Genomic DNA, 42,989 nt, shown 5'->3' on the forward strand with positions numbered 1-42,989 from the left:
ACACCGTTATGGGTGTCGAGTGGCGCCCATAACGGTGTCAACCGCCTGTTCGGCAGCAGGAGGGTTCGTTCGGTGTCAGGCGGTGAGCTTGTTGTCCACCATGGACAGGGCGGAGCCGATGGCCATGTGCATGTCGAGGTACTGGTACGTGCCCAGCCGGCCGCCGAAGTGCACGTCCGGCTCGTCGGCCATGAGCTCGCGGTACCGCTTGAGCCGGTCCCGGTCGGCGGGCGTGTTCACCGGGTAGTACGGCTCGTCACCCCGCTCGGCGAAGCGCGAGTACTCCCGCACGATGACGGTCTTGTCGCCCGCGTACTCCCGCTCCGGGTGGAAGTGGCGGAACTCCAGGATGCGCGTGTACGGCACCTCCGTGTCCGCGTAGTTCATCACCGGCGTGCCCTGGAAGTCCCCCACCGGCAGCACCTCGCGCTCGAAGTCCAGCGTCCGCCACGACAACGACCCCTCGGCGTCGTCGAAGTAGCGGTCCACCGGCCCCGTGTACACCACCGGCACCTGACCCACCACGGCCTGCTTGCTCACCGGCTGCGCGTCGTCGAAGAAGTCGGTGGACAGCCGCACCTCGATGTTCGGGTGGTCCGCCATCCGCTCCAACCACGCCGTGTACCCACCCGTCGGCAGGCCCTCGTACGTGTCGTTGAAGTACCGGTTGTCGTACGTGTACCGCACCGGCAGGCGCGAGATGATCGACGCCGGCAGCTCGCGCGGGTCCGTCTGCCACTGCTTGGCCGTGTAACCCTGGATGAACGCCTCGTACAGGGGCCGACCGATCAGCGACACGCCCTGCTCGTCCAGGTTCGTCGGGCGTCGGCCCTCGAGCTCCGCCGCCTGCTCGCGCACCAGCGCCCGCGCCGCGTCCGGCCCGTGCGCCGACCGGAAGAACTGGTTGATCGTGCCCAGGTTGATCGGCATCGGGAACACCTCGCCCCGATGCGTCGTGTACACGCGGTGCACGTACGACGTGAACGACGTGAACCGGTTGACGTACTCCCACACCCGCTCGTTCGACGTGTGGAACAGGTGCGCGCCGTACCGGTGCACCTCGATCCCCGTGTCCGGGTCGGTCTCGCTGTACGCGTTGCCGCCCAGGTGGTCACGACGGTCGATCATGAGCACCTTGCGCCCCTGCTCGGCCATCCGCTCGGCGACGGTCAGGCCGAAGAGCCCGGTACCGACGACGACGAGGTCGGTCATGCTGTCCTCCTGGTCAGGGGGTCGGTCGGTCGGGCTCGTAGCCGCCGCGCAGGCGGGTGTACGCGCGGTACCCGGCCTTGCGCACCGACTCCGGCACCAGGCGGTAGCCGGCGCGCACCACGACGTTGCGCACCATCTGCGGCCCGGTGAGGAAGCCCTCGGCGTGCAGCGTGCGCTGGAGCGCGAGCTCGGACGCCAGCAGACGGCGGCCACCGCGGCGCGCGTACGCCCCGGCGCCGACGCGGTACAGGACCAGCGGCCGGGTGACGTTCTCCGCGTCCGCGCCGCCCGCGATCATGCGGGCGAAGAGCAGGTAGTCCTCCATGAGGTCCAGGTGCTCGTACCCGCCCGCGGCGGCGACGGCGGAGCGCCGGTACACGACCGACGGGTGGTTGAAGGGGTCGCGGAACCGGGCCGTGGTCGCGATGTCCGCGCCCGTCGGCGGCACGCGCACCATGCCGGGCGCGTGCTCGTCGTCGTCGAACTCCTGGATCGCGGAGCCGACGATGTCGCACCCGGCGGCCACGAGCGGCACCTGCACGGCGAACCGCTCGGGCCGGGAGATGTCGTCCGCGTCGGCGCGCGCCACGATCTCGTGCTTGCACGCCTCGAGCCCGGCCTCCAGCGCGCGGGCGAGGCCGACGTTCTTCTCCAGGGGCACCAGGGTCACGGGGACGTCGGTGAGCTCGTGCAGGCGGCCGAGCACGGCGGCGACGTCGTCGCCGACGGGCCCGTCGCGGACGACCACGACCTCGTCCGGGCGCAGCGTCTGGTCCCGCGTGACGGACAGGAAGCCGCGTTCCAGGTGCGCGGCGTCGTCGCCCGCGTACACGGGCAGCAGCACGGAGAACCGGTGGTCGTCGAGGGCCCCGCGGACGACGGCGGGCACGGTGGTCGCCGCGGCCTTGCGGGTGGCCGGTCGCCCGGCGGCGTCGTCCTGCCCGAGCTCCAGCCGCGCCACGCTGAGGGCGGCGGGCCCCACCCCGGCGAGCACCTCGGTGTCGGCGCGCGGCCGGCGCACGATCCCGTGCCACAGCCCCCGGCCGCCGGCCTTGAGGAGGGTGCCGCGGGCGGAGGAGCGCACGACGGTGCGGGCCCAGCGCCGCAGCGTGGAGCCGCCGTAGAGCAGCCGCTCGGAGGGCGCGAGCGCCGAGGAGCGCGTGAACGTCCACACCTTGTTGCGCACCTCGAAGTAGAAGCGCGGGCCGGGGTCGTGGTCGGTGCCGACCAGCCGGGCGGTGCGGTGCTCGACGACGCTGCCCGGGACGTACAGACCGGTGCCGCGGCGCAGCAGGCGGGTCGAGTACTCGAAGTCGTCGTTCCAGATGAAGAAGTCGCTGACGGGCAGGCCGTGCTCGCGCACCGCGTGCGCGTCGACCAGCATCGACACGAACGACATGGACCGCACCGGCATCGCGCCGGCGGCGCGCGCCCGCGCCAGCTCGGCCGGCGACGCGCCCGGCCGGCTGCGCGGCGTGTTCATCGGGTGGTCGCTGCCGTCGGTCCACACGACGCGGCTGGCCATCGCGGTGACGTCGCCGGCGTAGGCCTCGCGCGCGCCGAGCAGGGCCTCGAGCGCCGTCTCGGTGGGGACGGTGTCGTCGTCCATGAGCCACACGAGGTCGGCGTCGAGGTCGGCGACGGCGGTCGCGAGCCCGACGGCGAACCCGCCCGCGCCGCCGGTGTTGCGCTGGAGCGCCACGACGTCGGGGGCGCTGGGATGGGTGCGGGCGACCTCGAGGGCGTCGTCGGTCGACGCGTTGTCGACCACGACCACGCGGTCGACGGGCCGGCTCTGGGCGGCCAGCGCGTCGAGGGCCGCGACGAGCAGCGCGGCCCTGTTGTACGACACGACGACCGCGACGACGGTGGGAGTGGACATCCCGCACATCCTAGTGGTGCTCGGAGGGGCGGTGGTCCCCGCCCGGTCCGTCGTGCGCGGCGTCCGCGGAACGCGCGAAGGTCTCGCGCCACGTCGCCGGTGCCGCCAGTGCCGGGGCCGCGGCGCGCCAGCGCCGGGACACCGTGCCCCACCGCGCCGCGAGACGCACGTGGGCCACCGCCGTCGCGCCCGCGAGGCGCCACGCGCGGCGCCGGTCGTGGCGCAGCCAGGTCCCGGAGGCGCCGTCGCCCGCCAGCACCAGCACGGAGTCGTGCTCGGGCACCTCCCACCAGGTGGCCTGGTCGCGGCTCAGCGCACCCCGCGGCATCCCCCGGGGTGCGGGGCGGAGGTTGCGCGCCAGGCCGCGCAGCGTGAGCCGCACGAGCGCCCCCGCCGAGGTGGGCTTCGGTCGGGCCGGCGCCGTCCAGCGCCGTGCGGCCGCGGCGTCGAACACCGCCTCCCCCGGCCGGTAGGTGATCGTCTCGGGGTAGGCCGCGCCCACCGCGCGCGAGGCGGGGACGACGTCGCCGAGCCCCGCGTGCAGGTCGCCAGGGCCGGTGAGCAGGTCGCGCAGCGCCCGGACGTGCAGGTCCACCGGGTAGTACCGCATCCCCAGCAGCAGCTTGAGGTCGGTGGCGAGCAGCGTCGCCAGGAGGAGGCCGCCGCGGGGGCGCCGGGCGTGCAGCAGCGCGGCCGCGATGCGGTTGCGCACGTGGACGTACGCCTGCCACTCGACGGTGTCGTCCTTCTCCGTCCACGCCACGTGCCACAGCGCCGCGCCCGGGAGGGACACGGTGGCGTGGCCGGCGTCGCGCGCGCGCAGGCCGAACTCGGCGTCGTCCCACTTGAGGAACAGCGGCAGCGACAGACCGACGTCGCGCAGGACCGCGGTGGGGATGAGGCACATCCACCAGCCGTTGAAGTCGCTCTCGCCACGCGCGTGCAGCCAGGGGGTGTCGCGCAGCGGCGCGGCGGCGAGGTCGTGCCACTGCTGGTCGGCCTCGGGCGGGCCCCAGTTGAAGCTCCGCTCGTGCACCACCTCGCTGAACGAGTTGAGCACCGTGGGGCGGTTCAGGTCGAGCATGTGCCCACCCACGACGACGGGCTCGCGCGCGGCGCGGTGGAACCGGATCGCGCGGAGGAGCGCCTCGGGCTCCACCTCGACGTCGTCGTCGAGGATGAGGACGGCGTCCGCGCCGTCGCGGTCCAGCGTCTCGAGCATGCCGCGAGAGAACCCGCCGGAGCCGCCGAGGTTGGGCTGCTCGACGACCGTGAGCTGGTCGCCGAGGGCCGCGGCGACCTCCGGGTAGTCGGGGTGGTCGACCAGGCGTCGCGTGCCCTGGTCGACCACGAACACCGTCCCGACCGCGTCACGGAGCACCTGCGACGACGCGATCCGGCGCAGCGTCGCGACGCAGTACTCCGGCTTGTCCAAGGTGGTGATCGACAGGCACACGTCGCCCGTCCGCCGCGGCGCGACGTCCACCAGCCAGCGCGCGCCGGTGACGACGACGTCGGCGTCGCCCGCGTCCACCTCGAACCAGAGCCAGCCGCCGTCGGCCATGCCCGAGACGTCGGCGTCGAGCACCACCGTGCCGCCGTCGACCGGCGAGGACGCCACGACGGACGCCACGCCCCGTGCGTCCGAGCGGACGAGACGCAGCGTGCCGGCGCCGGCGGCCGCGGCCTCCAGCCGCACGGTGCCCACGCCGGTCCAGCGCACCCAGTACGAGGCGGGGAACGCGGAGAAGTACGTGGCGAACCCCTGGCTCGCGCCCGCCGGGACACGGACCGCGCCGTCGTCGACGACGGCGGGCCCCTCCTCCACGGTCAGGGCTCGGCGGTCGGGTGGGAGCGTCAGGATCAGCTGTTGCGCCAGGTGCACGCGCCCGACCCTAGCGTCCGCCGCCGGCCGGGCCGGCCTCCCGGCCCCTCATGCCCCGCCCGCTACCACCTCGCCACGGCGATCTTGCTGATCCGCACCGGCTTGCCGGAGTCCAGCGTCTTGAGCGTGACCGTGCCGCTCGTCCTCGGTACCCACACCGTGAAGATCCGGTCCCCGTCGGACGCCCTGCCGAAGTCCAGCGTCTCGATCGCCTTCCCGCCGACGCGCACCTGCAGGCGTCCGTCCGAAGGGCTGGTCGCCCCGCGGATCACGACGCGACGCACCTGCTTGGCGCCCGGGAGCTGGACGTAGGCGCCCTTCGTCGTGGTGCGGTACGCGTAGTCGCCGAAGTAGGACGAGCTGGTGACCTTCTTCCACCCGGACGACCGCTTCCAGCTGGAGGGGCTGACCGCCCTGTTGGTCCGCGCCAGGCTGGTGAGCGGTCCACGGCGATGGTCCGAGTCGACGGCGCGCACGGCGAGCTCGCGGGACTGACCGGTGCTCTGGCTGAGCGTGATCGAGGTCGCGGACGTCAGCTTCACCTCCCGCCAGTAGTACGTGTACGGCATGCCCTCGTTCCACTTCGCGTAGCGCTGCAGCACCTGGTAGCTCACCGCGCCCGAGACGGGCTTCCACCGGTAGGTCGACCTGCCGTTCCACTGCACCGGGACCTGGTTCGACGTCGGATCGACGCGCGTGGGCGCCTTGACCTTCGGGACGATCGAGCCGTATTTCTTGATCGCGGCGTCACGCCGCGAGTCGGCGCCCGCGCGGATCGTGCCCATCTTGGCCGCCAGGTACTGCCCCGGACAGGCCGTCAGGTTGGTGGTGCGGTGCATGAGCACCGTCGGCACCCGGACGTCGGTGCCGGGCTTGGCGCGCGTCCCCGAGCCCGTGCTCCCGCCGGTCGGGAGCACCACGGTCCCGCGCGGGTTGATCCCGTACGTGTAGCTCTTCCAGGCGACGACCCGGGCGAGCGCGGTGACGAGGGCGCTCGACGGTTGCGCCGTGTCGAAGCTCCCCATCGCCGAGATCCCGATGGTGCCGGTGTTGTAGCCGCCTGCTTGTGCGCCGACCGGGTTGTCCCACCGCGACTTCTTGCGTCCCTCGAAGATGTTGCCGAATTTGTCCACGAGGAACTGGTAGCCGATGTCCGGCCAGCCCCGGGACTTCGTGTGGTACGCGTAGACGCCGCGCACCAGCGCCGCGGACTGGCTCTCCTTGTAGCTGTTGGTGCCTGCCGTGTGGTGGATGTAGATGGCCTTGAGCTTGCCCGAGAGCTCCGGCCACCGGCCGGACAGGGACTCGTCCGCCCCCCACCCGGAGCGGCTGACGATCTTCGGACGGATCTCGGTCCCGGTGCCGGCGTCGGCGGACGCCGCGGGGGCCGACTCCTGGCCCACGGACGCGTCGGCCCGCGAGGTCCCCGGGTCCACGACGTCCACCTTCAGGCCGGTGGGCGGCACCCCGCTGTCGGTGCGCACCCGGGCCTGGACGCCGTCGGCCCCCGCCGTCACGAGCGGCTCGGTCCCCGCGCGCCCTCCGGCCACGTCGGTGTCGTCGATCCCGAGCGACTGCCACTCGCTCCACGTCCCGGACTCACGCACCCGCACCGCCACCTCGGTCACCGTCGCGGTCGACGCCTCGTCCCACGTCACCCCGGCCACCATGAAGTCCTGCGTGGTGGTGCGTTCGCTCAGCGCCGCGAGCGCCCCCTCGTCCGGCTCGGGCGCGGGGACGTCGCTGAGCGTCTCCGCCCCCTCCACCGCGGCGGTGTCCCCGGCGGTCTCGGCCGCGGCGTCGTGCTCGTGCCCGACGGCGTCGTCGAGCGCGCCCTTCTCCTGCCGGGCGTCGGGGTCGATGCCCCGCACCAGGACGTCCTCCACGTCCGGGGCGACGGCGTGCGCCTTCGGGACCGGGAGGGAGACCGTGGGAAGCACGACCCCCGCGAGGGCCAGCGCCACGACGGTCGACGTCGTGACGGCGGTCCGTGCCGCCCGTCGAGCCCTGGGTGTCGTCGTCATGCTCGTCTCCGCTCGTCCAGCTCTGGTCGATCGCCGATCGGTCTGACCGGACCGACGGGCCTCGGTCGACCCGCGTGGCGCATCGTCGCGCCGGGCACCTGACCCGCACGACGATAGGGACGGATCGGCCTGTCAGCACCTCGAACCCGGGAGCTCGGGTTGCTCCGCGCCTCCGGATGCTGGCGCGCGGCCCCTGGTGCACAGTGCTTGAGGGGGTGCATGACCATGACGCAAGAATTCTCGACCGGGCGGGCCGCGACCCGCCGACCGCGCCGGGCGCGGACCGCTCTCGCCGCGGTCGTCGCCGGTGTCCTGGCGGTGAGCGGCACCGTCGTGGCGGCGACGTCCGCGGAGGCCGCGGTGCCGTCGTCCTTCACGCTGACGGGCTCGGGTTTCGGCCACGGCGTGGGGATGTCGCAGTACGGCGCCTACGAGATGGCGCGACGGGGGGCGCCCAGCTGGGACGTCCTCCAGCACTACTACGCCGGCGGGAAGGTCGCCTGGAAGGACACGACCGGCAACAACATCCTGGTCCAGGTCTACGGCAAGGACCCGCTCGGGCGGTCCGGGTACGGCGACACGAAGACGACGACCACGGTCACGGTGCGCGGCGGTGACTGGCGCCTCGCGGACGAGGACGGCAAGACGCTGGCCTCCGGCTCCGGCACGGAGACCTTCGCGGTCACGGTCACGGCCGGCGGCCGGTCCCGGATCACGGTGAACGGCGACAAGTACTACGACCAGCTGCTGCGCATCACCTGGTCGGGCACCCGGTACTACAAGCCCACGGGGAAGACGGCGGTCGCGACGGTGTCCGGGGCGCACGGCTCGTACAAGCACGGCCGCCTCACGACGACGGCCCACGGCGGCGTCCCCAACATCACCAACGACGTGCTGCTCAACACCGAGTACCTCTACGGGATCGCGGAGATGCCGTCGTCGTGGGGGCTCAACGGCGGCCTGTCCGCCCTGGCGGCGCAGGCGATCACCGCCCGCTCGTACGTCATGACCAAGCCGCTCCTCGCCGCGTGCCGGTGCAACGTCGTCGACGACGTGCGCGACCAGTACTACTCCGGCTGGAAGAAGGAGAGCGAGGGGACGGACGCCCGGTACGGCAAGGTCTGGAAGAAGGGCGTCGACGCCACCACCTCGAGCCGCACCCGGGCCCGGGTGCTGACCTACGGCGGCAAGGCCGTCGCCGCGCACTACTTCTCCTCCAGCGGCGGGCGGACGGCGAACTCGGAGGACGTGTGGTCGTCGAAGATCGCCTACGAGCGGTCGGTGTCCGACCCGTACTCGAAGGCGGCGCCGGGCAACTCGTACGCGTCGTGGACCCGCAAGCTGACGCAGGCGCAGGCCCGCGCGCTGTTCGGGCTGTCGAACGTGCAGTCGATCAAGGTCACCGCGAAGTGGTCCAGCGGTCAGGCGCGCACGCTCACGGCGACGTCGTCGACCGGGAAGACGGCGAAGGTGACCGGTAAGGCCGACACGATCCGGTCGACGGTGGGCAAGCGCACCACGGCGGGCTCGATGCCCGCCGCGTGGATCACGAAGATCACCGCGGTGTCCTAGCGAACGGCCTCGTCACAGGGGGCGGGCGTCGCTCTCCAGCAGCACGGGGACGCCGTCGCGCACCGGGTACGCCAGGGGCCGGTCCGGGTCGGTCGAGCGCAGCTCGGGCTCGCCGTCCGGGCCGACGGCGTCGACCAGCTCGGCGCCCGTCACCGGGCAGCGCAGGATGCTCCGCACCCAGGGGTCGATGGAGATGGTCATGCGTCCTCCGTCCGCACGAGCGACAGGACGTCGTCGCGCACCTTCACCATGATGTCGTCGTCGGCGGCCTCGACGTTGAGCCGCAGCAGCGGCTCCGTGTTCGACGCGCGCAGGTTGAACCACCACTGCGGGTGGCCGTCCCAGTGCGCCACGGTGAGGCCGTCGAGCTCGTCCACGTCCGCCTGCGGGTAGGCCGTGGCGTACGCCTCGCGCACCCGCGCCGTCGCCGCGGCGGCGTCCGCCACCGTCGAGTTGATCTCGCCGGACGCCACGTACGGCGAGTACATCTCCGCGAGCACGGACAGCGGGTGTGGCTGGCCGCCGAGCGCCGCCAGCACGTGCAGGGCGGCGAGCATGCCCGTGTCCGCGAAGAAGAAGTCGCGGAAGTAGTAGTGCGCGCTGTGCTCGCCGCCGAACACGGCGTCGTGCTGCGCCATCTGCGCCTTGATGAACGAGTGGCCCACGCGGGTGCGCACCGTCGTCGCGCCCGCGGCCTGCAGCAGGTCGGGCACGGCGCGGGAGGTGATGAGGTTGTGGATCACCGTGGGCGTGCGGCCCGCCTCGAGCTCCTTGGCCACCTCGCGCAGCCCCACGAGCGCCGTGACCGCGGACGGCGAGACCGGGTCGCCGTGCTCGTCGACGACGAAGCAGCGGTCGGCGTCGCCGTCGAACGCGAGTCCCAGGTCGGCGTCGTGCTCGACGACGGCGGCCCGCAGGTCTTCGAGGTTCTTCGGGTCCAGCGGGTTGGCCTCGTGGTTCGGGAAGCTGCCGTCCAGCTCGAAGTACAGGGGCACGACGTCGAGGGGCAGCGCCGGCAGGCCCGCGGCCGTGCCCAGCACCGCCGGCACGGTGTACCCGGCCATGCCGTTGCCCGCGTCCACGACGACCTTGAGCGGCCGGATCCCGGACACGTCCACGAGGCCGCGCAGGAACGCCGCGTAGTCGGCGAGGGTGTCGACGTCGCCGACCGACCCCGGCGTCGCCGTCGCGTCGTCGTCGGAGGCGGGGGCCGGCGGGTCGTCGAGGAGGCGCTGCGCGAGCTCGCGGACGTCGGCCAGGCCGGTGTCCTGCCCGACCGGCCGGGCGCCGGCGCGGCACAGCTTGATGCCGTTGTAGACGGCGGGGTTGTGCGACGCCGTGAACATCGCGCCCGGGGCGTCCAGCGCGCCCGACGCGTGGTAGAGCCCGTCCGTGGAGCACAGGCCGATCCGCACGACGTCGACGCCGGCCGCGGTGACGCCCGCGGTGAACGCGTCGACCAGCTCCGGCCCGGACTCGCGCATGTCGTGCCCGACGACGACCCGGGTCGCGCCCTCCGGCGCCGCCACCACACGGGCGAAGGCGGCGCCGATCGCGCGGGCCACGTCCGGCGAGAGCTGGTCGGGCACGGTGCCGCGCACGTCGTACGCCTTGATGATTCGGGCCAGGTCGATCGTCACGACCCACAGCGTACGTGCCTGCCGCTCCGCGGGGCGGGTGGTTTCGCGGGCGGAGTTCCGGCCCGCGCGGCGCCGCGGGGGCGCGCGTGTGGAAGGGTGGTCCCGTGCCCGAGCTCTACCCGCTGGAGAACACCGTCCAGCACGCCGACTGGGGGTCGCGCACGCGGATCCAGGAGCTGTTGGGCACCGAGCCCGACGGCACGCCGGCCGCCGAGCTCTGGCTGGGCGCCCATCCCAGCGCACCGTCCCGGGTGAACGGCGACGGCTCCCTCCTGGAGCTCGTGCGCTCGGCCCCGGACGCGATGCTGGGCCGACGGGTCGCCGACGAGTACGGGCCGCGGCTGCCCTACCTGCTCAAGGTCCTCGCGGCCGAGCGGGCGCTGTCGCTCCAGGTGCACCCGAAGCCGCACGCGGCACGCGCGGGGTTCAACCGGGAGAACCGGCGGGGGCTGCCCCCGGGCGACCCGGGGCGCTCGTTCCACGACGACCAGCACAAGCCCGAGATGGTCGTCGCGCTGACCGAGTTCGACGGGCTGGCCGGCTTCCGGGCGCCGCGCGCCGTGCTCGACCTGCTCGACGGGCTCGACGGCGACCTCGTGGACGCCGTTCGCGCCGTCCTGCGGGCCGACCGCTCCCCCGGCGGCGTGAAGGCCGCGTTCTCCCGCCTCGTCGCCGCGCGCCGCGACCCGGGCGCGCCGGCCGACGTCTCGACGACGGTCGCGTCCGTCTCCGCGCGCCTCGCCGGGGGCTCGCCGTCGTCGCGCGCCGACGCGACCGTGCTGCAGCTCGCCGAGCAGCACCCGGGAGACCCGGCCGCGCTCGCGTCGCTGCTGCTGAACCGGGTCACGCTCGACCCCGGCCAGGGCCTCTTCCTCCCGGCCGGCGAGGTGCACGCGTACCTGTCCGGCCTCGGCGTCGAGATCATGGCGTCGTCCGACAACGTGCTGCGGGCCGGCCTCACCACCAAGCTGGTCGACGAGGTCGCGCTCGTCGAGTGCGCGTCGTTCGTGCCGCGACCGCCGCAGCCGCCCCGCACGCGACCCGCCGGCGGGCGGGGCCAGGTGACCACCTACCGCGCCCCGGTGCGGGAGTTCGCGCTCACCGTCGCCGACGTCGACCCCGCCGAGGACGTCGACCTGCCCGCCGAGGGGCCCCGCATCGTGCTGTGCCTCTCCGGCGACCTCAAGCTCACCGCCGAGGCCTGCCCCGCCCCCGCGACGCTGCACCGCGGCGGCTCCGTGTTCGTGCCGCACGACGCCGGGGAGCTGCGGCTGTCCGGCTCCGGGCACGCGGTGTGCGCGTGGGTCCCCTGACGGGACCGTGCGGACGACCGGGACGCGTCAGTCGGCCTCGCGCAGCACGCGCAGGTGGCCACGACGGGCGGTCTCGGTGACGGACGACGGCTCGCCCGCCGGCTCCTGGCGCACCCGCCCCGCCTCGCGGACGGCCTCCGCCAGCGCGGACAGGTCGTCGGGGGACGGCGCCGGTTCCTCGAACGCAGGGGTGAGGCGCACGACCTCCCACCCTCGGGGCGCGGTCAACCCTTCGGCGTGCTGGGCGCACAGGTCGTAGCTGTGCGGCTCGGCGTGCTGCGCGAGCGGACCCAGCACGGCCGTGGAGTCCGCGTACACGTACGTGAGCGTCGCGACCGCGGCATGCGTGCATGCCGTGCGCGAGCACTGCCTCACCGATCTCACGCGGGGAGAATACGCCGCGGTCGGGGGCGCGTGCGCGGGGCTCGCCGGTCGGTGCGGGTCGTGACCGCACCGTGACCCGGGCATCGGGACCGGCATCGGCACCGGGATCGGCACCGGGATCGGCACCGGGATCGGCACCGGGATCGGCACCGGCATAGGCTCGACGCGTGCACCACGCCTCCCGCCCCGACGACCGCCCCGAGCCCCGTCCGGAGCCGGGACCCGCTCCCCTCGTGCCGCCGACACGTCGCCGCGACCGCCGCGGGCGCGGGGTGCGCGGGCCTCTCCTGCCGCCCGGGATGCCGGCGTACCGCACCCGCGCGGAGCAGTTCGACGACCTGGTGCTCGACGTCGTCGAGCTGCTGCAGCGCCGCTGGGGCCCGCAGCTCGCGGGCACGGAGTTCGCCGTCGAGGACGTGCCGCCGTCCGAGCCCGCGCCGTGGGAGTCCGACGGCGTCCCGCTGGGCCGCTGCTTCCCGGCCGAGTCCGGCCGGCCGGCGCGCGTCGTGGTGTACCGCCGCCCGGTGGACTTCCGCGCCGCCGACGACACCGACCGCGCCGACCTCGTGCGCGACGTCGTCGTCGAGCAGGTGGCGCACCTGCTGGCACGCACGCCCGAGGAGATCGACCCCGGCTACGACTCCTGACCGCGCGGGGTCCGTCGGGCCGGGTCGTCAGCCGGCGTCGACGGTGCGCACCTCGACGGCGCCCGGGGTGGTGACGGCCGCGGTCGGCGCGACGGCGGCCAGCAGGGTCCCGGAGTCGTCGGTGCCGTCGTCGGCGCGGAGCACCGCGGCCCACGTGACGGCCAGGTCGCCGCTGCCCCCGTCGGCGCGGTCGACGCTCACCCCGGCGGGCACCGTGCCCTCCGCCGCCACGTCCTCGAGCGCGACGGGCGTCGTCACCCCTGCGGTGAGCTCGACGTCCTCGCTGCCGATCTCGTCCCCCGACGCGTCGTAGACCTTCACCGTGACGCCCGCCGTGCCCTCGGGGTCCACGTCGGGGCCGCGGTCGTCCGGCGCGGCGGCGAGCGTGAGGCCGGCCCGCACGCCCCCCGGCACCGCCAGCTGGCCCGCGGGCCCGGCGCCGTCCGAGCGGCGGACCTGCTGGGCCGCCGACCACGCCACGTCGTACGGGGTGCCGTCCACCACGGCGTCGTCCGGCTGCCGTCCCGGCTGGTCCGTCCGTGCGGCTCCCACGACCGGCACGTCCGCGTCCACGACCATCGTGTACCAGCCCTCGGGAAGACCGCCGAGGGGCACGTCCGTCACCACGCCGGGCTCCAGCTCCACCTCGTCGGCGCCGCGCAGCACGACCGGCCCCGACGGCCCGTACACGGTGACCCGCGCCGTCCCGCCCTGCTCGCCGGGCGCCAGGAGCCGCAGCCGCGGGGCGTGCGGGTCGTCCACCGCCTCGCCCCGGCTCTGCACCGCCCCGACCGCGAGCGACTCCCGCGGCGACGCGCCGGCCGTCAGCAGGTCCACCCCGGCCGGGAGCAGGCCGTCGATGGCCTGGGTCTGCAGGCTCGCGTTGACCCGGGCCCCGGCCGCGCGCACGTTGACCGCGAGCCGGTCCTGCTCCGGCGCCACCGACTCCAGCCGGGTCGTGACCTGCTCGTGCGGCGCGACGGTGAACGTCCCCTGACCGCCGAGGGCCACGGGGCCGCCCGGCCCGTACACGTCGAGTGCCACCGTGGCCGGCTGCTCCGACGGGTTCTGCACCGTGAGCGTGGCGGTCGACCCCACCTCCGTGCTGCCGCCCACCAGCCACTGCGACGTCGACGGGGCGGTGCAGACGCCCGCCCCGAGCCCGCGCAGGTCGCCCTGCGTCGTCACCGACCCCAGCGTCCCGGCCGCGCGGAACGGCTCGTCGGCCACCGGGGTCGCCCGCAGCACGCGGGTGGCGTCCACGCCACCCTGCCAGGCGGCCGCGGCCTCGCCCGTGGTGAGCGCCTCCGGGTCCTTGCCGCCGAGGGCGGTGGTGCGCGCGCCGTCCTCCGCGTCGCCCAGGACGAGCGCGCCCAGGCCGCTGGTCGTCGGCACGGGCGTGGCGTCGAACTGCTGGTCGCCGACGTCGGCACCGTCCGGCAGCGCGACCGGCGTCGGGCAGACGAGCGTGGCGTCCGCCGGCTGCACCCCGACGGTGCGCGTCCCCGCGGCCACGGCCTGCTGCTCCGCACCCGTCCACGACTGCGCCCACTGGTCGCCCAGCACGGCCACGGCCGCCAGCGCCCCGACGGCCGCCACCCCGGTGACCGCCGCCGCCGTCGCGCGCACGCCGCGCCGCACCCGGGTGGTCCGCACGTCCTCGTCCGCCTTCCCGGCGCGCTTCCGGGGCGCCGTCATCGTCCCCGCCGCCGTCCGACCGGCAGCGCCAGCAGCGCGTGCACCAGGAGCACCAGGCCGGCCGCGGCCAGCCAGGCCGTGCGGTGCGGCGCCTCGAACCACACCCGCACGTGGCCCGCCTCGGGGCCGGCCGCGAACGCCTGCGTCCCCCCGGCGTCCACGGCCGGGAGCCGCCGCCCGTCGAGCGTCGCGTGCCAGCCGGCGTCCGCCGTCTCCGCGATCCGCAGCGTGCGGTCCTCGCCGCCCTCGGCGAGCCGGCCGCCGGCGCTCGTCCCGTCGGACGGGACCGTCCGCACCGCGTCCTTCGGCGCGAAGAACGGGGTGGGCGCGCCGTGCTGCGCAGCGTCGCCGGTGCCGTCGTCCTTCAGCACGGTCGCCCAGCCCGGCGCGGGCCCGTCGGTCGTGACGCGCCAGACGAGCGTGCCCTCCTCGGTCACCCGCGCGAGGCCCGGCACGAGGTCGAGCGTGGTGGCGAGCTCCGTGTCGCCGCCGGCGGGGACCTGCACGGCACCGATGCCGAGCGCCGCGAGCCGGTCGACGACGTCGGTCGAGCGCCCGGTCGCGACCTCCGCCACGACCTGGTCCAGCAGCGTGGTGTCGGTGCGCTCGGCACCGCCCACCAGGCCGGCGGCCCGGGCACGCACCACGGTGGAGGAGTCCTCGAGCCGGGTGCCGTCCGCGTGCAGCAGCGCGTAGTCGACCACCGCCGTGCCCGACGCGTCGGCCTCGCCGCCCGGCTGCACCCGGTCGACCTGCAGCACCCGGGCGGACCGCGGCGGCGCCTGCATCTGGGTGCCGACGGCGGGCACCACGGCGGTCTCGGCCGCGCGCAGGTCGCCCACCCGGCCGCCGGAGGAGCCGAGCGCCCACGAGGCGAGCTGAGCCACCGGCAGCGCGAGGGCCACGACGGCGACGACGACGACGCCCGCGGTCGCGGCCCGCCCTGCCCCGCGCGTCTCCCGGGCGACCGGCTCCGCCGTCGGCACCCGCCCGGCCGACGGCAGCGCGCAGATCGCGGCGGCGCCCAGCCCGAGCAGCAGCACCGACAGCCCGACGCCGGGCCAGCCGGTCACGCTCGCGGCCGTGCCGTCGGCCGCCGACCCGCTCGCCACCGCCGTCGCGACGGCGAGCACCGCCGTCGTCAGCCCCGCGGCCCCGGCGAGCCACGCCAGGCGTACCCCGCGCACCGCCCGGGGCCGGACCAGCGCGACGGCCGCCAGCGCCAGGACGGCGCCGCCCAGCAGGGCCGGGCCCACCACGGCCGCGCGGCCGAGCGCGCCGTCGGTCCCGAGCCAGGTCTCGAACCACGCGGTGTCCCCGGGCAGGCCGAGCAGCAGCTCCACGGCCGTGGGCGTGCCGGACGCGACCAGCGGGGCCCCGGGCTCGGCCACGAGCAGCCGCCAGCCGCCGTCCGACCACGTGCCGAGCACCTCGCCCCAGAACGGCAGCGGCACCACCACGGCCGGCAGCAGCACCAGCAGCAGGGCGCGCCACGCGCGGCGCACCAGCAGCGCGCCGACCCCGATCAGCACCGCGGCCACGGGCAGCAGCACCGGGGCCGCGCAGACGGCGACGGCCAGCAGCAGACCGGCGGCGCCGGCCGCGCCCAGGGAGCCGCGCCGCCGCCCGGGCGCGAGCGCGACGTCCCGCGCGTGCACCCCCACGGTGCGGAGCACGGCCACGAGCAGCCACGGCAGCGTGAGGTGCACGACGACCGCCCCCAGCCGACCCGAACCGAGCGACGCGAGGAAGCCGGGCGCCGCGGCCCAGGCGAGCGCGGCCACCGCCCGCACCACGACCGACCGCGTCAGGGCGCCGGCCGCGAACCAGCCGCCGAGGGCCGCCAGGGGCAGCGCGACGAGGACCAGCGCGTTCACCGCCGTCTGCAGCCCACCGCCGGCCAGCACGGCGAACGCCGTGAGCGGCAGCAGCAGCGGGTCGGCCGGCGCGCGGACCCCGAGGCCGTCGCGCACCCAGCCCGACGTCGCGGCCTCCCACACGTCCCCCACGGTGCCGGGGGCCGGCAGCAGCCCGCCGCCCACGACCCGGCCGCCGTCGGCCAGCACGCCCTGCCACGGGCCGAAGAGGGCGACGTCGAGCGCCACCACGGCGACCACCACGACCGCCAGCACCGTGCGGCGCGTGCGCCCGAGCCGACGCAGGTCGGCGCGCTCCAGCTCGCTCGGCGCCCATCTGGCGCGCTGCGCCTCGGCTCGGGCCAGACGCGCGTCCCGGCGTTCGCCGGCCACCTGCCGCCATGTGCCGAGCAGCGGCGTCAGCACCCGCCGCGGGAGGCGCCGGGTGCGGGCCGCGCGCCGTCGGGCGCGGTAGAGCGGCACCAGGCGCAGCGTCGTGACCACGGCCGCCACGAGCTCGTCGCGGGCGTGCGCGGGCCGCTTGAGCGCCAGCCGGTACATGGCCGCGAACGGCGCCCACAGGAGGGTGGCGAGCCAGACGAACGGCAGCAGGGGCAGCGGGGTCTCGACGAGCCGCAGGTAGAGCTGGCTGCGGCGGCGGGCGTAGCGGGACGCCTCGAGGTCGGGCGTCGTGGCCTCGCGCCCGCGCAGGCCGAGCAGCGAGGCCTGCGCGTGCTTCACGACGGCGTCGGGCACCACGACCACGCGGTGGCCGGCGAGCCGGGCCCGCCGGCACAGGTCGAGGCCGTCGCCGAACGGGCCGAGCTCCGGGTCGGTGCCGCCCAGCTCGGCCCACACGTGGGCCCGCACCAGGGCGCCCGCCAGCCCGACGGCGAGGACGTCCTCGCGGGCGTCGTGCTGCCCCTGGTCGATCTCGGTGTCGTCGATGCCGGTCATGCGGCGGCCGAGCGGCGACACGGTGCTGCCCACCTCGATCAGCATGCTCGCGTCGGGGGCGGGCGTGCCGTCGGCGGCGACCGGCCAGCGGCGCTGCTTGCAGCCCGCGACGGCCACGGCGCTCGAGTGCTCGACGGCGCGCAGCAGGCGCGACAGGGCGTCGGGCTCGGGGGCGGAGTCGTCGTGCAGGATCCACAGCCAGCCGGCCTCCGGGACGCCGACGACCTCCTGGGCGCGGTCCACCGCCTCCCCGAGGCTGCGGACCCCCGACGCCGTGACGAAGCGGGCGCCGCCGAGGCGCAGGTCCGGGTGCGCGGTGGACTCCGACGCGCCCACGTCGACCACGACGACCTCGTCCGCGCCGCGCTCCTGCCGCGCGAGCGCGTCGAGGGTGGCGTCGAGGAAGCGGGTGCGGCCACGGGTCACGACCACGGCCGTCACCGTGACGACCAGCGGGACGGCGCCGGTGCCGTCGAGCGTGCGGTCGGGCGCGACGGCGACGGTCGCGCCCGTGGGGGCGACCTCCCCGCCGGGGCGGGCTGGGATCGGGTGCGCAGCAGTCATCCTGCCCGCCATGATGCGACGGGCCCCGATCCGGTCGTGGGATATCCGTCCCGAGCGTGTCGGGCCGGACATCCCGTCGAGCGTCGGGTCAGACGGCGCGGCGCTTCAGCTTGCGGCGCTCCCGCTCGGAGAGCCCGCCCCAGATGCCGAACCGCTCGTCGTTCGCGAGCGCGTAGTCCAGGCACTCGGCCCGGACCTCGCAGGACGTGCAGACCTTCTTGGCCTCACGCGTGGACCCGCCCTTCTCCGGAAAGAAGGCCTCCGGGTCGGTCTGGGCGCACAGCGCCCGTTCCTGCCATCCCAGGAGCGTCTCGTCGTCGGTCGTAGCGTCGCCGAACAGCGGAAGCACCGGCGCGACGCGCTCGGGCTCTCGGCCGACGTCTGACGGGAAGACCCCCCGGTCCCCATCGAGCAAGTTCCACATGGCGTGCCCCTCCATGCCGTTCTCTAGGGAAACTGCATACCTGGAATTACACGCGTGTCCTTCGGAGGCGTCAAGTCGAAATGTGCTAGTGATTGCGATCTCCACTGCCCATTCACAAGCCTGGCGTCCTGTGCTAGCCCGGGCACTCGTAGGCTGACCTGCGTGAATCCGCTCCCCGCCGCCGGTCGCACCCCCACGACGATCTCTCAGGTGATGGATCTCGTCCTGTCCGACCCGGGGCGTCCCCGCCTCACCTGGTACGGCGACGAGGGCGAACGTGTCGAGCTGTCCGGCGCCGTCCTGCAGAACTGGGTGAGCAAGACCGTGAACCTGCTCGTGGAGGAGTTCGACGCCGCGCCCGGCACGGTCGTGACGCTCGACCTGCCGGCGCACTGGCGCGGCGTCCTCTGGGCGCTGGCCGCGTGGCGCTGCGGCGCCACGGTGGAGCTCGTGGGCGACTCCCCCGCCGCGGGCGGCGACGTCGTCGTCACCTCCCGGCCCGCCGCCTGGGCCGAGGTGCTGTCCGGACCGGGTGCCGCCGACCTCGTGGCGGTCGCGCTGCCCGCCCTCGCTCGGTCGTTCGACGGCGACCTGCCCCCCGGTGCCGTCGACGCCGCGGGCGCGGTGATGACGTACGGCGACGTCATCGGGTGGGCCCCCGAGACCGACCCGACCGCCGTGGCGCTCGACGACGGCACGGGCACCGGCCCGGTCGCCTTCGCGGACCTGGTGCCCGCCGACGGCACGCCGGGAGCCCGCGTGCTCGTCGACGGAGCCCGCCCGCTCGGCGCCCTGCTGCGCGAGCTGCTCGCCGTCTGGGCCGCCGGCGGCTCCGTCGTGCTCGCGTCCGCCGCCACCGCGGCCGGGCTCGCCGCCGACCCCGCCCGCCTCGACCGCCTGCGCGAGAGCGAGCGCATCACGGCCTGACGGTCACGGTGCTCGGGTGAGCGCCCGTCTCCTCCTGCGTCAGGAGGCGGCGCGGCCCCAGGCGACGAGCCCCGTGCCCGTGCGCGGGAAGGCGCGCTGCGCGACCCGGAACGGCCAGGTCGCGGCGGCCACGAGCGAGCCCTGCGCCGCCGTCGACGGCTGGAACAGGCGCCCGCTGCGGGCGGTGCGGTCGGCGGTGCTGCCCTCCTCGCGCAGGCCGGGGCGACGTCGCGCGAGCTGGTTGCGCGCCGCCTCCAGCGCGTACCCGAGGGGCACGCCGTACAGGCGCAGGCCGACGTCGGCCAGGCCGGCGTCACGCAGCAGGGCCACGAGGGCGGCCGGGTCGTAGCGGCGGTAGTGCCCGACGGCCTCGTCCATAGGTCCGTACCGGCGCTGCCAGGCCGGTGTGGACAGCAGCAGCGTGCCACCGGGCCGCAGCCGCGCGGCCCACTCGCGGAGCGCCGCGGCGTCGTCCTCGATGTGCTCGATCACCTCGAACGCGCACACGAGGTCGAAGCGCTCGGCGGCGGGCAGGGAGTCGAGCGGGCCCTGCACGACCGTCCCGGGCACGCCCGCCTCGACGAGGCGCTGCTCGGCGGTGCGCGCGCTGTCCGCGTCGAGCTCGACGCCCGTGTACGCCGCGGCGCGGGCGGCGAGCCGGACGCCGACGGCGCCCTGGCCGCAGCCCACCTCGAGCACGCGGCCGGCGGCGCCCGGCAGCAGCGGTTCCACGACGTCCCACCGCAGGCTGCCGTACAGCGTGAGCGGGGGCAGGGCGGCGGCGGGGTTCGGCACGGGCGTTCCTTCGTCCTCGACGGCTCGGGCGGCGGTGTCCAGCGGCACCGTGCGGCTGCACGACGGCCGGGGCCAGCCTGCCAGCGCGTCGGCCGCGGCGGCACCACGCCCCGCCGAGGGGCGGCGCCTCTCCCGGGGTGTTACCTGGGCCGGGCGAGCGCCCCCAGGCCGGCGAGGGCGAGGTCGGCGAGCGTCACCAGCACCCGGCTGACCAGCACCACCAGCAGCACCGCGGCGTGCGGCAGCGCCCCGGCCAGCACCGCGAGCAGCACCAGCTCGCGCGCACCGGCGCCCGCCGGCACGACGACGACGAGGAACCCGACCACCCACGCCAGCGCGTAGCCGCCGACGGCGAGCGCGACGCCTCGCGGGTCGGCGGGCATCCCGAGACCGACGGCCAGGACCCACACCTGCGCGCCGGCGAGCAGCCACCCGGCGACGGACCACAGCGTGGCGGCGCCGAGCCCGCGCCACCCGAGCGGGCGGTCGAGCGGGGGCCGACGCGCGACGCGCAGCGCCCACGCGACCAGGCGGTTCAGCACGGGCGGCAGCAGGACGACGGCGACGGCGGGCAGCGCCCACAGCACCGGCCCGGCGGCACCGAGCGAGCCGGTCGCGACGAACGGCAGCGCGACCAGGCCGACGACCGCCCCGGAGACGACGCCGACGAGGGTGGCGACCGCCGTCGTCGTCACGGAGGTACGGCGCGCGATGCCGTGGTCGACGCCGAGCTCGGCCGCCGCGACCACGTTCCACACCCCGCCGGGCACGTACTTGCCGAGCTGGCTCAGCCCGAACACGCGCAGCGCGACGCGCAGCGAGGTCGGGGCGCCGAGGTCGGCGAGGACGACGCGCCACGACACGAAGGTGCACCCCACGAAGGCGACGGACAGCACGAGCGCGACGGCGAGCCGCTGCCACGAGAGCTCGGTCGCCGCGCGGGCGAGGTCGTCCCCCGCGGCCACGACGGCGTACACCGCGAGCCCGAGCGCGAGGACGAGGAAGCCCCAGCGCACCCACGGCGACCGCAGCACCGCGAGCGCCCGGCCGAGCCGCCCGGACGACGCGCCGGCCTCCCCCGCCGAGCCCCCTGCGGCATCGCCCGTCACGGCCGGACCCCGCGCGCCGCGAGCAGCCGGACCAGCGGACGGGTGACGGCCTCGGGCCGGGCGAGGTCCCGCCCGGCCGCCGCGCGGCCACGCGCGGCGGCCAGGGCGCCCGGGTCGCGCAGGGCGAGCAGCCGGTCGGCGAGCGCCGTCGGGTCGGCGGGCGGGACGAGCTCCAGGTGGTCGCCCAGCAGCCGCCGCTGCGGCTCGGTGTCGGAGGTGACCACCACGCAGCCGGCGGCGAGGCCCTGGAACACCTTGTTCGGCACGACGCGCAGCCCCTTGGGGGTGGCGGAGAAGATCCCGAGGCAGACGTCGTGGGCGGCGACGAGAGCGGGCAGGTCGGCGGGCTCCACCCAGTCGTGCCAGGTGATGCCGGGCGTGTCGCGGAGCCGGTCGCGCGCGGCGGGCAGGTCCTGGCCGGACCCGGCGAGCGTGACCTCCAGGCCCCGCCCGCCGCGCGCGGCCTCCTCGGCCGCCCGCAGCAGCGCGACGGACAGCGCCTCGGCGAGCACGTCGGTGCCCTGGAGCGGGGTGAACAGGCCGAAGAAGACGACGCGCAGGGTTCGGCCGCCGTCCGTCGCGGCGTCGCCGGCCGGACCGGTGCGGACGGGCGCGGCGTCGAACCACGCCTGCGGCGCCCCGACAGGGACCACGAGCCCGCGGCGGGCGCGGGCGGGCACGAGCTCGCCGAGCATCCGCAGGTGCTCGGGGGTGTCCAGCAGCACGACGTCGGCGCACGACGTGGCGACGCGGTCCAGGCCGCGCAGCAGCGTGACCCGTGCCCCGCGGGCGCCCCGGTCGGCGGCGGTGTCGCCCGCGAAGACGAGGTGGTCCAGCAGCACGGGCGTACGGCCGAACAGCAGGCGCGCGAGCACGACGTCGAAGTGGCCGAGGTAGCCGACGAGCACCGCGTCCGGGCGGCCGTGCGCCCGCCGGTGCGCCGCGACGTCCCCCGCGAGCAGCGCCCAGCAGCGCAGCAGCCGCACGAGCAGGCCGGGCAGGCGCCACGGCTGGCGCAGCATCCGCACGCGCTCGGCGGTGCTCAGGCCGAGCGGCCGGTCGAGCTCGCGGACCGTGTACCCCTGGGCGCGCAGGCCTGCGACGAGCACGCCGACGCGGGGGTGCCGGGCGGCGTCGTACGTGCCGAACGCGACGATCACGCGTGCGCGTCCTCGTCGTCCCGCGCCGCGCGGCGCTCCGCGTCGCGGGCGCCGTCGTCGGGCCGCGGGCGGTACTGGAGCTCCTTGACCCGCTCGAGGGTCTCCTCCATCAGGGTGCGGTTGGTCCGCAGCAGGTCGGCGATGACGAGCAGGGCGAGGCAGAGCAGCGCGCCGACGAGCATCGCGCCGGCGAAGACGAGCGACTGCACGTGGCCGCCGGCGTCTCCCTGGGCGAGGAAGACGAGGAAGCGCACCGCCGGCACGGCCGCCGCGACGAAGAACACGGCGAAGAGCGTGAGGAACACCAGGTGCGGCCGGAACATGATCGCCGACCGCACGATGGCCCGCCCGGACCTGCTCATGTGCTGCCAGATGTTGGTGAACAGGCGCGACTCGCGCGTCTTCGCGTTGGTGGTGATCGGCAGGCTCGCGATCCGCAGGCGCTTGTTCCCCGCCTGGATGATCGTCTCCATGGTGTAGCTGAACTGGGTCACGACGTTCAGCCGCAGCAGCGCCGCACGCGAGTAGGCGCGGAAGCCGCTAGCGGCGTCGGGCAGCGACGTCCCGGCGGCCGCGCTGACCACGCGGCTGCCGAACCGCTGCATCCGCTTCTTGAACGGGGAGAAGTGCTCGATCGTCGCGGTCTGGCGGTCCCCGACGACGATGTCCGCCTCGCCCTCGACGATCGGCGCGACGAGGTCGCCGATGCGCTCCGACGGGTACTGGTTGTCGCCGTCGGTGTTGACCACGACGTCGGCCCCGTGGGCGAGCGCGTAGTCGACGCCGTCGCGGAACGACCGCGCCAGCCCGCGCGTGCTGGTGTGCCGCACGACGTGCCGCACCCCGAGGCGGCGCGCCACCTCCGCCGTGCCGTCCGTCGACCCGTCGTCGATCACGAGGACCTCGACGCTGTCGAACCCCTCGACCTCGCGCGGGATCGTCGCGAGCACGAGCGGGAGCGTCCCGGCCTCGTCGAGGCACGGGATCTGGACGAAGAGCTTCATCGCGCATCCTTCGGGGCGCCAGGGGCCGCCGACGGCAGGGCGCCGGGGGCCGCGTCGGTCGACGACGCCGCGAGTCTACGGGGCCAGAGGAGGCCGACGACCAGACCCCCGACCAGCACGGCGGCCGCGACCGCCAGCAGCACGACGAGCGCGGGCCCGGGCAGCGGGCTCCAGGCCAGCCACCGGTCGACGGCGTCGCCGAACGCCTCGCCGGGCCCCCGGTAGAACGCGTCGAACGCCCACAGCAGGCCGCCGACCGCGGCGGCGAGGGCCAGCGTCACGACGACGGGCACGCCGCGCGCGAGGCGCCGGTCCGACCGTCGCGCGAGCTGCCAGGTCGCGATCGCCACCGCCGTCGCGAGCGCGACGACGCCGCCGAACACGTACCGCCCCTGGATCGCGACCAGGCGCCCGGTCTCGGCGTGGAAGTCCCACGCGTTGTAGGCGACGCCCGCCGCGAGCGCCGCGGGGGTGAGCAGCACGACGACGGCGGCCCGGCGCGCGCCGGGCAGGACGAGCGCCGCGAGCGCCGCGGCCATGAGGGCCACCGTGCCCCCGACCACCCACGCGCCGGCCAGGTGCACCTCGAGCCACGACAGGTTGCCGAAGAACGACTGCGCGAGGCGGCCCGCGATGATCGACGGGACGTCGGCGTCGGGCACGGTCGCGAGGATGTTCAGCTCGCGGGGCCGCCCGACCGGCTGCACGGCGCCCAGGGTGATCACGTTGCGCACCCACCACCACCCGCCGACGGCGAGCGTGACGGCGCCGGCGACGGCGAGGCGGCCGAGCCGACCGGGCCAGCGGCGGCCGCGCGCGAGCGCGTACGCCGCGACGACCATGGGCACCGCGAACGCGAGCATCACCTTGGTGAGCAGCCCCAGGCCGAGGACGACGCCGATCGCCACGGCCACGCGCCAGCGCAGGTCGCCCGTCACCACCCGCACGGCGAGATACGTCGCGGCGGCGCACGCGAGGACGACGAGGGCGTCGTTGTTGACGGCCCCCATGACGTGCCCGAGCTGCGGCAGGAGGAGCGGGAACGCCCCGGCGACCAGCCCCGCCGACGGCGACCCGGTGGCGCGCCGCGCCGACTCGGCGGCGAGCGGCACGACGAGCGCGAGCAGCAGCGCGTCCAGCAGCCGCAGCGCGAGCGTGACCTGGTCCCAGCGGGCGTCCGTCAGGCCCGTGACGTGCAGCATGCCCGCGCCGAGCGCGTAGTAGGCGGGCGGGTGCTGCGTCATCTGGTCCACCTCGGTGCCCGACGACGCGTCGCCCAGCGCGTTGCCGGCGTCGACGCGGGTGCGGTCCTCGCGCGGCACGGGGACGACGTCGACGAACTGGCGGGCGTCCGCGCGGTGCTGCCACCGGCCCGGCAGGTCGGCGGGGTAGGCGGCCTCGTCCACCGCGGCCGTGACCGCCGGGGAGAAGTAGGCGTCCCCGGGCGGCGGCCAGCCGCCGCCGTAGGCGATCCGCAGCACGCTGTTGACGTGGTTCTGCTCGTCGGGCGAGCGGAACATCGGCGTGACCGCGGCCCACACCACCGTCCACGCCGCCACGACGAGCGTGAGCGCGGCGACGGCGCGCCGGTAGCGCCGGCCGGCGGGGGGCCGCGCGGCGCCCGTGCGGGGATCAGGGGTGCCGGTCGCCGCGGGGGCCGGGCGCGCGTGCGGCGTCGTGTCCGTCACGACCACAGTGTCCCCCACCTGGTGGCCGCCGGCCCCGTGCCGCCGCGCCCGGCCGCGAGGGTTCGCCCGCTCTTCATCTGCCGTCCGCCGGCGGACCGTCGGACCAGCGCCGACGTTCGACCCACACATTTCCTCTACCGTCCCGGTCCTCGGGCACCGCAGCGGCGTAACACCGACCCTCTATGCTCGCTTCCCGTGACCCGCACCACCCCACGCCACGTCGCCTCGCGCCCCGGCACGACCACGGGGCCCTCGCACGCCCGCGCGCTGCGCCGGCACACGGTCGCGCGCGCCCTGGGGATGGGGCTGACCGCGGTCCTGGCGTTCGTCGCCGTCGGCGGCGCGACCGCGGCGGTGAAGCTCACCGGGAACATCACCGCCGTCGACTCCGACAAGCTGCTCGGTGAGGCCCGGCCCGAGAAGAAGATGCCGGAGGACCCGAACGCGGACATGCCGCTGAACATCGTCCTGATGGGCTCGGACAGCCGCGGCGGCGACAACGCCGACATCGTGGGCGACGGCACCCAGGGCGCCCGCTCGGACACGACGATGATCATGCACATCTCGTCCGACCGGTCCCGCGTGGAGATGCTGTCGATCCCGCGCGACACCACCGTCGACGTCCCGTCGTGCCCGACCGCCTCCGGCGGGCAGACCTCCCCGCTGTCCGGCTCGAAGTTCAACGCGGCCTTCGCCCAGGGCGTCATGACCGGCGGCGACGTCGAGTCGGGGGCGCTGTGCACGATGAAGACGATCGAGACGATCACCGACGTGCAGATGGACGGGTTCGTCGTCGTGGACTTCGCCGGCTTCGAGAAGATGGTCGACGCGCTCGGTGGGGTGGAGCTGTGCATCCCGAACGACATCGACGCCCCGCAGGCAGACCACCTCGTGCTGTCGGCCGGCCTCCAGGAGCTCGACGGGAAGACAGCGCTCAAGTACGCGCGAGCGCGCAAGGGGCCCGGGCTCGGCGACGGCTCGGACCTCGGCCGCATCGCGCGCCAGCAGGAGCTGCTGGCCGCCGTCGCCCGCCAGGTGCTCAGCGCCGGCACGCTCGCCGACCCGACCAAGTCGCTGAAGTTCCTCGGCGCCGTGACGGGCTCGATGACGATGAGCAGCAACTTCGCGTCCATCCAGGGACTCGCCGGGCTCGCGTACAGCGCGCGCAACGTCCGCCCTGACACCATCGCGTTCATGACCGCGCCGTATCAGTACGACCCGAACAACGCGGCGAACGTCCTGCTCACGGACGAGGCGGACGAGGTCTGGAAGAACCTGTACAACGACGAGCCCCTGAGCGACGCGATCGCGGAGGAGCCCGCCGACGACGCCAAGGACGGCGCGAAGGACAGCGAGAAGGACGACGCCGGCACGGGCACGCAGGACGCCGAGTCCACCGACGACGTCGACGCCACCCCGGTGGCCGACGACGACACCGGGTCGACCGAGGACACGACGGACGGGTCCGGCGACGGCAAGAAGGACCCCGAGCCGAAGCGGACCCGCGACGCCGGCGAAGAGGCGTTCACGGGCGCCGACGTGACGTCGGTGTGCGGATGAGCGCGGGGGAACCATGAGCAACGACGACCAGCGCATCCCGCCGAGCTTCACGCCGTCCGGCGGCCGGTCCGACCGGCCCAGCGGCTCCGGCGACGCCATCCCCGTGGGCGGCGGCTCCCGGCCCTCGGCCCCGCCCACCGGCGGCCGCGTGGGCCGGCGGGACGACGCCGCCCCGGTCGAGCCGCGCGTGCGCCGCCAGTCGTCGCGCGAGATCCCGACGACGCCGCCCGAGCGGCGCGGCGGCGCCCAGCAGAAGCCCCGGTCGTTCGCGCCCCGCGGATCCTCGGCGTCGGCCCCGGCCTCCCGCGCGCCCCAGTCGCGCGCTCCCCAGGCCCGGCAGGGCTCGGGCACGCGCGTGATGCCCGCGTCGGCCCCGGGCCCGGCCCGCCGCACTCCCCCGCCCGGCAGGGACGGGGGCGCCGCGGCGGCCACCGCCGGGGGCGGCGGGTTCCGCGTGCGCAAGGGCCGCATCGCGGCCCTCGTCCTCGTGCTGCTCCTGGTGCTGCTCCTGGCCTGGCCGATCGGTCTGGTCGTCTGGGCGAACGGCAAGATCCAGCACGTCGACGCCCTGTCCGGCGCCAAGGGCACGCCCGGCACCACCTACCTGCTCGCCGGGTCCGACGCGCGCGGCACGGGCAGCGTCGCCGACGACGGCACCGAGGGCGCCCGCACCGACACGATCATGGTGCTCCAGAAGCCGCGGAGCGGGCCCGCCTCCCTCATCTCGATCCCCCGCGACACGTACACGGAGATCCCGGGCCACGACCCGAACAAGATCAACGCCGCGTACTCGTTCGGCGGCGCCCCGCTGCTCGTCGAGACGGTCGAGGGGCTCACGGGCCTGACGATCGACCACTACGTCGAGGTCGGGTTCGGCAGCGTCGAGGAGATCGTCGACGCCGTCGGCGGCGTGGAGCTCTGCTACGACCGCGACGTCGACGACCCGAAGAGCGAACTGACGTGGGAGGCCGGCTGCCACATGGCCGACGGCGAGACCGCGCTCGCGTTCTCCCGTATGCGCTACTCCGACCCGAAGGGCGACATCGGCCGGGCCGAGCGGCAGCAGCAGGTCATCGCCGCCGTCGCCGCGAAGGTCGTCAAGCCCAGCGTGCTGCTCAACCCGGTCAACCAGGTGCAGCTCGTCAACGCCGGTACCGACGCCCTCACCGTGGACGAGAAGACGGGCATCGTCGACCTCGGCCGCCTCGGCCTGGCCTTCAAGGCCGCCACCGGCCCCGAGGGCGTCACCGGCACCCCGCCGATCGCCGACCCGGGGTACGACCCGGGCACCGGCGTCGGCTCGACGGTGCTGCTCGACGAGGACGAGGTCGACCAGTTCTGGGCCGACGTCCGCGACGGCGAGCTGAAGCCCGGCAGCACCGTCGGGGGCATGCCCGGCTGAGGTCGCGGCGGCCCACCGACCGCGGCCGCGAGCACGACGAAGGCCCCGCGAGCCTGCACGGCTCGCGGGGCCTTCTGCGTGCGGCGTCAGGCCGAGAAGCCCGTGCGGCGCGCGCCCTCGCGGGCGGCCCGCAGCTTGTCCCCCTTGGCCCGGGCGACGTCGGCGAGCTCGGCCTGGAACGCGACCATCCGCTCCCGCAGCGCGAGCGACCCGGCGTCGGTCCCCGCGGCGAGGATGCGCGCGGCGAGCAGGCCCGCGTTGCGCGCGCCGCCGATCGAGACGGTCGCGACCGGCACGCCGGCGGGCATCTGCACGATCGACAGCAGCGAGTCCATGCCGTCCAGGTAGCGCAGCGGCACGGGCACCCCGATCACCGGGAGCGGCGTCACCGAGGCGAGCATGCCCGGCAGGTGCGCGGCGCCCCCGGCGCCCGCGACGATCGCGCGCAGCCCCCGCTCGGACGCGGTGCGGCCGTAGTCGATCATCTCGGTCGGCATGCGGTGCGCCGAGACGACGTCGACCTCGACCTCGACGCCCAGCTCGGCCAGCGCGTCGGCGGCGGCCTCCATGACCGGCCAGTCCGAGTCCGACCCCATGACGATGCCGACGGCAGGCGTGCTCATGCGTGCTCCTTGGTGGTGGCGGTGCTCGTGGCGGTCGCCGTGGTGGTGCTCTCTCCGCGCAGCAGCGCGGCCGCGTCGAGGGCGCGACGGCGCACCTCGTCGAGGTCCGAGCCGCTGACGTTGACGTGCCCGAGCTTGCGGCCCGGGCGGATGCCCTTGCCGTACAGGTTGACGCGCGCCTCGGGGAACCGCGCGAGCACGTCGGGCAGCGCGTCGGTGAGGGCGTCGAGGCTCGAGCCGAGCACGTTCGCCATCACGGTCCAGGGGGCGCGGGCGGCGGTGTCGCCGAGCGGCAGGTCGAGCACCGCGCGCAGGTGCTGCTCGAACTGGCTCGTCACCGCGCCGTCGATGGTCCAGTGGCCGGAGTTGTGGGGACGCATCGCGAGCTCGTTGACCCACACCGCGGCCGTGCCGTCGTCCTCCCGGGTCTCGAACAGCTCGACGGCGAGGACGCCCGTGACGCCCAGCCCCTCCGCGACCTCGACGGCGATCCGGCGCGCCTCGGCGTCCACCGCCGGGTCGAGGTCGGGCGCCGGGGCGACCACCTCCGCGCAGACGCCGTCGCGCTGCACCGACTCGACGACCGGCCAGGTCCGCACCTCGCCGGACGGGCGGCGGGCGACGAGCGCCGCGAGCTCGCGCACGAACGGCACCTTCCGCTCCACGAGCAGCGGCGGGGCCCCGTCGGCCGCGGCCTGCAACCAGTCCACGACGTCGTCGGGCGACGACACGACGCGCACGCCCTTGCCGTCGTAGCCGCCGCGGGACGTCTTCACCACGGCCTCGTGCCCGGCCTCGTCCGCGAGGAAGGCGGCGAGCGCGTCGCGTGCGGCGGCCGGGTCGGTCGGCAGCGCGGCCCAGCGCGGGCACGGCAGCCCCAGCTCGGTGAGGCGTCGCCGCATGACGATCTTGTCCTGCGCCTGGACCAGCGCGTCGGGGCCGGGGCGCACGGGCGTGCCGTGGTCGATGAGGTCCTGCAGCAGGGCGTTGGGCACGTGCTCGTGCTCGAACGTGAGCACCGCGGCGGGGGCACGCCCGTCGTCCGGGGCGATGAGGGCACGGATCGCGCCGTCGTCGCTCGCCACGCCGACCGGCGCGTCGGTGACCACCTGCGCGGCCGACGACGCCGGGTCCTCGACCAGCACCCGCAGGCCGACGCCCAGCTCGGCGGCGGCGGGGGCCATCATGCGGGCGAGCTGGCCGCCGCCGACGACGGCGACGACAGGGGCGGCACTGGCAGGGCTGGCTGGGGCTGAGGTGGGTCCGGTCACGGGCACCGAGGATACCGGCCGCCGGTCACCGGCCGTCCGCACCGGACCGGCCGGCTCAGTCGCCGTGGTGGTGCAGCCAGCCCCGTCGGCGACCGCGCGACGAGATCGTCGTGCCCGGCGGCAGCACCAGGTGCGGGTCGAGCGTGCGCGGCACGCCCGCGAGGAAGAGCGCGAAGACCGGGGGCCGGCGCTGCACGAGGTCGAGCCGACCGCCGTCGGCGGCGGCCAGGTCGCGCGCCAGGGCGAGGCCGAGGCCCGTGCTGCCGCCCGTCGTCGTGCCGCGCTCGAAGATGCGGGTGGCGACGTCGTCGGCCACGCCCTCCCCCTCGTCGGAGACCTCGATCGCGACCGCGCCGGTCGTGCCCGACGGGCGCGAGCGCACCGTCGTCGTCCCGTCGCCGTACTTGAGCGAGTTCTCCAGCAGGGTGGCGATGATCTGCGCCAGGGCACCCGGCGTCGCGAGCACCTGCATCCCGTCCGGCACCTCGATGACGAGCCGGCGCCCCGCCCGCTCGAACGTCGGCGCCCACTCCTCCTCCTGCTGGTGCACGACGTCCGCCAGCACCACGGCCTCCGTCGTGCCGCCCTGCGACCGCCTCGACGCGGCGAGCAGGTCGTCGACCACGGTGACGAGCCGCTCGACCTGCTCGAGCGAGATGCGCGCCTCCTCGACGATCTCGGGGTCGTCGGAGGCGAGCGTGATCTCCTCGAGCCGCATCGTGAGCGCGGTCAGCGGCGTGCGCAGCTGGTGCGACGCGTCCTGGGTGAACTGCCGCTCGGCCGCGAGCCGACCGGCGAGCCGGTCGGCCGACCGCGCGAGCTCCGCGGCGACGAGGTCGATCTCCTCGACGCCCGACGGCTCGAGACGCGGGCGCACCTGCCCCGACCCCAGCTGCTCCGCGGACGCCGCGAGGTAGACCAGCGGCGCGGACAGCCGGTTCGCCTGCCACACCGCCACGGCGATGCCGGCCGCGATCGCGACGATGCCCGCGATGATGACGAGCACCACCGTCTGCGCGGACTTCACGTAGGCGCCGATGGCCGACACCGTCATCGACACACCGACGTTCTTGTCGGTGAGCTTCGCCTTGTCGATCGTGGGCGGGGAGACCGGCTCGCCCGCCGTCAGCTGGGTGCCGTCGGGCAGGGTGACGACGACGTACGCCGGCAGGTCGCCCTCGCTGCCCTCGGCCGCGCGCTGCACCGTCGCCTCCTCGACGACGTCGCCCCGCTCGAGGGTGTTGTCGACGCTGCGCGCGAGCGTGTCCACCCGGTTGGTGACGCGCTGCTCCTCGGTGGCCAGGACGTACCGGGCACCGAAGATGCCCAGGGGGACGCCCAGCAGGAGGACGGCGACGGCGACCGCGGAGATGGTCGCCAGCAGGACGCGGCGACGCACGAGGTCAGCCCTGTCCCGTCGGCGTCAGCTCGCGCCGAGCTCGAAGCGGAACCCGAGCCCTCGCACGGTGGAGACGTAGCGCGGGGCGTTGGCGTCGTCGCCGAGCTTGCGGCGCAGCCACGACACGTGCATGTCGAGCGTCTTGGTCGAGCCGACCGGGTCGGAGCCCCAGACGTCGCGCATCAGGGTGTCGCGCACCACGACCGACCCGGCGTTCGCGACCAGCACCTTGAGCAGGTCGAACTCCTTGGTGGTCAGGTGCAGCTCGCGGTCGCCCTGGAACGCGCGGTGGGCGGAGACGTCGACCCGCACGTCCTGGGCGCGCAGCTCCTCGTCCTCGCCCGTCTCGCCGTGCGTGCGTCGCAGCAGCGCCCGGACGCGGGCGAGCAGCTCCGCGAGGCGGAACGGCTTCGTCACGTAGTCGTCGGCGCCCGCGTCGAGCCCGACGACCAGGTCCACCTCGTCCGCGCGGGCGGTGAGCACCAGCACCGGCACGGTCAGGCCGGACCCGCGGATCTCCCGCGCCACGTCCAGGCCGTCCATGTCCGGAAGGCCCAGGTCGAGGACGACGATGTCCGCGTTCCCGGCGTTGTCGACGGCTCCTTGACCAGTTCCTTGCACGATGACGTCGTAACCCTCACGCGTGAGAGCCCGCGCCAAAGGCTCGGCAATAGCCGGGTCGTCCTCGGCCAGCAGTACGTGGGTCATTCCCTCATGCTAGCGGCAACGTCGCTGGTCCTGGACCCCTCCCCACGCCGCGTCGGGGCCAGTCGGGTGTGACATGGAGATGACGCCCCGGCACGTCGTCGTCCACGACGGCGGCACCCGTGCCGTCGTCGACCTGCGACGACGGCCGGTCCCCCTGGGGGACGACGCGCGGCGCCCACGGTCCGCCCCCGGGCGGACGCGGCCGCTCCGGCGCCCACCTACCCTGGCGGACATGAGCTGGATCGAGAGGATGGGGCGCTGGTTCGAGGCGCACCGCTTCGGCGTCGACCTGACGACGACGGTGCTGCTCGCGGGCGGCATGCTCGTCGCGGCCACCGACCTGTACTCCTCCCAGCCCGACCTCGGCCGGGGCGAGTCCATCGCCTGGACCGTCGCTCTCCTCGCCCCGCTCCCGTGGCGGCGGACCCGGCCGGTGGCGTCGGCCGTCGGCGTCTTCGGCGTCGCGCTCGCCCACATCCTCGCCGGCTACCCGATGATCATGCCCGGCGACCTGCTGGTGCTCGTCGCGCTCTGGTCCGTGACCGTCTACGGGCCCACCTGGTCGCACGTCACCGCGATCTGCTCGACGGCGGTCGGGAGCGTGATCGTGCTGCCCGTGGCCGTCGCCGTCCGCGGCGGGCTGGGCGCCTCCGGCGTCGCGGAGATGGTGCCCGTGGGCATCTTCTGCCTCGTCACGGGCCTCGCCGTGTGGGCGTTCGCCCTCGTGCGGCGGTCCCGCCGCGTCACCATGGACGCCCTGCGCGACCGCGCGCACCGCCTGGAGATCGAGCGCGACCAGCAGGCCCGGATCAGCGCCGCCGCCGAGCGCGCCCGCATCGCCCGCGAGATGCACGACATCGTCGCGCACTCCCTGTCCATCGTCGTCGCGCAGGCCGACGGCGGCCGGTACGCCGCGGCGTCCGACCCCGAGGCCGCCGTCCGCGCGCTGGGCACCATCAGCGAGACCGGGCGCACCGCCCTCACCGACATGCGCCGCCTCCTCGGCGTGCTGCGCTCGCAGGACGACGAGGACGCCGCCCGCGACGAGGCGTCGCCCGGCTCGGGGGCGACGCCCGCGCTCACCACCGGCCCCGCGGCCGGCGGCGCACGACCGGCGTCGGCCGCCGCCGACGAGCCGCGCCAGGCGCGCCCCGCGCCGCAGCCCGGCGTCGAGGAGATCGAGGACCTCGTCGCGCAGGCGCGGGACGGCGGGCAGCGCGTGTCGCTGGTGCGCGTCGGCGAGCCGCGCACGCTGCCCGCGGGCATGGGGCTCACCCTGTACCGCGTGTGCCAGGAGTCGCTGACCAACGTGCGCAAGCACGCCGGCCCCGACCCGGCCGTGACGGTCGCGGTGCGCTGGACGACCTCGACCGTCGAGCTCGAGGTGCTCGACGACGGCCGCGGCGCCGCCGCGACGGGGAACGACCCCGGGTTCGGGCTGCGCGGGATGCGCGAACGGGCCAACCTGTACGGCGGCACGCTCGAGACCGGGCCCCGCCGGGGCGGCGGGTTCCGCGTCCACCTCGAGCTGCCGCTGCCCGGGGCGCCGGTGACCGCCCCGCCCGCGCCGACCACCACCCAGGAGGACGCATGAGCCCGCCCGCCGACGTCGCGCCGCCCGCGCCCGGCCCCACGCCCGGACCCGCGGGAGGCGTCGTGCGCGTCGCGCTGGTCGACGACCAGCAGCTCGTGCGCGCCGGGTTCCGCATGGTCATCGACTCGCAGCCCGACCTGGAGGTCGCGCTCGAGGCCGGGGACGGCGCCCAGGCGCTGCGGCTGCTCGCCGACCACCGCGTCGACGTCGTGCTCATGGACGTGCGCATGCCGCACCTCGACGGGCTCACCGCCACCGCCCGCCTCACCGCCGCGCCCGACGCGCCGCGCGTCATCGTGCTCACCACGTTCGACCTGGACGAGTACGTGCTCGAGGCCATCCGGTCGGGGGCGTCGGGGTTCCTGCTCAAGGACGCCCCGCCCGAGGAGATGCTCGCCGCGATCCGCACCGTGCACGCCGGGGACGCCGTCATCGCGCCGTCGTCCACCCGCCGGCTCCTGGAGCACCTGGTCACCGCCCTGCCCGCCGACGAGGCCGCGCCGCAGCGCGACGCGCTCGCCGGCCTCACCGACCGCGAGCGCGAGGTGCTGGTGCTCATGGCCCGCGGCCGGTCCAACACGGAGATCGCCGCCGACCTGTTCGTCGCCGAGGCCACCGTGAAGACGCACGTCGGGCGCATCCTCGCCAAGCTCGACGCCCGCGACCGCGTGCAGGCCGTCGTGACCGCCTACGAGACCGGCCTGGTCCGCCCCGGCTCCTGACCCCCGACCTGTCAGGACGAGTGCGGGGTATAGGCCGCGCCCACCCTGACACGTCCCGGCGCCTACGAGTTGTCAGGATGGGCGCGAGGTATACCCCGCGCCGGTCCTGACACGTCGCGGGGGTGCAGGTTCAGGGACGATTCAGGGGCCGGTCAGGGTCGGTGTCATACCTGAGGATGACCTGGGAGCACGCGAGGACCCACCCTCGGGCCGATGTCGGCGACCCGGGCTCTCCGTAGCGTCGGTGGTGTCCTGGTCCGAGGGCTCCACGGAGCTCCCGGGCCACCATCCCGAGACACCGGAGAGCTTCCGTGGACACGACCGTGTACGTCCCGATCCCCGACGAGGGCACCGCAGCCCGACCGACCGTCACCCCGGCCGTGCGGGCGCGCGCCCTGACCAAGACGTACGGCCGCGGCGAGGCGCAGGTGCGCGCGCTGGACGGCGTCGACGTCGACTTCACGGCCGGCCGCTTCACCGCGATCATGGGCCCGTCGGGCTCCGGCAAGTCGACCCTCATGCACCTGCTCGCCGGCCTGGACTCGGCCACGAGCGGGCAGTCGTTCATCGGCTCCACCGAGGTGACCGGGCTGAACGACAAGGCCCTCACCGCGCTGCGGCGCACCCGCGTGGGCTTCGTGTTCCAGCAGTTCAACCTGCTGCCGATGTTCACGGCGGAGCAGAACATCACCCTGCCGGTCGAGCTGGCCGGCGGCACCGTCGACAAGCAGTGGCTCGGCACCCTCGTCGACACCCTCGGCCTCGGCAAGCGGCTCACGCACCGCCCCAGCGAGCTGTCCGGCGGCCAGCAGCAGCGCGTCGCCATCGCACGCGCCCTCATCGCCCAGCCCGACGTCGTGTTCGCGGACGAGCCGACCGGCAACCTCGACTCCCGCTCCGGCGCGGAGGTGCTGAGCTTCCTGCGCCGCTCGGTGCGCGAGCTCGGCCGCACGATCATCATGGTCACGCACGACCCGGCGGCCGCCGCGTACGCGGACCGCGTCGTCCTCATCGCCGACGGCAAGATCGCGGGCGACATCACGGACCCGACGCCGGAGTCCGCCCTGGCCGGCCTCGACGCGCTGCGGACGGTGGCCTCGCGATGATCCGCCTCACCCTGTCGCAGATGCGGCGCAGCGCCGGCCGGCTCGCCGCCGCCGGCCTGGCGATCGTCATCGGCACCGCGTTCGTCGCGATCACCCTCGTGGCGGGCAACGTCATCACCCGCACCACCTACGACTCGATCGCCGCCCAGTTCACGGGCGCCGACCTCGTGGTCCGCGGCGTCCCCGCGGACGACGCCGCCCTCGACGCAGTGCGCGGCGCCGACGGCGTGGCGACGGCCGACCCCCAGCTCATGACGTACCAGCAGCTCGAGTCCGGCGGCCGCACCATCTACCAGGGCGTGCTTGCCGAGCCCACGGACACGAGCGTGCTGCCGCTCGAGGTCGCCGACGGCGCGCTGCCCGGGGCCTCCGGCGAGATCGCGCTGCCGGTCGACGTGGCCGAGCGCCTCGACGCGTCCCCGGGCGACACCGTCACCCTCGTGCGCAACGTCCTCGAGGGCGACCAGAGCTCGGAGGAGGACGCCTGGACCGAGGTCCGCGAGCAGCTCACGGTGTCGGGCACGCTCACCGACCCGTTCGGCGCGTACTCGATGCAGGGCGGCGCCGCCGTCGCCCCCGCGTCGGACGTCTCCGGCTGGGAGGCCGACCTCTACGCCCCGGGCGAGGAGGTCCTCGAGCCCACGACCGTGCTCGTCACCCTCGACGACCCCGCCGACGTCGAGCAGGCCCGCACGGCCATCACCGGCGCGCTCACCAACGCGGCCGCGGCGTCGGGCGCCGACACCGCGGACCTCAAGGTCGTGACGCCCGAGGAGCACGCCGAGGCGGTCGCCAGCGAGATGACCGGCGGCGAGAACGTCATGTTCACGCTGTTCGTGCTGGTCTTCGCGGCCGTCGCGCTGCTCGTCGCCGCGCTCGTCATCGCGAACACGTTCCAGGTGCTGGTCGCCCAGCGCACCCGCACGCTCGCCCTGCTGCGCTGCGTCGGCGCGGACAAGGGCCAGCTGCGCCGGTCCGTGCTGTTCGAGGCGGCCGTGCTGGGTCTGCTGTCCTCCGCGGTCGGCCTGGTGGCCGGCGTCGGGCTGGCGCAGGCCGCGCTCACGATCGGCCGCGGCATGGACCTGGGCGTCCCGCTGCCGGCGACGGTCACGATCACCCCCGCCGTCGTCCTCATCCCGCTGGCGGTGGGCACTCTCGTGACGCTGGTCGCGGCGCTCTCCCCCGCCCGGGCCGCGACCCGCGTGGCCCCGCTCGAGGCGCTCCGCCCCGCCGACGCGCCGTCGGCGGCCCGCGGCGCCGGCCGCGTGCGCCTGGTGCTGTCGATCCTCGTCTCCGTGATCGGCTTCGCCCTGCTGGGCGGCGGCGTCGCGCTGAGCACGGTCGGCCAGGAGCCCACCACCGGACTCCTGGTCGCCCTCGCGGGTGGTGTCCTGTCCTTCGTCGGCGTCCTCGTGGGCGCGGTGTTCTGGCTGCCCCGCGTGGTGGCGCTCGCCGGTCGCCTGGTCGGGGCGTCGGGCCCGACGGCGCGGCTCGCGGCCGCGAACACGCTGCGCAACCCGCGCCGCACCGCGGCGACGTCCACCGCCCTGCTCATCGGCGTCACCCTCGTCGGGATGATGTCGACGGGCGCCGCGAGCGCCCGCGTGACGATGGACTCCGAGCTCGACTCTCGCTACCCGGTCGACGTCACCGTCTCGACCGACCTGTCCAGCGACCCGACGAGCGTCGCCGCCGGCGACGCCACCGTGACCCCCGTCCCGTCGGCGCTCGCCGGCACCGTGGGCGACGTCACCGGCGTCTCCCGCGTCGTCGAGACCCCGGCCACGGCCGCCACGGTCACCGGCGACGGCGTGGACGAGGGCCTCGCCCTCACGGTCCGGGGCGTGACGCCGGACGACGCGGCGTCGGTGATGCGCAGCACGGAGACGGTCGCGCCGCTCGCGAAGGGCACGGTCGTCGTGCCCGAGGACGTCGCCGACGTCTGGGGGGTCGACGACGGCCAGACCCTCACGCTCACCGGCCCGGACGGGTCGCTCGACGTGACGGCCGCGGTCACCGACCTCGCCGACGGCAGCCTGGTCGTGGTGCCGGACGACCTGTCCGCCCTCGACCCCGACGCCCCGGTGACCAGCCTGTGGGTGGGTCTCGACGACCCGTCCGACGCGGCCTCCGTGGTGCCGTCGATCCAGGACGCCGTGGCCGACACCGAGGCGCCCGCCGACGTCATGGGCGCGGCGGTCGAGCGCGCCGGCTTCCAGCAGGTGATCGACACCGCGCTGGGGATCGTCGTGGGCCTGCTCGCGGCGGCGGTCGTGATCGCGCTGATCGGCGTGGCGAACACGCTGTCGCTGTCGGTCATCGAGCGACGCCGGGAGTCCGCCACGCTGCGGGCGATCGGCCTGTCGAAGGGCCAGCTGCGCGGCATGCTCGCCGTCGAGGGCCTCCTCATCGCGCTGGTGGGCGCCGTGCTGGGCGTGCTGCTCGGCCTGGTCTACGGCTGGGCCGGCGCCGCGGCGGCGCTCGGCTGGGCGGGCACGCCCGTCATCGTGGTCCCGTGGCGCGACGTGCTGGTGATGCTCGTCGTGGCCGCCGTGGCGGGGCTGGTGGCGTCCGTCGCCCCCGCCCGCACGGCGGTGAAGACCTCGCCGGTGGAGGCGCTGGCGAGCGAGTAGCGGGAGTTGTCCACAGGCCGTCCACGACGGCCGTCCCGGGCGGGCACCCTGGAGGTCATGTCGACCTCCGCGGTGCCCGCCCTCGTCGTCCCCGCGCCCGGCCTCGCCCGGGGGCGGGCAGGCGACGTCCGGGTCACCGTGCGCCCGGGAGAGGACGTGCTCCTGCCCGCGGGGCTGCCGTTCGGCGCGTGCCGGGCCGGGCTCGCCGACCTGCTGCGCCGGCCCGAGCTGCGGCACGTCCCGGTGCACGCCGGCGGCGTCCTCGTGTCCGACGACGACGTCGTCGGGCACCGCCCGCTCCTGCCCGGGGCCGTCGTCGCCCTGCGCGACGACACCGCCCGCCCGGCGGCCGCGATCCTCGACGGGCCGTGGCTCGCCGCCCGCGCCGACGGCCCCGCCGCCGGGGCGACCGTCGCCCTCTCACCGGGCACGTCGACGGCACTGCCCGACGACGCGGGCCCGCCTCCCGAGCACGGCGTCGTGGTGCGCGCGGACCCTCGGCGGCCGGACCGTGTCACCGTGCGGCGCACCGGTCGGGGCAGCACGGTGTCCCCGGGCGCGAGGAGCGGTACGCCACCGTCCGGCGACGGGCGTGCCCGCGGGCCGCGCCCGACCGCGCGGCTCGTCCGCGGGACGGGCCCGGCGCGACGGCGTCCGCGGGCGGTGGGGCGTCGGCCGCGCCGCTGGCGCCCCGGCGGCGTGCTCGAGGTGACCGGACCGCACGGGACGCGCTCGTGGACGCTGCACCGCTCGGGCACCGTGGCGGCCTGGCTCGACGCCGCCCCCGGCCGTGCCGAGGCCGCCGAGGGCGCGTCGCCGTCCGGGCCCGGCGCCGGGATGCTCGCCACCGCGGCGCTGCCCGTCGTGGGCTCGCTGGTCCTCGCCGCGGTGCTGCGGCAGCCGGCCTACGCGCTGTTCTCCCTGCTCGGAGTCGCGGCCCTCGTGCCCCAGCTCCTCGCCGCGCGACGGCGGCGCCGCGGCGGGGCCGGCGCGTCGTCCGCCCCGGGCGGCCCGGCCGCCGCCCACGTGCCCGGTGGAGCGCCGGAGCCCGGTGCGGCGCCGCCCCGCGTCGTGGGCGAGGCCCCCGGTCCTCTGCTCGCCCGGCTGGTCGCGGCCCACCAGGCGTCCGACGGCGCGTGGGACGACGCGTGCGCGCGGGCCGCGTCCCGGGCCCGCGCCGGCGGCCCCCTCGCGGGGACGACGCCCCGGGGCGCCGGCGCCGGGACCTCCGGTCGTGGACGCCGGGCGGGAGGGGTGGCGGCCGGTGCGCTCGCCCGGCTGGTCCCCGACGGCTCGGTCGCCGTGGTGGGGCCGCGCGCGGAGGTGCTCGCGGCCGCACGGTCGGTGGTCGCCGAGCTCGCCGCGGCGGGCGCGGCGGTGGAGGTCGTCGGGGCGCTCGACGCCTGGTCGTGGTGCCGCTGGCTGCCGACCGCCGGCCCGCCCCTGCTCGTCGTCGACGTGCCCGACGTGTCCGACCTCGCCGCGGTCGGGCGACCCGACGACGTGCTCGCGCGAGGCGGCGCCGTGCTGCTGTGCCTGCCCGACGGGGCGCCCGTGCCGTCGTGGTGCCGCACGACGTGGCGGGTGCGCGCGGGCAGGGTCCGGAGGGCCGCGCCCGACGGCTCGGCCACGGCCGGCCCGCTCGTCGGCGTCGACCCGGCCTGGGCGGAGCAGGCCGCGCGGCTCGTCGCCGGCCTGGCGGGACTGCGACGGTCGCTGGGCGCGCTGGACTCGGCCGACGGTCACGACGAGGTGGTCGGGCCCGGCGACGACGGCGACCCGACCGACCCGCGGCTCCCGGCCGCCGTCCCGCTGGTCGACCTGTTCGAGGGCCGGCCCGACCCCGGCCCCGCCTGGGACACCGCCGCCGGCTGGGCCGTGCCGCTCGGGCGTGACGCCCGCGGCCGCCCCGTGACCTTCGACCTGGTGGCGGACGGCCCCCACCTGCTGGTCGCCGGCACGACGGGAGCGGGCAAGTCCGAGCTGCTGCAGTCGCTCGTGCTGGGGCTCGCGGCGCGGCGGTCCCCGCGCGACGTCGCGCTCGCGCTCGTCGACTTCAAGGGCGGCGCGTCGTTCGGCGCGTGCGGGCGGCTGCCGCACGTCGTCGGCCAGGTCACGGACCTCGACCCCGGGCTCGCGGGACGCGCCCTGGCCGGTCTGCGGGCGGAGCTGCGCCGGCGTGAGCGCGTCCTCGCCCGGCACGGGGTCGCGGACCTCGCCGCCCTGCCCCCGGGGCTGCCCGACGCCCCGCCGCGGCTGGTCGTGGTGGTGGACGAGTTCCGCGCCCTCGCCGACGACCTGCCGGACTTCCTGCCCGGCATGCTGCGCGTGGCGGCGCAGGGGCGCTCCCTGGGCGTGCACCTCGTGCTCGCGACGCAACGGCCCGCGGGCGCCGTGAGCGCCGACGTGCGGGCCAACGTCTCGGCGCGGCTCGCGCTGCGGGTCGTGGACGCCGCGGACTCGCTCGACGTGGTCGAGACGCCCGCGGCCGCCCGGATCCTGCCGGGCACGCCGGGGCGCGCCGTCCTGCGCCGCGGGGCCGAACCCCCGGTGGCGCTCCAGTGCGCCCACGCCGCGGGGCACCCCACGACGCCCGAGGGCCGGGTGCGCCACGCCCCGGCCTGGGGGACGCCGCCCGCGGCCGCACCGTCGGGGCCGGACCCGCACGAGCGCCTCGCGGAGGCCGGCGCGCGGTCGTGCCGCGTCGGCACGCTCGTCGACGCCTGCGTGGACGCCGCCGCCGCGCGCGGACTCCGCCCGGGCGCCGCGCCGTGGCTGCCCCCGCTGCCGGGCCGCGTCCGGGCGCGGGACCTCCACGAGGTCGACGACGACTCCGCCGGCCTCCGCCTCGCGCTCGGCGACGACCCCGACCGCCAGCGCCGTACCGTCGTGCGCTGGGACCCGGACACGGGGCACCTGGGCGTCGTGGGACGGGCGCGCTCGGGCAGGACGACGACGCTCCTGACGCTGGCGGGGGCGGCGCTGGACGAGGGCTGGCACGTACACGTGCTGGCACCGGCCGCCGCGCTCCCCCGGTACACCGCCCTCACGGGACACCCGGGCCTCGGCACCCTTGCCGGCCCCGCGTCGCCCCGGCGCGCGGCACGGCTGCTGCGCCTGCTGGCGGCGGACGCGGTGCCCGCACGGCCGCGGACGCTCGTCGTGGTCGACGGCGTCGAGGAGCTGCGCACCGCGCTCGCTGGGCCGGACCCGTGGGACCCGCTGGTGCGCGCGCTGGCCGCCGTCGGCGTCGCGTTCGCGCTCGCGTCCGACGGCGCGACCCTCGGCGGGCTCGCCGCGCGGGTCGGGCCGCGGCTGGTGCTGCTCGGCAGCGAGGCGCACGCCGACGTGCTCCTCGGCGCGCCGTCGGGGCTGGCCGGGCGCGGCGGGCTCGCGGGTCGCGCCGCGTGGCTCGCGCGCGAGCCGGTCCTGTGCCAGATCCTGCTGCCGGGCGAACCGTCCGTCCCGGACGCCGGTCCCGGCGGCCGCACGGAACGCGAGACCCCGGCGCCGCTGCGGGTCCGGCCGTTGCCCACGACGGTCGAGGAGGCCGATCTGGCCCCGGCGCCCGGGCGCGGGCCCCGCCACCGCGCCGCCGACCCGCCCGACGGCGGCGCGCTCCTCGTCCCGGTCGGGATCGGGGGCGACGCGGCAGCCCCGGTCGCGCTCGACGTCGCGCAGGGAGCCCTCGTCACCGGACCGCGCGCCAGCGGCCGCACGACCGTCCTGCGCCTCGTCGTCCGGCGGCTGGCGGCGGCGGGACGGCTGGCCGGCGTGGTCTCGCGGGACGCCGCACTGCGCCGCGACGCCGGCGACGCGCCGGCCGTGGCGCCGTCGCCGGCGTCCTTGCCCGGACTCCTCGACGGGCTTCAGGACGGGCTGACGAGCCGCGCGACCGGCGAAGGGCTCGTCGACCACGCCGCCGTCACGCACCGGGGTCACGACGTGCTCGTGGTCGACGACCTCGACGTCCTCGCCCAGCAGCACCCGCTCGAGGCGGAACGGATCGCCGCGCTGACCGACGGCACCGGCCTCGCGCTCGTGGCGGCGGCGAGCTCGACGGGGACGGCGCTGGCGCACCGGGGCGCCCTCGCCGAGCTCCGCGCGCGGCGCACCGGGGTGGTGCTGCACCCGGGCGAGCGCGGGGCGGACGACCTGTGGGGCGTCCCGCTCGCGGACGCCGTCGACCCCGGACCGGCTCGCGCGGGGCGCGGCGCACTCGTGGAGGCGGGGCGGGTACGGGTCGTGCAGGTGGCCAGGCCGGCGGACGCGGACCCGACCCCGGCGGTCTCAGCCGGACGTCGACTCGACGACCCGGCGCGACATCACCGCGACGAGCACCGTGGCGGCGACGAGCAGCAGGCCGAGGCCGGCGAGCACCGCCCAGAGCACGCCCGCGGTGAGCAGGCTGACGCCGACGAGGCCCTGCATGATCTGCCACACCACGATGGGCGCCCGGCCGCCGTGACGCCCCGCCCACAGGGCTCGGCTGGACCCGACGAGCAGCCACGCGAGCCCGAGGAAGAAGAGCACGAGGAACACGCTCACGGCTACGCTGTGAGAGGCGCCGCGGACGAGCTCGACCCCGACCAGCAGGGCCCCGCCCACGAGGAGGACGGCCTCGATCACGACTCCCGCGGCGACGACCTTCAGGCCCGGCGGGCGTGAGCCCTCCGGGACACCGTCGGCGTCGGACGAGGGGGTGACAGAAGCGCGCATGACACGTCAGAATACGTGCGACCTGCGGTTTCACGACAGTGTGATGAAGCACTCACGCTTCACGCAGGAGAAACTTTCACGTAACCCCTTGTGCGGCGCTTCACGAGGTGTGACGCTGGACGGCAGATCAACCCCCACCCACCGGACCCGGTTTGGCGCGCCCTCGCGCGCGCCCCTCTGACGGACCAGGTCCCCCTGCACCGAGGAGATGACATGGACTGGCGCCACAAGGCCGCCTGCCTCGACGAGGACCCTGAGCTCTTCTTCCCCATCGGCAACACCGGCCCCGCCCTCCTGCAGATCGAGGAGGCCAAGGCCGTGTGCCGTCGCTGCGACGTCGTCGACACGTGCCTGAAGTGGGCCATCGAGTCCGGCCAGGACGCCGGCGTCTGGGGCGGCATGAGCGAGGACGAGCGCCGCGCGCTCAAGCGCCGTACCGCCCGCGCCCGCCGCGCCGGCTGAGCACCTCCGCGAGACGGAGAAGGCTCCCCGCGAGAAGGGGCGGACCCCA

At 76.0% G+C, this 42,989-nt stretch carries 31 protein-coding genes; 12 read left to right on the forward strand and 19 right to left on the reverse strand.

The features are described from left to right. Window positions 1–75: 75 nt before the first annotated feature. The 4 genes from glf to ACFQ80_RS15330 all read right to left on the reverse strand — a co-directional run bounded on the left by glf (window position 76) and on the right by ACFQ80_RS15330 (window position 7,003). Window positions 76–1,212: a UDP-galactopyranose mutase gene (glf, locus tag ACFQ80_RS15315; protein ID WP_430564259.1), complete on the reverse strand. Its 1,137-nt coding sequence runs from the start codon at window positions 1,210–1,212 to the stop codon at window positions 76–78. Between the two features lie 13 nt (window positions 1,213–1,225). Then, window positions 1,226–3,094: a glycosyltransferase gene (locus ACFQ80_RS15320; RefSeq protein ID WP_430564260.1), complete on the reverse strand. Its 1,869-nt coding sequence runs from the start codon at window positions 3,092–3,094 to the stop codon at window positions 1,226–1,228. 10 nt (window positions 3,095–3,104) lie between these two features. Further along, entirely contained in the window at window positions 3,105–4,979 is a 1,875-nt protein-coding gene (locus ACFQ80_RS15325) for a glycosyltransferase (protein ID WP_430564261.1), read from the reverse strand. Window positions 4,980–5,041: 62 nt separating this feature from the next. Continuing rightward, window positions 5,042–7,003, reverse strand: coding sequence for a peptidoglycan recognition protein (locus tag ACFQ80_RS15330; protein ID WP_430564262.1), 1,962 nt, complete (start codon window positions 7,001–7,003; stop codon window positions 5,042–5,044). Between the two features lie 225 nt (window positions 7,004–7,228). Here ACFQ80_RS15330 and ACFQ80_RS15335 point away from each other — a divergent pair, with 225 nt between their 5' ends. Next, window positions 7,229–8,575 carry a SpoIID/LytB domain-containing protein gene (locus ACFQ80_RS15335; protein WP_430564263.1) on the forward strand — a complete coding sequence of 449 codons (1,347 nt, stop codon included), beginning with the start codon at window positions 7,229–7,231 and terminating at the stop codon, window positions 8,573–8,575. A 12-nt stretch (window positions 8,576–8,587) separates the two neighbouring features. On the opposite strand, the gene ACFQ80_RS15340 is transcribed toward ACFQ80_RS15335, so the two are convergent. Both ACFQ80_RS15340 and ACFQ80_RS15345 read right to left on the reverse strand, forming a co-directional pair. Further along, on the reverse strand, window positions 8,588–8,776 hold the full coding sequence (locus ACFQ80_RS15340; protein ID WP_430548932.1) for a Trm112 family protein: 189 nt from the start codon (window positions 8,774–8,776) through the stop codon (window positions 8,588–8,590). Then, window positions 8,773–10,215: a phosphomannomutase/phosphoglucomutase gene (locus ACFQ80_RS15345; RefSeq protein WP_430548931.1), complete on the reverse strand. Its 1,443-nt coding sequence runs from the start codon at window positions 10,213–10,215 to the stop codon at window positions 8,773–8,775. Before ACFQ80_RS15345 ends, ACFQ80_RS15340 begins: the two co-directional genes overlap by 4 nt. A gap of 104 nt (window positions 10,216–10,319) precedes the next feature. On the opposite strand from ACFQ80_RS15345, the gene manA reads away from it, so the two are divergent. Beyond that, entirely contained in the window at window positions 10,320–11,528 is a 1,209-nt protein-coding gene (manA, locus tag ACFQ80_RS15350; RefSeq protein WP_430548930.1) for a mannose-6-phosphate isomerase, class I, read from the forward strand. A 27-nt stretch (window positions 11,529–11,555) separates the two neighbouring features. On the opposite strand, the gene ACFQ80_RS15355 is transcribed toward manA, so the two are convergent. Beyond that, a complete protein-coding gene (locus ACFQ80_RS15355; protein ID WP_429764601.1) occupies window positions 11,556–11,912 on the reverse strand; it encodes a DUF3499 domain-containing protein in 357 nt (118 codons plus the stop codon). 167 nt (window positions 11,913–12,079) lie between these two features. On the opposite strand from ACFQ80_RS15355, the gene ACFQ80_RS15360 reads away from it, so the two are divergent. Next, the gene (locus ACFQ80_RS15360) at window positions 12,080–12,559 is read left to right on the forward strand and encodes a metallopeptidase family protein (protein WP_430564264.1); all 480 of its coding nucleotides are present in this window, start codon (window positions 12,080–12,082) and stop codon (window positions 12,557–12,559) included. 27 nt (window positions 12,560–12,586) lie between these two features. Here the strand turns inward: ACFQ80_RS15360 and ACFQ80_RS15365 are convergent, their stop codons facing one another. The 3 genes from ACFQ80_RS15365 to ACFQ80_RS15375 all read right to left on the reverse strand — a co-directional run bounded on the left by ACFQ80_RS15365 (window position 12,587) and on the right by ACFQ80_RS15375 (window position 18,058). Next, window positions 12,587–14,257: a DUF5719 family protein gene (locus tag ACFQ80_RS15365; protein ID WP_430564265.1), complete on the reverse strand. Its 1,671-nt coding sequence runs from the start codon at window positions 14,255–14,257 to the stop codon at window positions 12,587–12,589. Beyond that, complete coding sequence (locus ACFQ80_RS15370; RefSeq protein WP_430564266.1) at window positions 14,254–17,634, reverse strand: glycosyltransferase; 3,381 nt, start codon at window positions 17,632–17,634, stop codon at window positions 14,254–14,256. Before ACFQ80_RS15370 ends, ACFQ80_RS15365 begins: the two co-directional genes overlap by 4 nt. Window positions 17,635–17,722: 88 nt before the next feature. Beyond that, window positions 17,723–18,058, reverse strand: a complete 336-nt coding sequence (locus ACFQ80_RS15375) for a WhiB family transcriptional regulator (protein WP_429733639.1) — start codon at window positions 18,056–18,058, stop codon at window positions 17,723–17,725. Window positions 18,059–18,220: 162 nt separating this feature from the next. Here ACFQ80_RS15375 and ACFQ80_RS15380 point away from each other — a divergent pair, with 162 nt between their 5' ends. Next, a complete protein-coding gene (locus tag ACFQ80_RS15380) occupies window positions 18,221–18,985 on the forward strand; it encodes a TIGR03089 family protein (protein ID WP_430564267.1) in 765 nt (254 codons plus the stop codon). A gap of 39 nt (window positions 18,986–19,024) precedes the next feature. Here ACFQ80_RS15380 and ACFQ80_RS15385 read toward each other — a convergent pair whose 3' ends face one another. From ACFQ80_RS15385 to ACFQ80_RS15405, 5 genes are all read right to left on the reverse strand, one after another. Further along, entirely contained in the window at window positions 19,025–19,780 is a 756-nt protein-coding gene (locus ACFQ80_RS15385; RefSeq protein ID WP_430564268.1) for a class I SAM-dependent methyltransferase, read from the reverse strand. 140 nt (window positions 19,781–19,920) lie between these two features. After that, a complete protein-coding gene (locus ACFQ80_RS15390; protein WP_430564269.1) occupies window positions 19,921–20,889 on the reverse strand; it encodes a lysylphosphatidylglycerol synthase domain-containing protein in 969 nt (322 codons plus the stop codon). After that, entirely contained in the window at window positions 20,886–22,049 is a 1,164-nt protein-coding gene (locus tag ACFQ80_RS15395; protein ID WP_430564270.1) for a glycosyltransferase, read from the reverse strand. Before ACFQ80_RS15395 ends, ACFQ80_RS15390 begins: the two co-directional genes overlap by 4 nt. Beyond that, window positions 22,046–23,053 (reverse strand): glycosyltransferase family 2 protein, encoded by a 1,008-nt coding sequence (locus tag ACFQ80_RS15400; RefSeq protein WP_430564271.1) that lies wholly within the window; start codon window positions 23,051–23,053, stop codon window positions 22,046–22,048. Before ACFQ80_RS15400 ends, ACFQ80_RS15395 begins: the two co-directional genes overlap by 4 nt. Further along, window positions 23,050–24,741, reverse strand: coding sequence for a DUF2142 domain-containing protein (locus ACFQ80_RS15405; protein WP_430564272.1), 1,692 nt, complete (start codon window positions 24,739–24,741; stop codon window positions 23,050–23,052). Before ACFQ80_RS15405 ends, ACFQ80_RS15400 begins: the two co-directional genes overlap by 4 nt. Before the next feature lie 195 nt (window positions 24,742–24,936). Between ACFQ80_RS15405 and ACFQ80_RS15410 the strand changes: the two genes are divergently transcribed. Further along, the gene (locus tag ACFQ80_RS15410; protein WP_430564273.1) at window positions 24,937–26,301 is read left to right on the forward strand and encodes an LCP family protein; all 1,365 of its coding nucleotides are present in this window, start codon (window positions 24,937–24,939) and stop codon (window positions 26,299–26,301) included. A 13-nt stretch (window positions 26,302–26,314) separates the two neighbouring features. Continuing rightward, a complete protein-coding gene (locus ACFQ80_RS15415; RefSeq protein WP_430564274.1) occupies window positions 26,315–27,703 on the forward strand; it encodes an LCP family protein in 1,389 nt (462 codons plus the stop codon). Window positions 27,704–27,789: 86 nt separating this feature from the next. Here ACFQ80_RS15415 and purE read toward each other — a convergent pair whose 3' ends face one another. From purE to ACFQ80_RS15435, 4 genes are read right to left on the reverse strand one after another with little or no spacing between them, the layout of a single operon-like run. Continuing rightward, complete coding sequence (purE, locus tag ACFQ80_RS15420; protein ID WP_430548918.1) at window positions 27,790–28,326, reverse strand: 5-(carboxyamino)imidazole ribonucleotide mutase; 537 nt, start codon at window positions 28,324–28,326, stop codon at window positions 27,790–27,792. Continuing rightward, window positions 28,323–29,597 carry a 5-(carboxyamino)imidazole ribonucleotide synthase gene (locus ACFQ80_RS15425; RefSeq protein WP_430548917.1) on the reverse strand — a complete coding sequence of 425 codons (1,275 nt, stop codon included), beginning with the start codon at window positions 29,595–29,597 and terminating at the stop codon, window positions 28,323–28,325. The genes purE and ACFQ80_RS15425 overlap by 4 nt, the downstream gene beginning before the upstream one ends. Before the next feature lie 55 nt (window positions 29,598–29,652). Next, window positions 29,653–30,996: an ATP-binding protein gene (locus ACFQ80_RS15430; RefSeq protein WP_430548916.1), complete on the reverse strand. Its 1,344-nt coding sequence runs from the start codon at window positions 30,994–30,996 to the stop codon at window positions 29,653–29,655. Window positions 30,997–31,020: 24 nt separating this feature from the next. After that, window positions 31,021–31,704 carry a response regulator transcription factor gene (locus ACFQ80_RS15435; protein WP_079569979.1) on the reverse strand — a complete coding sequence of 228 codons (684 nt, stop codon included), beginning with the start codon at window positions 31,702–31,704 and terminating at the stop codon, window positions 31,021–31,023. 232 nt (window positions 31,705–31,936) lie between these two features. Here ACFQ80_RS15435 and ACFQ80_RS15440 point away from each other — a divergent pair, with 232 nt between their 5' ends. The 6 genes from ACFQ80_RS15440 (at window position 31,937) to ACFQ80_RS15465 (ending at window position 42,940) form a co-directional block, all read left to right on the forward strand. Beyond that, window positions 31,937–33,298 carry a sensor histidine kinase gene (locus tag ACFQ80_RS15440; protein ID WP_430564275.1) on the forward strand — a complete coding sequence of 454 codons (1,362 nt, stop codon included), beginning with the start codon at window positions 31,937–31,939 and terminating at the stop codon, window positions 33,296–33,298. Continuing rightward, window positions 33,295–34,020 carry a response regulator gene (locus ACFQ80_RS15445; protein ID WP_430564276.1) on the forward strand — a complete coding sequence of 242 codons (726 nt, stop codon included), beginning with the start codon at window positions 33,295–33,297 and terminating at the stop codon, window positions 34,018–34,020. Before ACFQ80_RS15440 ends, ACFQ80_RS15445 begins: the two co-directional genes overlap by 4 nt. A 311-nt stretch (window positions 34,021–34,331) precedes the next feature. Beyond that, the gene (locus ACFQ80_RS15450) at window positions 34,332–35,126 is read left to right on the forward strand and encodes an ABC transporter ATP-binding protein (protein ID WP_430548913.1); all 795 of its coding nucleotides are present in this window, start codon (window positions 34,332–34,334) and stop codon (window positions 35,124–35,126) included. Continuing rightward, on the forward strand, window positions 35,123–37,759 hold the full coding sequence (locus tag ACFQ80_RS15455) for an ABC transporter permease (protein WP_430564277.1): 2,637 nt from the start codon (window positions 35,123–35,125) through the stop codon (window positions 37,757–37,759). The genes ACFQ80_RS15450 and ACFQ80_RS15455 overlap by 4 nt, the downstream gene beginning before the upstream one ends. A 57-nt stretch (window positions 37,760–37,816) precedes the next feature. Beyond that, window positions 37,817–42,427 carry an FtsK/SpoIIIE domain-containing protein gene (locus ACFQ80_RS15460; protein ID WP_430564278.1) on the forward strand — a complete coding sequence of 1,537 codons (4,611 nt, stop codon included), beginning with the start codon at window positions 37,817–37,819 and terminating at the stop codon, window positions 42,425–42,427. Window positions 42,428–42,691: 264 nt separating this feature from the next. Then, the gene (locus ACFQ80_RS15465) at window positions 42,692–42,940 is read left to right on the forward strand and encodes a WhiB family transcriptional regulator (RefSeq protein ID WP_166849954.1); all 249 of its coding nucleotides are present in this window, start codon (window positions 42,692–42,694) and stop codon (window positions 42,938–42,940) included. Window positions 42,941–42,989: the final 49 nt, after the last annotated feature.

This window comes from Isoptericola sp. NPDC056578 (assembly GCF_042793275.1).
Classification (GTDB): domain Bacteria; phylum Actinomycetota; class Actinomycetes; order Actinomycetales; family Cellulomonadaceae; genus Isoptericola.

Coding starts and splice junctions, on each gene's coding strand:
- glf (WP_430564259.1), bottom strand. CDS start 1,212: ATGACCGACCTCGTCGTCGTCGGTACCGGGCTCTTCGGCCTGACCGTC.
- ACFQ80_RS15320 (WP_430564260.1), bottom strand. CDS start 3,094: ATGTCCACTCCCACCGTCGTCGCGGTCGTCGTGTCGTACAACAGGGCC.
- ACFQ80_RS15330 (WP_430564262.1), bottom strand. CDS start 7,003: ATGACGACGACACCCAGGGCTCGACGGGCGGCACGGACCGCCGTCACG.
- ACFQ80_RS15335 (WP_430564263.1), top strand. CDS start 7,229: ATGACGCAAGAATTCTCGACCGGGCGGGCCGCGACCCGCCGACCGCGC.
- ACFQ80_RS15340 (WP_430548932.1), bottom strand. CDS start 8,776: ATGACCATCTCCATCGACCCCTGGGTGCGGAGCATCCTGCGCTGCCCG.
- ACFQ80_RS15365 (WP_430564265.1), bottom strand. CDS start 14,257: ATGACGGCGCCCCGGAAGCGCGCCGGGAAGGCGGACGAGGACGTGCGG.
- ACFQ80_RS15370 (WP_430564266.1), bottom strand. CDS start 17,634: ATGACTGCTGCGCACCCGATCCCAGCCCGCCCCGGCGGGGAGGTCGCC.
- ACFQ80_RS15375 (WP_429733639.1), bottom strand. CDS start 18,058: ATGTGGAACTTGCTCGATGGGGACCGGGGGGTCTTCCCGTCAGACGTC.
- ACFQ80_RS15400 (WP_430564271.1), bottom strand. CDS start 23,053: ATGAAGCTCTTCGTCCAGATCCCGTGCCTCGACGAGGCCGGGACGCTC.
- ACFQ80_RS15415 (WP_430564274.1), top strand. CDS start 26,315: ATGAGCAACGACGACCAGCGCATCCCGCCGAGCTTCACGCCGTCCGGC.
- purE (WP_430548918.1), bottom strand. CDS start 28,326: ATGAGCACGCCTGCCGTCGGCATCGTCATGGGGTCGGACTCGGACTGG.
- ACFQ80_RS15435 (WP_079569979.1), bottom strand. CDS start 31,704: ATGACCCACGTACTGCTGGCCGAGGACGACCCGGCTATTGCCGAGCCT.
- ACFQ80_RS15440 (WP_430564275.1), top strand. CDS start 31,937: ATGAGCTGGATCGAGAGGATGGGGCGCTGGTTCGAGGCGCACCGCTTC.
- ACFQ80_RS15445 (WP_430564276.1), top strand. CDS start 33,295: ATGAGCCCGCCCGCCGACGTCGCGCCGCCCGCGCCCGGCCCCACGCCC.
- ACFQ80_RS15455 (WP_430564277.1), top strand. CDS start 35,123: ATGATCCGCCTCACCCTGTCGCAGATGCGGCGCAGCGCCGGCCGGCTC.
- ACFQ80_RS15460 (WP_430564278.1), top strand. CDS start 37,817: ATGTCGACCTCCGCGGTGCCCGCCCTCGTCGTCCCCGCGCCCGGCCTC.
- ACFQ80_RS15465 (WP_166849954.1), top strand. CDS start 42,692: ATGGACTGGCGCCACAAGGCCGCCTGCCTCGACGAGGACCCTGAGCTC.